Here is a 57,671-nt window from a genome sequence, read left to right on the forward strand (position 1 = left end):
TATTCAATATAACGAACCTAATTCTTTGTGTCAACTATTTTTCCCAAAATATTTTGGACTGTTTTTCTGTCTCCTGAAACTGCCCACAGTGCCGGGTTCTAGGCAACAATGGTTTATGCACTGTGTTGACTAAGGATAGAACAAGCGTGAATTTTCAGTCGGTAATAAGTTTATTGCATCATTTTTGGGGCGATCGCGGTTGTCTTATTGCCCAGCCCTACGATATTGAAAAGGGAGCTGGTACTAAGAATCCTCAGACTTTTTTAAGAGCATTGGGGCCGGAACCTTGGGCTGTTGCTTACGTTGAGCCTTGTCGTCGTCCTACTGATGGACGCTACGGCGAAAACCCCAACCGCTTCCAACACTATTATCAGTACCAAGTTCTGATTAAGCCATCCCCAGATAATATTCAGGAGATTTATCTTGATTCGTTAAGAGCTTTAGGTATTCGTCCTCAAGACCACGATATTCGGTTTGTAGAGGATAACTGGGAAGATGCAACTGTGGGAGCTTGGGGTACTGGGTGGGAAGTATGGTTAGATGGGATGGAAGTTACTCAATTTACTTACTTCCAACAATGTGGAGGAATTGATTGCCGTCCGGTGTCGATTGAAATTACATACGGGTTAGAGCGGCTGACAATGTATCTCCAACAAGTAGAAGCATTTACTAAGATCCAGTGGACAGACAACATTACTTATGGAGATGTTTTCCTGCAAAGTGAGATTGAGCAGTGCACATACAACTTTGAAGCGTCAAATCCTGAGTTGCTACTGACATTATTTAATTTGTACGAGCAGGAAGCTACCCAATTGACGGAGCGAGGATTGGTATTGCCTAGCTTAGATTATGTAATGAAGTGTTCGCACACATTCAATCTGCTGGATGCTAGAGGTGTGATTTCTGTGACGGAAAGAACTCGCTATATTGCCAGGATTCGGCATTTGGCTAGGAAGGTAGCTCATTTATATGTTGAGCAAAGGGAGAAGTTGGGTTTTCCTTTGCTCAAAGATACTGTAGGTTCAACAGGAAGCCCAATATCCTAAAGGGTGCGGCTATACATGAACTAAGTACTAGTTTTGTGTAAAATAGTAGCGTTTTTGAAGCCAGAGTAACGGAAAAACAAAGGCAAAGTACGCAGAGTCATGGCAAATTTAATTCACTATGATTTTGTGTTTTGTTTATATTTGTGCCGCTGAGGTTTAAGCTAGGTATATTTTTTTGATGTGGCTTTTGCTAAAGGACAGAAAGACGGTTAAATATTGAATCTAGAACATTAAAGCTACTAGGACTTACGCATCGTACATAAGTACTAAACACAATTTGGGTATTTTAGCCATGTTTTGCATCCAGCGATGTCTACGACGGGCTACGCCTACGCAAATGTCGGAATAAATCAGGGTTATCTGAAGCCTCTGAAAAGACTAAATACCGTAGTACACGTTTTGGTTGATTTGTATAGTGCGTAAGTCCTAGCTACTTAAAGCTACAAGGATAAGGCCCGCCTGTGCGGGCTTTGTTTATATAAACTTGATGGACTATACTCACCACAAGTATAAAAACTTTTCGCTGTTGCTGATTTAAAGAAATAAAAAGCTCACGTAGAGGTGCTCCAAGCACTGATAATAAGAGTTTGGAATATTTTATTTTTGAATTTCATAACAAAATTCAGCAACGCGGATTTTTCTTTATTGCTGCCCTATCTATATTTAAACTATCTGCAAACTCGGATTGCCAGGTGCTTTTACAAAAATCTTATGATTCAAACCAGTGGTGTAATTATTTGTCTTAGCTACATTTTTGGCTTGCTGCTTACAGGAGTTCCTTGGGGTGGTGTGGGGATTTTGGTTCTGGGGATAGTGGGAGCAATTCTTTTTAGAAGACGCACCACATTACAGCAATTTGCTCAGAAACCAGAAAATGCTGGAAGCAAAAATAAGGGAGTGCCTAATACTTGGCAAACTATTCCCCATCCTCGAATATGGGTAGCTGCTGGCTTAGTAGGATTATTAGCAACTCTATATTTTCAATGGCGAATACCACAACCGGGTGCAAAAGATATTAGCCAGTTTGTGCCGCCTGGAAATAGCAGCAATCAAGAACAACTTGTGATTGTACGCGGCGAAGTGGCGAGTAATCCTCGCTTAACTCGCAGTCAGCGAGGACAATTTTGGCTGGAAACGACTCAGTTAGATGAAGTTAAAAATAATAAAGGTTCAGCAGGTATCCCACAAGGTGTTACAGGCAAATTGTATGTGACAGTCCCTATACTTCAGGCTACTGGGTTATACCCTAGTCAACAAATTGCCGTGACTGGGATTTTGTACAAACCAAAGGCAGCTTCCAATCCTGGTGGTTTCGATTTTCAGAAGTTTCTCAAGCAAGAAGGAACGTTTGCCGGTCTAATTGGGCGACAAATAAATGTTTTGGAGCCGGAACGCAAATGGGGATGGTGGCAAATTCAGGAGCGAATTGTGCGATCGCAAGTTCGTTGGTTGGGTATCCCTGAAGGGCCTCTTGTCAGTGCAATGGTGTTGGGAAGCAAAGCTGTTGATTTACCCTACGATATCCGAGACTTATTTGTACAAGCCGGATTAGCTCATGCTTTAGCAGCTTCTGGGTTCCAAACTTCTTTGATTTTGAGTGTGATTTTACAGCTAACGAGGCGAGCAAGAAAAGGAACGCAATTTACTCTTGGCTTTTTGGCTTTAATGATTTTTCTGAGTTTAACAGGTTTTCAACCTGCGGTTCTCAGAGCCGTAATTATGGGTTTTGCGGCATTAGTTGGTTTACTCTTAAAAAGAAAAGTAAAACAGTTCGGCTCATTACTATTAGCAGCAACTCTGTTATTGGTATTTAATCCTCTATGGATTTGGGATTTAGGTTTTCAATTGAGTTTTTTAGCAACACTAGGATTAGTTGTAACAGTATCCGCATTAGTCAATCGCCTAGCATGGCTACCACCTGCGATCGCTGCTTTGATTGCTGTTCCCCTAGCTGCCACTATTTGGACTTTACCTGTGCAACTTTTTGTCTTTGGAGTTGTACCATCTTATAGTCTGTTGCTGAATGTGATTAGTACTCCATTAATTTCAATCATTAGTATAGGTGGAATCATCAGTGCGTTAGTAGGTTTAGTTTGGACTGACGCCGGAAGCTTCCTGGCAGGGGTATTACATTATCCTACTGATTGGTTAATTAAACTAGTAGATTTTTTTAGCAATTTGCCTGGAAATTCTGTTGCGGTGGGCAGTATATCTACTTGGCAGCTTTTGGCGGTTTATATACTAATTATATTGGTCTGGTTAGTGCGTTGGTGGCAAAGGCGGTGGTGGTTTGCTAATCTGATTGCGATTGGTTTAGTATTCATCCCACTTTGGCATTCTAAAAATACATTGTTTAGGATAACAGTCTTAGAATCGGGGACAGAACCAATTGTAGTCGTTCAAGATCGAGGTACTGTAACTGTCATTAACAGTGGCGATCAAGGGACAGGACGTTTTACAATATTACCGTTTTTACAACAGCAGGGTGTAAATCAAATAAATTGGGCGATCGCAACTGATTTTCAAGGTAACGAAAGTAATGCTTGGTTTGAATTAATGCAACGTTTACCAATCAATAATTTTTATGAATATTCACCTCAAACAGATAATTCTATTACAACTCAGGCTATTCAACAGGAACTACAAAAACATCAAGGAATTTATCAACCTTTGGGAGTTGGTCAATCTGTGAAAGCTGGCTCGATAGTAGCGCAATTAATCAACGACCAATTACCAATTTTACAATTGCAAATTTTAGATCAAAATTGGTTATTAGTAGGTAATGTTAAATCTAAAGAGGTACAGCAACTAGTAAAAAATGGAAGTTTGCCTCGCCCGCAAGTGCTTTGGTGTGCTCCTGAGTCATTAAAAGATTTAGTGATTGCTTTGCAACCACAAGTAGCGATCGCTTCTTCTGCCAACTTTGATCCAAAAACTTTATCTGAACTGAATCAAAGCAAAACTAAACTGTTCTTTACAGGGCGAGATGGAGCTATTCAATGGACTCCTAATGGTCAGTTTGAGGCATTTATTGAATCAACAGAAAATAAATCATCTATTTTATAAAAAACTTACAAATTCAGTAAATTCAAAAAAAATATATCAAATTTTATGACAATTTATTTTTATAGTACTCGTGAAGAGTATGGCTGCTTCTCTAACTTTTCGTCTCACGGCTTTGAATTAGATGGATTGTATTGGTCAACTAGCGAACACTACTTTCAGGCGCAAAAGTTTGTGGGTACACCTCATGCAGAACAAATCCGCCTAGTTAAAACACCTAAAGATGCAGCAAGAATGGGGCGTGAGAGAACGCGCCCCTTACGCCAAGATTGGGAACAGGTTAAAGATGATATCATGCGGCAAGCTGTGCTGTGCAAATTTCAAACTCATACAGATATTAGAGATATTTTACTTTCTACAAACAATGTAGAAATTGTTGAAAACTCGCCTATCGATTTCTACTGGGGTTGTGGAGCTGATGGGAGTGGTAAAAATATGCTAGGAAAAATTTTAATGGAGGTACGGGATATTCTGCACCATACATACAGGACAGATATTGATAATAAAACTATTAAATAAACTTGTCAAAAATAGTTTTTTAATCAAACTATTCTAGACGTAGAGAACACGAATAGATAACAAATAGAGACGATCGCAAGCTATATAGTTATTACTCTTCGTGAGCATAAATCTGAAAGCCTCAATTAACCATCGCTATATATAACTCTTACCTCTCCTAAACTTATGCTGTGGTAAAGCGGACTGATGAAAGATGCGCCCTGGTTTTGGGAACACTAGATTTAGCACCAGACTTCACAAGAAGAAGTTGATGTCTAAAGGCGAATGGAATAACGAGCTCGAAAAATACAGTTCCTTTGCAATTACCCATAACATACCTAAAACCAGTGAAGCGTAATACAATTACCCATGAATTTGACTCTGGTTCACAAGCAGAAATAATATCTCTACAAGAAAGTGATGACCATTTGTCAGAAGCGTCCAAGCTACTAAGGCAAGGAATTCAACAGCAGCAAGGTGGCGAATTAATAACGGCTATGAAGTCTTTACAACAATCCTTGGGGCTGTTTCAGGCAGTTGGCGATTTAGAAAAACAGGCACAGGTACTTTCTTTTTTAGGATTGGTAACTTACAGTGCTGGAGACTACAAAGGTGCTATCTCTTACTCCCAACAGTGTCTGTCTTTGCTTAATAACACCTCAGATTTAGCATTGCAGATGCAAGCACTTTCCCATTTAGGAAATGCATACCGTCATTTGAACGATCATAACAAGGCTATTGAGTTTCTAGAAAAATGTTTGAAAATAACGCAAAAGTTGCAAGACAAACGCAGTCAAGTCGCGGCACTCAATAATTTGGGATTGGTGTATAAAGCTTTAAGTAATTTTACACAGGCTATTGAGTATCAACAGCAAAGTCTAGAGATTGTGCGGGAACTCAAAGATCATTGGGGCGAAGAACAGGTACTCAAGAATTTGGGTAATGCTTGGTATGCTTTGAACAATTACTCAAAAGCGATCGCCTATTATGAGCAGTGTGTAGTACTATCACGCTCCTTAAAAAATGTCCGCAGTGCTTCTCAGGTGCTAAAGAATCTGGGCAATGCTTGTTATGCTTTAGGTGATTATACCAAAGCGATTAAGTATTATGAAGATCGATTGCAATTAGCTAGACAAATTCAAGACAAGCGTAGTGAGGAACAGTCTTTAAGTAGTTTAGGAGTTGCTTGTGAAGCTTTGGGTGACTACAACAAAGCAATTACATATTATGAAGAACGTTTGCTGTTAGCTAGAAATATCAAAGATCGTCGCAGTGAAGAACAAGCTCTTGCCAGTCTGAAAGTCGCTTGCTACGCGTTGGGTGATTATGCCAAGGCTATGCAATATCAGCAGGGAACATCTTCAAATAGTTAAAAAGCAAGATTGGAAAACAATTCAAAATTACTCGTACAGATCAATTCCCCCGATTGTCTTTTGTTGTTGGAGATATACGAGAACTTCTAATGTATCTACTTGGGGAAATTCTGCGTAAAAATTACTCACGCTCCAAAAAGGTTCGGGTGTTTCCAAAACTATCGTGCGATCGCCCCACTGTTCTAACCAAGGTAGCAATTTTTGTGGCGCTACTGGAGTACATAGCCAAACTGCTGCTGGAGAAAGCGCTCTCATAGCAGTTGCTGCTACCGCTATTGTCATACCTGTAGCAATACCATCATCAATTAAGATCAACGTAGCATTCTCTGCATTTACTTGCGGACAAGTAGGAATTAATTGAGCCTCAAGAGATTTAGCAAGGTTTATCGCTTTATTTAAAGCTATTTCTCGCCACCGCGCATCATGTTTGGAGCGAAATAGCTTTTGATCGGCCCAAAGAACATTTCCAGAAGTCGTCACTGCACCAATTGCTAACTCTGGGTTTTCTGGATGGCTAATCTTTTTTGCCACAACAATTGTCAACGGACAATCTAAAAGACGTGCTATTGGTGCTGCTACTGGTACACCTCCTCTTGGCAAAGCATAAACAATTGGTACAGGCTTTACCCCAGAATTAATAGTTTGCTGAGTCAAAACATTATGAATTACTCGCGCCAATAACTCACCTGCATGGGTACGATCGGCGAAAAGTGGGGTCTGTGACATGGTTTCCCCCAGCATCTTAGGACGGCAATGCTTTTATCATGACTGAATTTTGTCTCAAATTAACTGATACAATAAGATTTGTATAAATAATTAAGTATTCAGCAAAAGTTTATTGTTCTGACAAATATCCAATCAAAAGGCTATTTAACTCAGATATAACAGCTGGCGCTGATGCCAAAATCCTGATTTTCATGAGCAGCGAAACCCAACTCAGCCTCTTCGACGACTCAACTTTTAATCAACGAGAACTGATTCCTACAGACGCGAAAATTCCGATCGCTCCCGGAACTTATTCTGATATAACGGAGTTGACACAGCATTGCGATCGCTGCCACCGTTGTGCGTTGGGAGACACTCGCACTCATGCTGTTGTCGGACGTGGCAATCTCAAAGCACCAATTATGGTTGTGGGAGAAGCCCCAGGTCAAAATGAAGATGAAACGGGTTTACCATTTGTAGGCAGATCGGGACAATTGCTGGAGAAAATTTTGGCATCGGTGAATCTGACTACTGAGCATGATGTATATATCGCGAATATCAATAAATGTCGCCCACCAGATAATAGAGTTCCCACTCCTGTAGAAGTAGCGGCTTGTTTACCCTACCTATTAGAACAAATTCGCTTAGTTGACCCTAAAATAATTCTGTTAACGGGTGCAACTGCTGTCAAAGGTATCACTGGCGATAAGCGGGGGATTACGAAAATTCGCGGCCAGTGGCTAGAGTGGGAAGGGCGTTTATGTATGCCAATTTTTCATCCTTCTTACTTGCTGCGTAATCCTTCTAAAGAAAGAGGTGCGCCAAAATGGTTGATGTGGCAGGATATTCAAGCAGTGCGTGCTAAGTTAGATGAAATTCAAAATAACAGCTAATGCTTAATCCCCTCTTTTTGTAGGGTTATGATTCCCAACATCTTTTCAATTATTCAGTTCGTTGCTATCCTGGTTGGAAAGAAATTCTCAAGGTAATACCTAAAGTCTTCTTAAGACGACTAAATACAAGATTTTAAGCGATGTAAATGACTAGACTCTGTGAAACAGAAAATTTCAGTCTATTGATTGCGATCGCTTATTTTAATTGAATACGACGACTTGCTCGTTAGGGGTAAAACTGAAACTAGCGCACCCCTTGCCAAGGGGTGCGCTAGCATGGGTGAGGTAGTTTGATTATTGGTAATTGGGCAGACTCGATATTACCTTTTACCTTTTACCTTTTAGACGCGAAATTTCAAGTCTCTATTCGTCGTCGAAATCATCTTCGTCGTCTTCCTCTTCTTCCTCGTAATCGTCGTCGTCTACTACTTCGTCAGCAATTAATTCGTCTTCTTCATCTAGAATTGACCTTTCTGCACGTCTGCTGCCAAAGCCAGATTCTCCAAGAGTAGGAGAATCTAAATTATAGTTGCGAGCTGTGCGATCGTCTAAGACCATATCTAGGGGATCGTCAACTTCATCTAACACACTACTGGTAATTTCAGCAGCATAGTCATCGATCGCTCCTGGTTCTTCATAGGTATTGTATCCAGTACCAGCCGGAATCAATCGCCCGATAATCACGTTTTCCTTTAATCCGCGCAGCCAGTCAGATTTGCCTTCGATAGCGGCTTCAGTGAGTACCCGTGTTGTCTCTTGGAAGGAGGCAGCGGAAATAAAGCTGTCCGTGTTCAACGATGCTTTGGTGATCCCCAACAATACTGGAGTGTACTGTGCCCTAGCACCGCCTGTAATTGCCATAGCTTCGTTTACCTGCTCGACTTGGCGCAGTTCTACCAATTCGCCAGGAAGCATTGTGGTGTCACCACCATCATCAATCCTGACTTTGTTGGTCATCTGGCGAACAATCACTTCAATGTGCTTATCGGAAATATCAATACCTTGAGACTGGTACACCATTTGCACTTCATTCACTAAGAAGGTTTGTACCTTCTGTAAAGCAAGGCTAGCACAAGCATAGATTCCATCTTCAGAACCCAAGCTAAAGAAGATTTCCAAAATTTCATGAGGATTGGATGGGCCATCAGTCAACGGTTGTCCTGCTAATACTGTCGAGCCATCTGGCACAATCAAATTTTGTCCTGGCCCCAGAGGATAATCTGTCACCACGCCATTTGATTCTACGACCTTAATAGCGATCGCTTCATCACCATCACCATAAACCACCTTAACTTCTCCGCCCCGCCGACATAAGATGCACGCTTCTTTGGGTTTACGAGCTTCAAGTAATTCCTCAATCCGAGGTAAACCTTGAATGATATCTCCGGTTTTGGCGCGTTCAAACACTAGCAACACCAAGTTATCACCTCGTTGTACCAAATCGCCGTCTTCTATCTGCAACACAGCACCAGGGCTGACTCGATAAGGGCGACCGATACGGGTAGTAATAACGTAGTTTTTAGTACTCAAAGCTGATTCCCCACCAGATGCAGCAGCGACGCTTTTAATATCGACTACTTGTCCTGATTCTGGGGCAAAAACTCCAGGAGCAACTTCTGTACCTTCTACTAGCAAATCACCCACTTTTACCTTTGGCTGAGTACTAGTATTAATAGGAAGCCTGTCAGCGTCGCGCAACACCAAACAGCGACGCACGTTTTCGGTTCCTTTTTGAACACCTCGTACTTCCCCGCCTTCTTTACACAAGATTTGGGTACGTGCGACTACAGAACCTGGGGCGATGGTTAACCCATCGTGTACCTCAAGTGTCGTCTGGGTACTACCTTGGGTAGCATCAGCGGTAATGTCTCTACGAATTACCAAGGATTCCAAAATCACTAGTTGTAAACGTTGAACTTCTGGGTCTTCGGTATCCTCTACTAATTCAATATCTGCTGCTAGGGGCGAAGCATTATGGTCTTGTTCCCCTTCTTGCTCAATTTCCAGCACTAGCTGGGTTCGTAGCAGTTCCACACCTTCAACAGATTTGACACGTTCTGAATCTTTATAAGGTAGTCGCTGCACCGCTCTTAATTGAATCGATCGCCCGGTTTGTTGACTTACCGATGTAGTTGATGGCACATCTGGATTATCAGGGACGGCAAACTCAACTACTGGACGGCTCAATAAGGCGGGTCCTTCTGGTGTCTCTACATACTGGATGTAACGCAATTCTCTGGCGACATTGCCTTGGAATTCCTCACCTGGTTGGATGAAGGTGTTATCTCGCCCGATAACTGATTCGGGATCGTCCACCATCAGTAGTTCCCCTGGCTTAACTACAACTTCCCGCAGGATATCGTTTTTCTGGGTAACTTCTATCACACCACTGTTTTGGCAGAAGATATCTTTTACTACCTCGGTGCCAGCTTCGACAAACTGACCGTCTTCTACCAACAGCAAGGAGATATCTTTATTAACTTCGTGGCTTTCTTCGGGAATCCATAAAAGAGTACCGCCTTGCACGACTTCATAACCTAGCTTGGCTTTGCCTTTTTTCTGGACTTCTACACCCGCAAATTTTAGGAAACCACCAGTGGTTGTCCGATAGCGATCGTCGATTAACTCAGCTACCACTTGACCATTTTGCACTTTTGTGCTTGGTGTAGCCCGCAGGTTAAATACTTGGTTGTTACCAGTGGAAACTAAGTAGTTATTACGCCCTTGGGAACTTTGGACTGTCACTGTTGCTTGGTCTAGTACCACAGAAGCAGTGATAATTTCAATTTCCCTGGTACTCTTACCTGGGGTAGCTTCTGGCAACCGCACCACACCGCCGTGCAAACTGGTTAACTTGGTTTCTGCTAAAACTCCATTAGAGGCGATCGCATCACCATTTTTTACTACCAATTCTGCACCAGGCGGCAAGTTGTAAACTTCCCCAGACAAAATCCAAATCAAGCCACCGCGTGCGGCTGTGGTTGTGGTATTGCCTTGACGATCAGTTTTTTGTTCTGGAACTACTTCAGCAAATTGCACTTCCCCTGCTAAGTCAGAGGCTACATCTTTAACTGCTTTTTCTGTATTAGTCCGAGTTGTGCGTCCACCAAGGGCAACCTCTGCCAACAACTGACCTTGTTTTACCTTATTTCCATCAAATACATATAGTGTTGAACCTTGGGTAAGGTGAACCTCTTGGTTCTCTGGGGTAACATCACCTACTTTTGTTGGTTCCAAAAGCATGATGCCATTAGCCTCAATATAAAGGGCATCTTCCCCGTGGCGGGTACGATATGTTCTGGTCTTCAGTTTGCGGGGAAGCTTAACAGTCCCATCGATTTTAGAACGAACTTGTTGCGCCACTTCTCCAGTAAACACCCCACCTGTGTGGAATGTCCGCATGGTTAACTGAGTACCAGGTTCGCCGATACTTTGGGCAGCAATAATCCCCACAGCTTCGCCCAAATCTACCATCTTGGCGTGTGCCAAACTCCAGCCGTAGCAGTGTTGACAAACGGAACGTGCGGCTTCACAAGTTAGGGGCGATCGCACCACAACTTCTCTCACCCCAGATTTTTCAATTTTCTTCGCCAAATCCTCAGAAATTGGGGTATTACGTGCTGCAATCACTTCTTTTGTTACTGGATGCACCACATCTTCACCAATTACCCGTCCCATCAAGCGGGTTGCTAGAGGAATTAAAGTTTTGGCCCCTTCTGTCATTGGTTGAATTGCAAGACCTCTAGTGGTGCCGCAGTCAAATTCCCGAATAATTACATCCTGGGATACGTCCACCAATCGGCGCGTTAGATAACCAGAGTCAGCCGTCCGCAACGCAGTATCCACCAATCCTTTTCTGGCACCGTAAGACGAAATAATGTATTCCGTCACAGTGAGTCCTTCACGGAAGTTGGTTTTAATCGGCAAATCGATAATTTCCCCTTGGGGATCTGCCATCAATCCCCGCATCCCCACCAACTGCCGCACTTGAGAGATGTTACCCCGTGCCCCAGAGAATGCCATCATGTATACGGAGTTTAAGGGATTAGTCTTCTTGAAGTGAACTACTACTTCATCCTTCAAGGCTTCACTAGTACCATTCCAAGTATCGATTACCTTTTGGAAACGTTCTACTTCCGTGATTTCGCCCCGTTGGTAACGGGTTTCAGTGGCGCGAATTTCTTCTTCGGCTGCTTCTAAGAGCAATCGCTTAGTTGGTGGCACCATCAAGTCATCTACACTGATGGAAACCCCTGCTTTGGTAGCGTAGCGAAATCCTAAATCTTTCAGTTTGTCCGCCATTACTGCGGTTCGCGCCGTACCATAATATGTAAAGGCCCAAGAAATTAAATTTCTCAGTTGACCTTTATCAACCACCCGATTGCGAAAAATCATTTTTTCGTTAGTCATTAGTCATTAGTCCTAAATTAATAATTAGGAGTTAGGAGTTAGGAGTTTGTAATTAATAACTCCTAACTCTTAACTTTTCACTCCTCACTTTTAGCTTGCAAGTGCTTCCTGAATAGCATTATTGTAAATAACGCGACCGGGAGTGGTATATATATACTGAGAAATTACATTGCCTTTAGCGTCTTGTCTGACTCGACGGAACTTATAGAGTAATGTGCGGGTACCATCTTCGTTCTCCGTCACTTTCACGGGTTCTGTATCCGGTTGATCTGATTCTATTTCACCGTCAAACCGCACATATATATAGGCGTGCAAGTCAACTTGCTCCTGCTGGAAAGCCATAATTACATCCTCTAGTGAAGAAAAGTACTTTCCTGCGCCTTTTGTTGCACCGGGATTTTCTGCTGTTAAGTAATATGCCCCTAACACCATGTCTTGGCTAGGCGTGATAATGGGTTTACCTGTGGCTGGTGACAAAATATTATTAGAAGCCAACATCAATAACCGCGCTTCAGCCTGACTTTCTAACGATAATGGGACGTGTACCGCCATTTGGTCGCCGTCAAAGTCGGCGTTAAACGCTGGACAGACGAGAGGATGAAGTTGAATCGCTCTACCTTCTACTAAAATTGGTTCAAAAGACTGAATGCCCAAGCGATGCAATGTTGGCGCCCTGTTTAGCATCACAGGGTGTCCTTCAATCACCTCTTCCAGCACATCCCAAACACTGGGATCGTTACGGGATATCAGCTTTTTCGCAGCTTTGATGTTATTTACCATCCCGCTACGAATCAGGCGGTTAATCACAAATGGTTGAAATAGCTCAATTGCCATTTCTCTAGGCAAACCGCACTGGTGAATTTTCAGTTTTGGCCCGACGACAATAACCGAACGCCCAGAATAGTCAACCCGTTTACCTAACAAGTTTTGTCGGAAACGTCCTTGCTTACCCTCAATAATGTCGGACAAAGATTTTAGAGGTCGATTATTTGCTCCTACCACAGTGCGTCCCCGACGACCATTGTCAATCAAAGCATCTACTGCTTCTTGCAGCATCCGCTTTTCGTTCCGCACAATAATCTCAGGTGCCAAAATTTCTTGCAAGCGTGCCAAACGATTGTTGCGGTTAATTACCCGCCGATACAAATCATTTAAATCGCTGGTGGCAAACCGTCCGCCATCTAGTTGCACCATTGGGCGCAAGTCGGGGGGAATCACGGGAATAACTGCCATTACCATCCATTCTGGTTTGGAACCAGTGGCGATAAAATTGTCAATTACCCGCAGTCGCTTAATTAACTTGGCTCTTTTTTGCCCCTTGGCATTACCAATTTCTTCGCGTAGGCTTTCAGCTTCTTGTTCTAAATTAATATCGGCAAGCAAGCGCAACAGTGCTTCAGCACCAATGCCCACCTCTACGCCTTGCAGCTGAGAATCTTCGCTATAAATTTGGTCTTCTATTTCCAACCACTGATCTTCACTCAGTAGCTGTTTGTAAGTTAAAGTTTCGGCATTACCTGGACTCAGGACAACATAAGAGTTGAAATAAACAATCTGCTCGACATCCCGTAAGGGCATATCTAACAAGATGGAAATATAGCTAGGAATGCCTTTGAGATACCAAACGTGAGCTACTGGTGCGGCGAGTTTAATATAGCCCATGCGGTGGCGACGCACGCGTGACTCGGTGACTTCTACCCCACAGCGTTCGCAGACAATACCTCTATGACGGACTCTTTTATACTTGCCACAATGGCATTCCCAATCTTTTGCTGGCCCAAAGATGCGCTCACAAAATAAGCCATCCATCTCTGGCTTGAGAGTTCGGTAGTTAATCGTCTCTGGTTTGGTAACTTCACCAACTACCTGACCATTAGGCAATGTTCTCTCGCCCCACTGACGAATGCGTTCAGGGGAAGCCAAGCCGATTTTTACGTAGTCAAACTGATTAGTTTGGGCAGGTCTCATATTTAGTCATTAGTCATTAGTCATTGGTCATTGGTCATTAGTCCTTAGTCTTTTGCTAATGACAAAGAACTAAGGACTAATGACTATTGATTATTCGTCGTCTTCTAGCGATTCGCGAGAAAGAGATTCATAAGTTGGTCGAGGAGGTGTACGACGGGCTGATTGGTCTGCCATCAAATCGACTTCCACATCTAGGGAACTGCCGTCTGCTTGAGTTTCTACCTTGTGTACGGCAATATCTAACCCCAATGATTGCAGCTCACGCATTAGCACCTTAAAGGATTCTGGAGTTCCAGGTCGAGGAATTGCCTTACCTTTAACGATCGCATTTAACGCTTCATTCCGTCCTTGCATATCGTCAGATTTAACTGTGAGCAATTCCTGTAAGGTGTAAGCTGCACCAAAGGCTTCCAATGCCCACACTTCCATTTCTCCAAACCTCTGACCACCTTGTTGTGCTTTACCACCCAAGGGTTGCTGAGTCACCAGTGAGTATGGGCCTGTAGAACGGGCGTGGATCTTATCATCCACCAAATGCACCAGTTTCAGCATATAAGCCACACCAATGGTAATTGCTCGGTCAAAGGGTTCACCTGTACGACCGTCATACACCATGATTTTGCCTGGGTTATCTGGGTTATATACCCAGTCTTTCCCTGTTTCGTCTCGTGCTTCTTGCAATTTGCCATGTACGATTCGGCGAGATGACTCTTCCCCATACATTTCATCAAAGGGAGTAATCTTAAATCGCACTCCCAAGGTTTGACCAGCCCAACCCAACAGGCATTCAAATACTTGTCCGACGTTCATCCGACTGGGTACGCCCAAGGGGTTGAGTACAATGTCCACTGGTGAACCATCGGGCAAATAAGGCATATCTTCTGCCGGTAATATCCGAGAAATAATCCCTTTATTACCGTGGCGTCCTGCCATTTTGTCACCAACTTGGATTTTACGTTTTTGAGCTACATACACCCGGACTACCATATTGGCTCCTGGTGGCAGTTCATCGCCTTGTTCGCGAGTAAACAAGCGCACATCAACTACGCGGCCTTTTTCACCGTTTGGTACTCGCAGAGAATTGTCTCGCACATCCCGTGCTTTCTCACCAAAGATGGCACGTAACAGTTTTTCTTCTGGCGGTTGGTCAGATTCACCTTTTGGTGTGACTTTTCCTACCAAGATATCACCAGCTTCTACCCATGCCCCAATGCGAATGATTCCCTGTTCATCCAACTGGCGCAAGGCATCTTCCCCGACGTTGGGAATTTCTCTGGTAATTTCTTCTGGCCCCAGTTTGGTTTGTCTAGCTTCAATTTCATATTTTTCAATGTGAATTGAGGTGTAAACATCATCCTGCACCAGTCTTTCAGAGATTAAAATTGCATCTTCGTAGTTGTACCCTTCCCAAGGCATATAGGCAACGACGATATTTTGTCCTAGCGCCAATTCACCACCTTCAGTGGAGGAGCCATCAGCCAATACCTGACCAGCAACAACCCGTTCACCAATGCGGACGAGAGGTTTCTGATTTAAACAGGTGTCTTGGTTGGAACGTTGATACTTGGAAAGGATGTATTTAATTTCGGGGGTGTTAGGTTTAGGACGGACGCGAATTTCTGTAGCATCTACATAAGTAACATCGCCATCGGTGCGCGATACAATCACCATCCCAGAGTCTCTTGCTCCTTGGGCTTCCAAACCAGTACCCACCAAAGGACGCTCTGGTTTGAGTAGGGGGACTGCTTGCCGTTGCATGTTCGATCCCATCAGCGCTCGGTTAGCGTCATCATGCTCCAAGAAAGGAATCATGCTGGTTGCTACCGACACAATCTGTACGGGAGATACTGCTACGTAGTCCACCTGTTCTGGTGTTGTGGTGGAAAATTCTTGGCGATACCGGACTGGTACTTGTGGACCAATAATGTGCCCAGTTTCATCTACAGGAATGTCTCCAGGAGCAACCCGTAGGTCGTCTTCTTCATCGGCTGTCATGTAGGCTGGAGGTAGATCAAATCTAACTCGCCCATTTTCTACAGGTCTAAATGGTGTTTCTAAGAAGCCGTACAGATTTACCCTTGCATGGGTTGCCAAAGAGCCAATCAATCCGGCGTTTGGACCTTCTGGTGTCTCAATGGGGCAAATGCGTCCATAGTGACTAGGATGTATATCTCGCACTGCAAATCCAGCGCGTTCGCGCGTTAAACCACCAGGACCAAGGGCACTCAAACGGCGTTTGTGGGTCAGTTCCGCCAGAGGATTGGTTTGATCCATGAACTGACTTAACTGACTGGAACCAAAGAATTCTTTAATTGCTGCTACCAATGGTTTGGGGTTCACCAAGGAAGCGGGAGTTAGCACTTCAGCATCGGATACCGTCATCCGCTCCCGAATGATTCTTTCTAAGCGGTTTAACCCTACCCGCACTTGGTTTTGGAGCAATTCACCGACGCTTCTCACCCGGCGATTACCTAAATGGTCAATGTCGTCAATATTACCTATATCATATTCTAGGTTGATTAGGTAATCTACAGCTGCCAAGATATCGCCAGGAGTTAACACGCGCATTGTGTCGGGAACAGAAAGGCGCAATTTCTTGTTGAGTTTGTACCGTCCAACGCGACCAAGGTCATAACGTTTTGGGTCAAAGAAACGAGAATCTAGGAGTTGTTGTCCACCTAATACTGTGGGTGGTTCACCAGGACGCAGTTTCCGATATAACTCCATCAGGGCTTCTTCTTCAGAAAACTGCCCTTCTTTTTCGATGGTTTTTTGGAAATACTCTGGATGGCGTAAGGCATCAAAGATTTCGTTGTCTGATAACCCTAAAGCTTTTAGTAGTACCTGCGCTGATAGTTTGCGGGTTTTGTCAATCCGTACCCACACCAAATCGTTACGGTCTGTTTCAAATTTCAGCCATGCACCCCGGTTGGGAATTAAGCTAGCTGAATAAGTACGCCGCCCGTTTTTGTCGATTTCTGATTTGTAATAAACCCCTGGCGATCGCACTATTTGGTTGACAATTACCCGCTCGGCTCCGTTAATAATAAACGTGCCGCGATCGGTCATTAAAGGCAAATCACCAATGAATACCTCTTGCTCTTTGATTTCCCCGGTTTCCTTATTAATCAACCGTGTGGGAACATACATTTGCACAGCATAAGTACTATCCCGCCGTTTGGCTTCTTCGACGCTGTACTTTGGCTCCTTGAGTTTGTAGTTATGACCCAAAAAGTGCAGTTCTAATTTACCCGTATAATCTGTAATAGGACTAAAGGAGTTCAGTTCTTCTATCAGCCCTTCTTCTAAAAACCAGCGAAAACTTGAGCGCTGGATTTCAATCAAGTCGGGCAATAGAAAGGCGGGTTCCATATATGTTTCTTTAGTCATGCCTCTTCCTTTGTCAACCTGGTACAATTTTCCCTTGGACACTGCTTTTTGACGCTTCCCACTGCTAGCCAGTGTCCTTAGCTGTTTGGGAACTTTTTCTTAGACACTTGTAATTTATGGGTGTAGACTCCAGCGATTAAATCTGGCTGGAATGAGCAATTTTGACAAGGAAGCAATCACCCCTAATAGGGACTAAGTAATAGGTACTCGGTACTATGAAATCGGGGGAAAACTTGCTGAAAGTCTTTTCCTCCTGCATCTCATACCGAATGACGCCAGTTGCTTGTCTAGCCGCAGACGCTATGCATAGCTTACTTCCTCGAAGCGGTACAAGTTGCCAAAGCCACTCAAAGCACTGGCTTCCCAATGCCCATTTCAAAAAGAATATCCAGTTAAAATATTCCTGAATTTGATTTACTTTCTTCACTTCCCCTCCAAAAAGCGCGTTAATTTGCTGACGCAGCTCTACACAGTGTGTTTGAAATCCACCCCGCTGTTGATACTCTCAGTGATATTCTTAGATATCCTAAGACTGAGGGAACGATCCGCACCTTGTCGATTTTGAATCAGAATAACTTCATTTTGCTGGATTATACTCACAAGGCAATTTTTCTTTAACGATTTTGAATAGGTTCAATACACACTAAACAGATGTTGTGCAAAAGTCTAGCTCAATTTAGGTTGGTACGGTTAGTAATGCCTGGAGAGCATCCACTTGTAGAGATTTTGAGGATGGGCAAGCCATAACAGTATGGAAAATTTAAGATGAAAAGTTTTATGCTCCTTCCTCTATTATTATGGCGCAAGCAAAATCTTTTTGAGGCAATAATATTAGCATATTTTTGTCCCCCTCTAGGTTTATTTTTTTTAACACAACTTAACAAAAGATACTAGGACACACTTTATATTGACAGACCGAATAATTCACAAGCATTTTGGGTGGTTTGATGAGCGATCGCCTCTACCGTTTCCTGACGCAGTTTAGCTACTTGCTCGGCTACATAAAGTACGTAGGCAGGCTCGTTGCGCCTCTCGCCCCGTTTCGGAACTGGAGCGAGAAATGGGCAGTCTGTTTCAATCAGTAGGCGATCGCTACTCACCATCGCCGCAGAAGATTGGATCGCTTTAGCACTTTTGAATGTCACTGTTCCGCTAAAGCTGATATAAAAGCCTAAATCGAGAAACCATTGAGTTTCTTCAGGTGTTCCTCCCCAGCAATGCATCACACCCCGCACTCTTTCTCCTTTGAGTTGCCGCCATTTTTGCAACACTTCTTTGGTTGCCACCGCAGCATCACGGCAGTGGATAATCACTGGTAAGTTTAGTTCAGATGCGATCGCCAACTGGGACTCAAACACCAGATACTGTTGCTCATAGTTATCAGCTTTGTAAAAATCCAGACCCATTTCCCCAATTGCTACCACTTTTGAGTCAGAACTCGCTAAAGTTTTGATTTTCTCAGCTGTCTCGCTATTCCATTTATCAGCATCTAAAGGATGTAATCCTACAGCAAAACTAATCTCAGGAAACTCTTGGGTTATAGATTGAATACTGGAAAACTCCTCCGGGTGAACACAGGAATGCACTAAACGCACTACACCTGCTTCTTGCCACCGCGATCGCACTATTGCTAAATCCGGCTGAAAACTATCAAAGTTGAGATGTACGTGCGTGTCTATCAGTTGCATCTTTTGTCCTACCCTGCGGGAAGCCGCTGGCGCGTCTATGTTGTTTGTCCTTCGTCATTTGTCGTTTGTTTTGTTACCAATGACTAATGACTAAGGACAAATTACCAATGACTACTCAGCTGTTTGTGTGAGGGGTTTTAGTCTGTGAGCCAATCTGGATTTTTTCCTTGCCCCATTATTTGGGTGAAGAACACCTCGTTTGATCGCCTTATCAATTTTCCCATAAGCCTCGGATAACCGAGCCTGTGCTTCTTGTTTTAATTCTGGGGTAGGATTAGCTGTATAAGCAGCTACAGCATTGAGATATTTTTTCATCAGCGTCTTGACTGCTGATTTGTAAGATTTATTACGCAGTCGGTTACGTTCTGCGATTTGGGCACGCTTAAGAGCAGACTTTGTATTCGCCACAGTCAATTCCAAAAATACGATTATTAATTATGTACACACACTACTAGACTTACTAATATAGCATTCAAATTGCCAATATTATAATTTCCTAAAAAAATTATGGAATTAGGTATTGGTGGGCATGAATGAAGATCGTCATTACATTATTAGTATTAGTTCTATAGTCTATACTCGCCAATTCAGTATTTCGTCAATTGAGGAAATGCGTTAAACTAAAATACATCTAAATAAATTTCACCCTAACCGATTACAACCTGATTAAGCAATGTGATTGCCAATAAATATAATTTGTCCGTAAACCAAATGTATTATTTAGAGGCAGGAACTGTAAAGAGCTAAATCTCAGGGGTTGTCAAGTATAGAACCAATATATCGTGCCTGTACACACATTAATTAGTAAAAGTTAGGGAAATAAGTAAAAATTATACTCCAACCATAAGCCCTGTAAATTCAGAGGATTGGATGTGTAAACATACCATCTGCATCCCCAAGGATTGAGGGAAATGGTGTAACGGGAGTGGGAAATGGCACACCTGCTTCCTACCGCTAGCCAGTCAAGGCTTGTCGGATTGAGCAATTAAGTCGCCTTCTCAAGCAAACTATACGCTGGTAGCCTTGAGAGTATCAAAAAAATCCAGGTTAAGCTAGAGAAGAGAATTAGAGTCAGCTTGCACACCCCAGTGGGTCAAGAGCAATACTAAATCTCAGGTGGCAATATTATAATTTTGGCATTGTCCTTACTCCATGCTGCGAATTATTACTCAGCAGGCAGACGTTAGAGCAGAACTACAACGGATCTGCGATCGCACCCATGACGAACAGGTACTTCACAAAGAAGCGACGGTGCGGGAAATTTTGCAAGCAGTGAAGCGCCAAGGCGACAAAGCTGTATTGCATTACACGGACGAATTTGACAAACAAACCCTGAAAGCAGAAGAACTCAGAGTTACAGGCTCGGAATTGGATGCAGCCTATCAACAGATATCAAAAGAGTTGTTGAATGCAGTTCGGCTAGCTTGCCGCCAAATTGAAGCGTTTCATCGTCAGCGAGTACCAAAAAGCTGGGTACACTTTGGTGACGATGAAGTAGTACTGGGCAAACGCTACACCCCTGTAGACCGAGCCGGGTTGTATGTGCCTGGTGGCCGTGCCGCCTATCCCAGTACAGTGCTAATGAATGCAATTCCGGCTCATGTTGCTGCTGTACCGCACGTGGTGATGGTAACACCACCAGGGCCAGGGGGTGCTATTAACCCAGCAGTCTTGGTAGCTGCCCAAGAAGCAGGGGTGCAAGAAATTTATCGTATTGGGGGCGCACAAGCGATCGCCGCTTTAGCTTATGGTACAGAAACAATTCCAAAAGTGGATGTGATTACTGGCCCTGGTAACATTTATGTCACCCTAGCGAAAAAACTTGTCTATGGCATCGTTGGCATTGATTCTTTAGCAGGCCCTAGCGAAGTGCTAGTGATTGCCGATGAAACCGCAAATCCGGTGCATGTAGCTGCTGACTTGCTAGCCCAAGCCGAACACGATCCAATGGCGGCAGCAATTTTGCTGACGACAGATGCGGCTTTGGCGAAAAATGTGCAATTAGCTTTGGAAAGACAGCTAGTCGATCATCCACGGCGAATAGATACAGAAAAAGCGATCGCTCACTACGGTTTGATTATCCTTGTGGAATCGCTCCAAGCCGCAGCAGAACTCTCAAATGAATTTGCCCCCGAACACCTGGAATTAGAAGTCAAAGACCCTTGGGCACTTTTACCACAGATTCGCCACGCTGGGGCAATCTTTTTGGGTTACTCAACACCAGAAGCTGTAGGAGACTATTTGGCAGGTCCTAATCATACCTTGCCAACTTCTGGTGCTGCCCGCTTTGCTTCGGCATTGGGTGTTGAAACTTTCCTTAAACATTCTAGTATTATTCAATACTCCCAAACCGCACTGCAAAATGTGGCTGGTGCCATAGATGTGCTAGCAACAGCAGAAGGTTTACCTTCTCATGCTGATTCAGTCCGACGCCGAATTCAGCAAGAATAGTGATTTGGAATGCTTAATTTTTTATCATAACTGGAAGTTTGGATAACGATACCTACGGTAAGCTACGCTAAAGCACACCATTTGCTATCCTACCTTCAGCTATTTTTTAAGCACGAGTGGGGCATTGCCGACAGTAGTTGCTGGGAGAGGGTTTTCCTCTCTCAAAAACTCGTGAAAAGCTTCTCCAGAAAAGTTGCTACAACCCGTTCGTATGATGAAAGTGGCGTAAAACTAGCTGACCTATGGCGTAGCCTCAAATATCTAAACTTAAGTTGTCAAATAAAAAATTAGTTTAGTGTCACTGCCGACTAATTTTGCTAGATACTTATGTATGTAAGGGGTCTACTCTTTAGGAGACGAGAGCAGTGCTAAATAGTGTTTTGGTAGCTCTGGATGGTTCGGATATTTCAGAACGAGTAATTCAAGCTTTAGATAGTTTGGTGTTTTCAAAAGACGCCAAGGTTATTCTGTGTCATGTGTTTCTCACCCCAGAGTCAGAAATGGAACTACCTGCCGATCGCCCTCAGCCAGAGTCCCCAACGTTTTCTTATTTTCATATTGAAAAGCAACTGCAATTATATCAGGAAAAGTTATCAGCCAGAAGTGAGTTAGAGTTAGTAACTGGCGATCCCGCTGAAGAAATTATTCGTCTTGCCAATATTTATAAAACTGACTTGATCGTAATTGGCAGTCGGGGCTTGATGGGGATGAAACGAATTGTTCAGGGTTCTGTTAGCAGTCAAGTTGTAGAAGAGGCTAATTGTTCAGTGTTAGTCGTCAAACCAAGGTAAAAATTTAAAAGGGGAAGCATGATTATAGCCACCCCAAAACTAGCCTTTGAAGAATACCTGAAATATGATGATGGCACTGATATACGCTTTGATGGCTGAAGATTAAAAGTAATTTAAGGATTTAAAAAATCTAAATGCTCACCTGGTTGGTGGCGTAACTTCTTTAGAGACGCTTGTATTTTCAATTTACCTTGATCTAACAGTACAATCCAATCAGCCCGATTGATGACTCTAGGGCGGTGGCTGATCAGAATTGTGGTTTTGCCTTGACGGTAAAAGAGCAGCTTATCTAAAACCTCTGCTTCACTCACAGGGTCGAGTCCCGCAGTTGATTCATCTAAAATCAAAACTGGTGGTTTGTTTACTATAGCGCGTGCGATCGCCAGTCGTTGCCTTTGCCCGCCAGAGATATTCGCGCCAAATTCACCTAAAACGGTTTGATATTTATCGGGTAGCTTGCTGATAAAATCATCAGCCCCCGCAATTTGACAAGCGGTAACAATTTCCTCAAAAGTGACGTGAGGCGAACCTAAACGGAAGTTTTCCAAAATTGACCGACTCCAAAAGTGTGCTTCTTGGGGAACCAAAATAACCTGTTGACGGAGACAATCTAAAGAAAGGTCTTGTAGATTATAAATGCCAATACGAATATTACCAGATTGAGGCGGATATAAGCCAGCAATCAGTTTCGACAGCGTACTTTTACCACAGCCGGATTTACCAATGAGGGCGGTAACTTTACCACCAGGAATAGCCACGGAGAAGTCTTCTAAAAGGTCAACTCTACCTGCGTGATGAAAGTTTATATTTGTACAAATTATGTGGGAATTATCAATAATTTTAGCAAAAGGCTTTTTAGTATCTCTTTGATTTTCTGGTGTAGCATCGATGACTTCTGTGAGGCGTTGGGTTGCAGTCTTAGCTCGGATTAATTCATCATTAAACCTTACTAACTCACTGACTAAATTTAGAACATTCTCAACCATACCATTGAAGGCTAATAATTGACCTATACTGATTTCATTGGCAATCACTAAGTTGCTGCCAAACCAAAGCAAGCTGACACTACCAAGAGCGGAAACTAAACCAGAGAAAGTATTGTTAATAATCCCAATTTGCATAGTGCGAAAGGTGAGATTTGCCACTGTGCCAAAGCGACTTTGAAATTCTTCCCAGAATTGAGGCGCTGCGGTAGTAGTTTTGAGTGTGAGTGCGCCTTTAAAACTTTCCACAAGAACGCCTTGATTTTCTGCCTCTGATGCGAACAAATTACGAGTTTTTTGTCGTAGTGTGGGCTGAAAAACTAATGTAGATAGCATCATTAGAGGAAGTATTAGGAGAGAAATAATGGTGAGCTTCCAACTATAAAAAATCATGAAACCTAGAGAAACAAAGGCAATAAATATACTTGCAGGAAGTGAGCTAATTACTTGTGAAACTAATTGATTAATTTCTTGAATATCTCGTAATCTACTGACAATCTCACCACTACGGCGTGATTCATAATATGAAAGCGGTAAGTGCAGAATTTGTCGTCCAAATTCTAGAATTAAACCTAATTCTAAGCGTTGAGCAAAGTGAGCAATCAAGTTAGATTGCACTAATCTGAGGCTACTGCTAACAATATTCATTACTACAACAGCAATAACTACAGCATTTAGTAATTTGATATCACCTCTGACTAACACATCGTCAGTAAGAATTTGAATAAGAAATGGGGAAGCCAAAGAGAGTAAACCCAAAACTAAAGCATAAAGCAAGGCTTGAGCAATAATGCCTCTATAAGGTAAAACTCGCTGAATAAATTGTCCAAAGCCGCTAATTTTATCTTCAGGTTGGACAAAAAAGCGAGTTGCATCAGGCTCTAATAAAAGTATTACCCAGTTCGTCCAAGCCTCGGCTAACTCTTTTTTGGAAAGATAACGAACGCCTACGGCTGGATCGGCAATTACATATTTTCCGCTTTTTTGACCATACAAAACAACCCAGTGATACCCCATCCAGTGAATGATTGCTGGTAATGGTGCTTCATTCATTCTATTGAGTATTTCAGGTGATGCTTTAACTGTGTGAGCATTTAATCCCAGTATTTCTGCTCCTTGTCTTAAACCTAATAATGTAGTTCCTTGTTGTCCAGTTCCTACTGCTTCGCGGATACAATTAATGTTGAGATTACGTTTATAATGTTTGGCAATAGTAGCAAGACAAGCAGCACCACAATCTTCTTCGCTATGTTGTAAAACATTTGGATAATTCATTAAACATACTCTTATATCACGAAAAAATAGCTTCATATATGTTGTTTAAAAAAAAGTTTTTATCAACATATATAAAAAATAACAAATTAGATTAAAAAAGGCTCCTGTAAAAATACAGGAGCCTTTTTTAAATTGAGTCAAAAAAGTCAATTATTGCTATTTATTTTGATAGTTGATTTGACTTGTACTTTTAATCATATAAATAGCCCTGTATTTATTCATATTTTGACTTTTGAAAAATATTGGGATTTAGTTTATAATTTTCCTTCAATATTTTATTCAAAAAATTAACAAAGTTAGTAAAAAAGCCACCACCGTTAACTTTTGCTGCCTCTTCAGCAGTGATTTCTGTGAAAAGTTGTTTTTTAGTAATAAATTGCATTTTTTCTCCTTTTTTTTGGTGATACTTTAATTTTTTAGGAGTCTATATGAATCCTAAAAAATTAACTAAAGCATCTTAACGCCAGGGTCTAAACCTATAATAATTTACAACAGTCTGTACTGCTTTATTTGTTTCGTTAATTCTATCGTTAATCCAATTAGTCATTGGCTGAAAAAAATTACCTCCATTTATATTCGCAGCTTCTTCAGCAGTGATTTCGGTAAAAAGTTTTTGATTAGTAGTAGGTTGCATTTTGGAATCTCCTTGTTGAGTAATTAGGAATGATTTAGAGTAAAAATAAATTGTTGATTAAGTAATCATCAGACTTTAAAGTTTTTGGTGGGATTTACTTTCTATTAAAGAAGTTCTTGACACTATCAAATGCCTCCCAGACTGAAACGGCTGTCCAAACCCATCTACCAGCTTTCCAGATAAGTTTCATTACAGTTACCCAGCCGCCACCATTAATAGCAGCAGCTTCTTCAGCAGAGATTTCGGTGAAAAGTAGTTCATTAGTCTTAGATTGCATTTTCGAAAACTCCTTGTTGGATAATTGGAAATAATTGTTCTTCACAAACTATCGTTAAACTTAGCCTCAGCAATTTGTTTGCCTATATCCAATTTATGCAATTGTAAAAAAATACACCAGTAGTTACGCTGAAATCAATAATGATTTAAACCCACGATATCTTCATTAAATTCGCGGTTTTCATGAATTAGGGTTGAATTGCTAAGGTACAGGGAACTATAAAAGACAAGTAATATTAAGCACTCATGATTAGCGACCCTAATTCAGACTTTCTCCGCCCAGTTAAAAGCGATGAATTCCTTCCCCCCATTAGTCTTTGGACAACTCTGGGTGGGCTATTTCTAGTCAGCACTTTTGGTATAGCTGTTATTCTTGCCGCCCTCACCAAGTACAACGTCACAGTTAAAGCCGCCGCTACTGTCAGACCCTACGGTGAAATACGGATAGTACAAGCGAGGATGGAGGGAACTGTTAAAAATATCTTGGTGAAAGAGAATCAAGTAGTGAAAAAAGGAGATGCGATCGCCTACATTGACTCTTCTCAACTCCAAACTAAAAAAAGCCAACTCATCGGGAATATTCAACAAAACCAACAGCAACTGGCTCAACTCAATGCCCAAATTCGCGCTTTAGATGGGCAAATTGCAGCTGAAACTGACCGCAGCGATCGCACTGTTGCTTCAGCCAAAGCAGATATGAATCGCACCCAACGCGACTATCAAGATAGAAAAGTCACCGCTAATAGCGATGTTCAAGAAGCTGAAGCTAATATTAAAATTGCCGAAGATGAATTGCAAAAAGCGCAAACCGATTTACAATCAGCCCAAGCAAATACTAAAGCTACTGAGGCAACATTAAAAGCAGCTATTGTCAAGCGCGATCGCTATAAAACATAGCCCAATCTGGCTCGATTTCTTTGAATCAACTAGAAGAAGCCCAACTAGCGGTTGATCAACAACAACAATCCCTGGAGTCGCAAACATCTGCTGTAGAAAGCCAAAAACAAGTGATTGAGCGACAACAGCGATCTGTAGAAGCAGCGAGCGCTCGAAAAAATCGGGCTTTAGCGGTAGTGAATCCGAGTAATGCAGTGTTAGCAATCGCAACAGAGAAAATAGCTGAAGAACGTGCTACAGGAGAAGTCAGTTTAGCAAGATTGAACCAAGAAAAAAAGAGTCTGCTTCTGCGTGAAATTGAGATTTACTCATCAATCAACAACGCTCAAAAAGACCTAAAACAAGTATTGACAGAACTGCAAAAAAGTGTGATTCGTACCTCGGAAGCTGGTACTATTCTAAAACTAGAATTAAGAAATACTGGGCAAGTTGTGAGGACTGGGGATGCGATCGACATTATTTTTCAAGAAGAGACTGTTCTAACATTTGTTTTGAGAAAAGCAAGGCTACTTACAGATTTTTAGGCTGGTTGATAAAACACATAGAGACAAGGAAAATCCCCTTGTCCCTACATTTAGTCAATTCAACGTTCTTGAGTTGCTAAAAACTGACGCAAGCTCAACAAGCTGAGTGTTTGACCCAAATTCAAGGGCAAAATTGAAACTCCTTCCAAGCGGGACTGTACCCAACCTTCTCCCCAGTACCATTCGTGGAACCCGTCAATGCCTCCGCTGAGTAGTAAGCGAAGGCAATTGTATTTGACAACCTTTACTTGATGATGAATCGCGATTGGCCCAGTCCAGGTTGTAAACTGGAATCCGGGAAGTAGTTCTTCTGGCATTCCTGGCGCAAAACGTTGTCCTAAAAGCCATTTTTTTAGTTGCACGGGATGCAGCAGACTATCACGAATTGCATCTGTTGATGCTTCAATTTCAATCCGTAGTTGGCTTTGTTGAAAATTACCCAGCATTTTTCTTGGATTACCTAAAGATAAGACATCGCTATTTCTAATATTGCAAATAGTTTTTGTCATTAGTTATCAGTCCTACCCTGCGGGAAGCCGCTAGCGCGTCTATGTCCTTTGCAAATAACTAATGACCAATGACCAATGACAGCCGTTTATTTGCGTAACACCCGACTACGTTACTTTTCTTGCAGCAGAGAACTTAGAATAGAAAAAGTGAACTTGTTAAGAAATGTAAGGTTATTCATGGCGGATCAGTTAATTCGTGCAACAGCAGCCGAAGGTGGAATTCGTGCCGTAGGTGCGATCGCCACACGTTTAACAGAAGAAGCACGGCAGCGCCACAAGCTTTCTTATGTGGCAACGGCAGCACTGGGTCGGACTATGACAGCGGGCTTGTTAATGGCCTCTAGTATGAAGCGGACTGGATCGAGGGTAAATGTTCGGGTGAAGGGCGATGGGCCTTTGGGTGGCATATTAGTAGACGCAGGTTTAGATGGTACAGTACGCGGATATGTCGGCAATCCATCTATAGAATTGCCTCCTAATGCTAAAGGTAAATTAGATGTTGGTGGTGCTGTGGGTGGCGGCTACCTCTACGTTGTGCGGGATATCGGTCGTGGTTATCCTTACTCTAGTACGGTAGAACTAGTTTCTGGCGAAATTGGTGATGATATAGCTCATTATCTGGTGAATTCTGAACAAACACCTTCGGCTTTAGTTTTAGGTGTCTTTGTGGGAGCAGCGGGAGTAACTGCTGCTGGAGGATTACTGATACAAGTATTGCCCAAAGCCGCTAGAGACGAAGCCTTAGTAGACACATTGGAATCACGGGTTGCTAGTTTAGCAGGATTTACGCCATTGTTGCAAGCTGGCAAGACGTTACCTGAAATCTTTGATGACTTATTGGGAGATATGGGGTTGGAAATCTTTTCCGAACGCCAAATGTTGCGCTTCCACTGTGGTTGCTCTTTCGATCGCGTTTTGGGGGCACTAAAGATTTTGGGAGAAGCTGAACTGCAAGATATGATTATCAAGGATGATGGTGCCGAAGCAACTTGCGACTTTTGCGGCAACGTCTACCAGGCAAGTAGCGATCAGTTAGCTCAACTAATTTCCGATTTGCAAGCCGAATCTGCTGTTTGAGGATAAAGTATAAAATAGCACTGATTTTTGAGATTGATAATGGTACTCTGTGGAGAGAGATAATCAAAAAAGTAGCTTTTTAATGACGAGAAAGTTACTATGTCAACAATGGAATTATCAACCTAAAACAGAGCGCTATTCAATTATTTTGGTGTGAGAGATGACAGAGCGGGATATTCCAGACAGTTGGTCTTCAGCCAGTGGAAGAGAGCCAGATCAAAGCAAAAGATTATCCCGAACAGAACAATTCGGTGAAACTCAGCCATTTGATGTCCCAGCTACTGGTTCTACCTCCAAGTCAGTGAAGCGGCGAAAAAAAAACCATAAGAAAGGATTACCTATAAATAGTAATTCAGAGGAAACTGCCCAACTCAATAGTACTTCTGGAAAATGGCCACGCTGGATGAAAAGCTGGACATTGTGGCTAGTACTACTAATGTTGATTCCCAGCAGTGTCGGATTCTTGGCAATGGCAATGCTGCTAAAGTTGCCATCTGCCCCTAATTGCCCTTCGATTTTCTGGCCGCTAGCTAGTGCTTCTGTGCGGCTACATTGCGCTCAGTTAGCGGCTTCTAAGCAAACAGTGAACGACCTATTACAAGCGATCGCTCTGGTGAAGCAACTACCACAAAATCACCCGTTGCATGGAGAAATCGATCGTTTCATCGAAGAATGGTCGCGGGATATTTTGAAGCTAGCCGATCAAAGTTTCCAAACTGGTAATTTAGAGGAAGCGATCGCGACTGCTCGTAAAATACCCGAAGATGTAGCAGCTTATAAATTAGTCGATGAACAAGTTGACAAATGGCAGTCAATTTGGTCAAAGGCTGAAGCCACATACAATGGTGCGATCGCCGAAGTAAAGGAACGGCGCTGGCAATCAGCGTTCATGTTATCCGCTAAAATGCTGCGCGTAGACAACCAGTACTGGGCGGGTACTAAATACGACCAATTGAATCGTCTGATTGCTACAGCACGGGAAGATGGCGATAAGTTAGGAAAAGCCGAAAGTTTAGCAAACAGTAAAGTAGTTGATAACATCCTAGAAGCGATCAAGTTAGCCGAGTCCATTGGGCAAGAAAGTTATATTTATCAAAAAGCTCAGGAAGCGGTTCCGGCATTTGGACGCAAAATGCTGGAATTGGCACAGGCGAAACTAGATAAAAAGGATGCGGATGAAGCGCTAAATATTGCTAGGCAAATACCGGAAAGTACGAAACTACAAGGCGAAACTGATGATTTTATTGCCATAGCTGACGCAAAAAGAAGTGCTTGGCTCGGTAATGTTTCTGGTTTAGAGGCAGCGATCGCTCAAGCACAACAAATCGATCCTTCCAGACCAGTGTATAACGAAGCACAGCAACTAATTGCTCGTTGGCAGTTGGAAATTGAAGATGTTGCCCATTTGGAAAAAGCAAGAATATTGGCTAGCCAGGGAACAGTCCCTAATTTAAACGCAGCGATCGCCCAAGTACAGCTTATTCCTGCTAGTAACCCTAGAGGCGCAGAAGCTAGACAAGAAATAGGTCGCTGGAATGCCCAAGTGGAGACAATTGAAGACCAACCTTACTTAGACCGCGCCGAACAGATTGCAATATTCGAGGATATTAACTCCTTGCAAGCTGCGATCGCCCAGGCCAGCGAAATTCGTCGAGGTCGTGCATTATATCCAGAAGCACGCAAAAAAATTCGTACTTGGGCAGGAAAGATTGAGCGAATTCAAGATCAGCCTTACTTAGATCGAGCACAAGAACTGGCCCAGAGTGGCAATCTCACCGCCGCCATTAGCACAGCTCAACAAATAGCTTCATCGGGAAGGGCGCTTTCACAAGAAGCACAAGCTGCGATCGATGACTGGGAAGGGCAAATTCGCACTAGAGAAAACTGGAGAAAAGCCCAAGAAGTGGGAGCCGCTGGTACTCCAGAAGCCTTGGTTGAGGCAATACGACTGGCGGATCGAGTTTCAAACAATAGCATCTTACGTATGGATGCAAATCAGGCTATTGACCAATGGAGTCAGCAATTGTTAGAAATAGCACGCACTCAAGGTCAGTCTGATATTGCTAGAGGCATTGACATTGCCAAATCGATTCCACGCGGTAGTGCTGCTTATAGTGCAGCGCAAGAGCAAATTAAGACTTGGCAGGATTTTCTCAATCCTCAACCTGAACCTCAGCCTTCGTCTGCGCCTGAATCTCTACCATTTCCTCGCTCAACTACTATTAATGGTCAGTGATCGTCTATTAATCCAAGTTGCGGGTTATCAAATTGTAAGTTTTTTGCATCTGTCGATTCATGCGATGCCTGCGGTGGTCACTGAGCTTTGTCGTTCGCGCAGCGTCTCGCAGAGAAGTGCGGGCTACGCCTACGCGCACCACAAGTTGGGGTTGCACTACGCACAACCCTAACTTCGACTTAATCAAAAAGACAATTACTGAATCGGTTTAGAGTATCATAATTTGCTCATTCAATAAATGCTTATTGAACAGTAAATGCAAAAATTAATGCTTCAAGCTTGAGTAAAAACCCTTTATACGTGGCTGTTAACGCCTAGTTTCCCCTGCTTTCAGGCGTGACATGAAGCTTAAATTCTTTATTCCCCGATCGCTTCTCCCCATTCTTTAATGACTGAAAATAGTGATGAGTAATCATCATCAGCAAATGACATTTTTACAGCTGTTTGCAAGATTTGCCGCACTCCTTTAATACTGCTGAGATCCAAACTCCGAGATTTCGCTTCCGAGATAAATAATTCCGTATCTTTAAGCAAGTGTTTTGTGGGAAAATTGGGATCGGCATAATTGCCATCTAACATCCGTTGTAGCTTTTTGTCAAAGGTAGCTGCGTAGAGGGGACTGTCGCGCAAGATTTGCATAAACACATCTACATCGACACCTTGACGCTGGACAAAAGCTAGACTCAAAGCAAAGCTAGTTGTTAGAGAAGCTATTAATTGATTTAGTGCCAATTTAAGCGCCGCCGCAGATCCCACTGGCCCGATAAGTAAAGGTTCTGTCCCAAAATTTTGGAGTAACTTCAAGTGGCGTTCGTATTGTTCTGGCTCGGCCCCTACCATAACACTCAACTTGCCAGCTTTTGCTTCTGGGATACTCCCTAATACGGGCGCTTCTAAGTACTCACCACCACCCCCAACAACTGCATCTCTAATTTCCTGGCTTTCTGTGGGCGTAATTGTTCCCATTTGGATAATCGTGCGCCCTTCCAGAGTTTGCCAAGCAGTATCTGAAAGCAACACATTGTAAATAGCTGGAGCATTAGTCAGCATAAGAATTACGCACTCAGCAGCACGAATGGCATGGCGGGGATGTGTAGCAATTTCAGCCCCAGCTGCTTGTAGTGATGCTAATTTTTCTGGGGTACGATTGTAGGCAACTAGCTGTATATCTGCGGCTAATAACCTTTGAGCCATTGGTAGTCCCATCAGTCCAGTTCCCAGAAATGCCACCTTCATTTTTTACGTTCCTTTAGTACAGCGTCACCGTAAGCGTTGCGTAAAGCTTTTGGCATAGCAACTCTTAAAGAGGCTGCGCCAACGCTTAGAGCGAGTCATTGAGCGTTATAGCCCATCGTGAACATCGCATTGTTTGATTCAAATTTAGTTGGGAAGTAGTTATTTGAAATTTAAAATACAATCCTAAATCCCAGTTTTCTTACTTCCTGACTCTGGCAATCAACCACCGGCAGCAAAAGTTAACATAATTATCACTGACAGTAATATACCAGGGGTAAGTAGTGTTACTAGCATTAACAGGTCATGAGTGGACATAATTATTACTTTGGTAGTGTGTTTAACTTTACAGTAATCACTGTTATGCTAGTCTAAATAAGACTGATACTGCATTCTTAAATAGAGTCTTAACTTTTCAAATTTACACTTACTCTGGCAGAATCAATCCTTTTAATGGTTGAGAAATTTCTGTATTGTCCAGACCTTTGCTCTGAATTAAAACTCCAAAACCGCCGAGTCCTGTGGGGTCTATAAGTTGGTGTAGTGCATCCCGATGCTGTAGTAGCTGCGAAAGAGGTTGCTTTTGCTGGGAAAGGGCTGCAATCCGATCGCCTAACCCCAATGCCATCAAAAATAATCCCTGCTGAATAAAACCAACTTTCTTTAAATTACACTTCTGGCCCCAGCGTTCCAAAGCTGTAAAGTCAACGTGGGCAGTTATATCTTGTCGCCCAATATTAATATAAGGGTTGTCATGGAAGCGGTGGTGATAATAGCACTGTAACGTTCCTTGCGATCGCCTGGGATTGTAGTAACGGCTGGCGGGGTAGCCATAATCAATTGTTAACACATAGCCGCGCTGCAAGCGGTCTGCTACTATACTCAACCAGTCACCAGCCGCTAAATTAATTTCACTACGGTAGCCATCGGGATATGCACTTTGGGTAAAGTTCATTTCCACTAAGTTTAAATATTCAGCTAGTTGGGGCGTTGAAGGTTCCCCTGTGACTTCTATAAATGATGGGTATGGGGCATGGGGCATGGGGCATGGGGCATTGGTTTCTTTCTCATTCTTATCTGTAGTTACATAAATTTCTCGGAGTTCGCCTGTTTCTAGGATGAATTGATGCACGGGGAAAGCATCTACTAACTCGTTAGAGAAAAAGCAACCAGCGATCGCATTTGGTGGTATCTCCTCTAAATTACACCAACGCACAGGGAAATCTTGCAAGCGTTGCTGCTGTTCTTGTCTTAAAGTTGGAGACTTTTCAACAATTATGTACTCTAGGGCGGTAAAAAAATCTGGGTAGTGTAGCTGATGATATTTAAGGATATGCAATGCAAGCAATCCTTGACCTGCTCCCATTTCTACCAGAGAAAAGGGTACAGGTTTTCCTAAAATCTCCCACATTTGCAAAAATTGTTCTGCGAGTAACTCGCCAAAGTCAGAACAGAGATTGGGAGAGGTAAAAAAATCACTATCTTTAAAGCCTATTTTGACTGCATCGCTGGAATAGTAGCCGTATTCAGGGTGGTATAATGCCATATCCATGAATTGGGCAAAAGTAATTCGTTTTTGAGGATTGGTGGTAATGTGATTGGCGATCGCTGCACACAGCAAAGCATTGGAATCCATAAAATTTCAAATTTTAGATTGGGGACTACAAAAAACAAATGCTTATCAACGACGACAGGCTACGCCAACGTCAGTCAAATTAATCGCCTCCAATCGTTAACGCAAAGGCAAGAACCGGACTTATCCTTCCTATTCTCCTTCTAAGCTACATTCATCTAGCAATAAAATTTCTGCGATCGCTAAACCAACCCAAACACGACGACCGATCTCAAATAAACCAGGCATTGCCAAGCCTGCTTGTAATCGTTCATAAGCAAAAGTTATCATCGTCGCGACACCATGAGTTAGGACTACACGCCTGTTTTGCACTGCCCATTCTAATACAGTTGGATCGTCTGCTTCAGTCAATCCAACATCCTGAACACGGACAATATCAATATTACAGTTACGACGCAGAACGCCACGAATAACCTGATTGTTAAAGTTTTCATCAGCCAAGAAACGCAGCATCGTAATTTACCCTTGTGGGTTGCGTCTTGCTAAAAGGCGATCGCGCTGCCCATAGCCATCTAGATCGATAGAAGGCAATTTGCTACTTAGGCACTCACCAACGACACCAGCACACCATTGGGATCGCGGACACGAGCAATTGTTTGTCCCCCAGGCTGGGTTTTAGGAGCATCTAGTGTTTTTGCACCAGCACCGATCGCTCTCATATAAGCACTGCCAACATCAGGAGTAATAAATGATATCTGGATTGAAGCCGGTGGTTGTGTAGCGTGGTTGGGATGGCAGCCACCAGGAAATAACTTCTGTGCTTCGTTACTAGAGGAGAAAGCTAGTGTTGTGTTTCCGGTTTCGATTTCGGCCCAGAGAGACTGCCCCTTTTCCAAAAGAGTGCGACGAACTAAACCAAAAGCTTTTTCGTAAAACTCAACCGTCTTAACTACATCGTCTACCCAGATGACCGTGTAACCAAATTTCACAGTTCTTTCTCCTTATTAGAAAAATCAGTGCTAGCAAATATCTCTGCTACTTAACTGTAGGCGATTTGAATACACAGTTACTTAACTCTCCAGAATATTACGATCTGTTGCTATTTGTGCCCCTATTTGGATCATTTCTATATCTGATGGCGACCAATAATGAGGCCCTTGACAGTGATGTGCTACTAGTAATCCCCATAATCCTTTAGGGATGACAATTGGTGCAACCAAGTTGGCACGAACCTGCATACTGCGGAGAAAATCTCGGTGACAAGCCTCGATTGGCTTTAATTCAATATCAGCGATCGCTTTTATCCGTCCTGCTAAGTATAAAGCAGCATACTCGTTGTTAAAACAATCATCTGGGCCAGTGGAACCCAGTATTGAGAATTCTTTAGAACTCAAAGATTCAAAAGTCACCTGTCCTTGCCACTGACTGTAAAAATAATACAATACCACTCGATCGACCTGAAGTAATTCTCTGAGTTGATTAGTTGTTTGCCGCACTAACTCATCACGTTGCATTGTTTTAACAAGGCGATCGAGCAAATTTTGTAAACCCTGTTCGCGGTGATCGCAGCTATGATTAAATTTTGAGTGAGAATGAATTTGCACGGTTCTAAAATTACTACTAAGTAAATGCTACCGGATTTATATATAGTAATTTATTAGACTTTATTTAAATACATTGTTGTATTTATAGCAGTAATGCCATTTTAACGGAACATAATACTATTCAAGCTCTGCGGTGAATTTCAAATAAATTATAAAGAAATTCAATTGTTTTAATTTGCACCCCAAAAATTTAAAATTATAAATTTAAAGTTAAAGTTAAAGTTTTTTAAATTTCCAAAAAATATGCTGAGTATTTATATTCAGAAAATAAATCTGTGGCTATAAAAATTAAGTCTGCGCTAGCAGACTTTAATAAACCCTCTTTATACGAGTTAAATTTTTACCCATGCTTTTTATACTTTATAAATCCCTGATATTTAATTAAGCTGATAAATTATACGGAAAAGTTATAAATTTCTCTAAATGTTGGCTTGATTTGTACAGCCGTAATTTTGAATTATCAGGTAGATTTGCTGATTACTTTACCAAAATGCCTAATTGCTTTACAAAAATGCCCGTTTGCTTTCTCAAAATACTGAAATGCTTTCTCAAAAGAAGCTTTGACTTACTCAAAAGAAGCTTTTGCTTTCTCATTTTGGTGTTTTCCGCAAGTCAAATCAGCTTTTACTTATTCAAACTCCAGTTTGCTTTCTCATTTTGGTGTTTTCCGCAAGCAAAAGTAGCTTTTGCTTTCTCAAACCCCAGTTTGCTTTCTCATTTTGGTGTTTTCCGCAAGTCAAATCAGCTTTTACTTTCTCAAACCCCAGTTTGCTTTCTTATTTCAGTATTTTCCAGAAGCAAAAGTCAACTTAGAGCCAAAGCAAATAGAATTCGCAGTTATACAAAGCAAGTCTACTTTTACTGCGGAATGCTACGCGAACGTAGACTAAAGAACAATTGAGGCTTTGAAATTCACAAAGGTGGGTTTTGTCTGTGTAGATGCCGTTTCTAACCGCCCTTTAGAGCTTCTGCAATAAGTCGAGTATTTTGTTGTTCACAAATGATTTAGGATTTCTAAATGGTATAGCAATAAACTGATGACAGAAGAACTGGAAAGAGCAGACAATGTTTGTGGGTTTCTCGTAAAATCGGTAGCAATGATAAATCAATATTGTCAAAAATCCGGGGCATTATTTAAAACTCTATAAATATTCGTACATCTGTTATATATGTAAAAATTTTTTCCAGGTAGGGGCAATTCATGAATTGCCCCTACCGTAAAATCAGCTATTGTTTGCGTCTGGATAAAACAAGGTGGGGAAAGATTTGATGTTCAATCCCCAGACACAGAAAACGATGTAATTATCAAATTATTGCAATTGGTGAAGAGTGAGTAGAAATAGCGATCGCTAATATTCTCACAAAAATAACCCCTATAACAGGGGTTATTTTTAGATAATACTATTGATCAGTAAACTAAACCACAGCAGATAGTTGCCGTTTAAAGAAAGCTTGCAATACTCTCTCTGCTATTTGATGACTAGTTAAACCTAGTTCTGTCTTAGATTCATTGGGTTCAGCGTGATCTACCAATACATCTGGTACACCAAATCGCTTGACAGGAACGAGAATATCTGCATCTAGTAAAGCCTCGGCGATCGCACTACCAAAGCCACCCATTACACAGCCTTCTTCTAAGGTGACAACGCGGCCGATTTTCTTCGCTAAAGGTAAAATCAACTCTGTATCCAACGGCTTAACGAAACGGGCATTAATTACAGTTGCTTCAATACCGTGTTCGCTGAGAATTTCCGCAGCTTGCATTCCTGGATAGACCATTGTGCCATAAGCAACAATTAACACATCATCGCCTGTACGCAGAATCTCACCTTTGCCGATTTCCAAAGGTTCCCAGCCTTCCTCCATCAAGGGAACGCCGTAGCCATTGCCACGAGGGTAGCGCATTGCGATCGGGCCACTGGTATGATTAACGCCAGTTACTACCATGCTTTGCAGTTCTGCCTCATCTTTGGGGGCCATGATTACCATGTTAGGAATGCAACGCAGATAGGCAATATCATACATACCTTGATGGGTGGGGCCATCAGATCCGACGATTCCCGCCCGATCCAAGCAGAAGAATACTGGCAGGTTTTGGATGCAGACATCATGAATTATCTGATCGTAGGCGCGTTGCAAGAAGGTGGAATAAATAGCTGCGACAGGGCGCATTCCTTCGCTTGCAAGTCCTGCTGCTAGGGTAATTGCGTGTTGTTCCGCAATGCCGACATCAACATATTGATTCGGCAATTTTGCTTGAAGTTTATCTAAACCCGTCCCTGTTGCCATAGCCGCAGTAATACCGACGATTTTCGGGTTTTGTTCGGCAAGTTTTACCAGAGTGTGAGAAAACACTTTGGCATAAGCCGGGGGTTTGGGTTTATTAGAAGGAATGGCTTTGCCAGTTGCGACGTTGAAGGGGCTTTGAGCGTGGTAGCCAACTTGATCTAGTTCGGCAATTTCATAACCTTTGCCTTTTACTGTTGCTACATGTACCAAAACTGGGCCTGGTATCTGATGTGCTTGTTGGAAGGTGGCAATCAATTCTTCGAGATTATGCCCATCCACTGGCCCAATGTAGGTAAAGCCGAGTTCTTCAAAAACTGCACCTACCTTCGGAACAGCCAAACGCTTCATACCTTCTTTGATGCGTCCGAGTTCGGGTGAGAGGGATTCGCCCACGAAGGGGATTTGCTTAAACTGTTCCTCAAGATTATCTTTAATAAATTGCACCGGTTGGCTGAGGCGCATTTTGTTGAGATAGCGGGGAATCGCGCCGACGTTGCGAGATATGGACATGTCGTTGTCATTGAGAACAACCAACAGGTTGGTTTTCGGCATGTGTCCGGCATGGTTGATGGCTTCTAAAGCCATGCCGCCAGTTAGTGCCCCATCCCCAATCACAGCAACGGCTTTAAATTTTTCTCCTTTCAAGTCTCGCGCTAAAGCCATACCCAAAGCTGCTGAAATACTTGTAGAAGCGTGTCCAGCCCCAAAGTGGTCAAACTTGTTTTCACCCCGTTTCAGATAGCCTGCAACTCCGTCCTTTTGTCTGAGGGTGTGGAAGCGATCGTAACGTCCTGTAAGCAGTTTGTGGGGATAAGCCTGGTGTCCTACATCCCAAATCACTTTATCCCGATCTAAGTCCAGTGTTTGGTAAAGTCCTAGTGTTAATTCGACAACACCCAACCCTGGCCCTAAGTGTCCACCATTAACTGCTACTGTTTGAAGATGCTTATCTCGAATCTGACGGGCAATCTGTTGCAGTTGGCGAACAGATAAACCGTGCAACTGATTAGGATGGGTGATTTCGCTCAGATGCATATTATAAGGTTTTCCTCTCTAACTTCGAGTCTCGGTATTTTGATTTTCCCACGGTCGGGTTGTCCACAGAATCAAACTCTTACATTGTTACTAAGTTGTAGTGGAAAGTATAACTTCTTAATTGATGATAGTGAAAAATTTGTTAACCATTAACAATTCGTCAAATAAGATTGCAATCAGTTAAATTTATAACACATTTTTTAGTGGGTAATGCTACTTAATCAAATGCCTGCGATGCGTATATAAAAACAAGTTTTTTAAGAGCAATTTGCGGAAGTTCATTAAGCAGATTACTCAATTTTGCCATATTAAGTTAGTACAAAAGAAAATCAAATATTTTGTTTACAACTATATATTTAGCATAATTGCTAGTAAATATTTAACTAGAGTTTCTACTCTTCTTCGGTGACAGCAGCTAATTTTATCAGCGATCGCTAATTCTTATAACTGTGACAAATATGTATCTAAAGCTACTTAATTACTTTATCTAACTTCATTTATTAGTATATATCTCGTTAAGAGTGTCCAACTGGAAAAGAGGCATTAATTACAATGCCTTATGGGGATGCAGAGCTATCTGTGTTACCCTAACATAATGTTTAACTACCTGTAAATTGCTGATGTAACCTTAGATTTTCCGAAATTACTCGCAAACAACAATATTTCCGACCTTTTTAAAAAGTCGGAAATTTGAAGCTTTCGATTTTTACAAATCCAATAGGATTGCTATATCTATATCTCTATTTACCAAAAGCATCTTTAATGTTTTCAACAGTACGTTCAACTACATTCTTGGTGTTGTCTACTGCTTCTTTAGTCCGAGATGCATCTTCATTTGCTCTTTTCTGAATTGTAGCGGCATCTTTCTTTGCTTTGCGCTCAATAAAGCTACCATTGTCTGTTGCTTGGTCAACCTTACTGGCATTGCTCTTGGCAGCGTCCTTAACTTTATCTGCTGTATCATCAATGAAATTTTTGGTTCGTCCAGCATCTCTACTAGCTTTCTCTTGAGCGCGATCTGCATCATCATATGCAATCAAGGTTCCAGCAGGATCGGCCATTGCTGAGGTGTTCGAGAAAAATGCACCTTGCCAAACGAAAGCGATCGCTAACATACAAAACAGCGCTGTGGCCATCCAGCGTTTTACCGTGGAAAGCTGTTTTGCAACATAATTGGATTTCATACAATACAATCTCATGTGATTTAGTATACTATTTCTACTTCATTTAGCTTGTTAGCGATATCGATCCCTAGATAGAAGTTCTGGCATCAATAGTTATGAAATGAATTCACTATTTTGATAGATTGAATTTTGAGTAAAGATTATTTCTTGGGAATTCAACGTAAAATTAAACAGTTTACAGTTTTTGAACATCCGCGATCGCCCTTCAGTTAATTAACTTGCGATCGCTTCCAAGGGGCGATTACGCCATCGCAATTGAATTTTTACGATTGGAGCGTTTGCATTCTGATTTTTTCTTCAGTCCAATCCAACATCCGATCGGTAGTACACCTACTACAAAGCCAATGCTGAGTTTCAATAGAAATTCTTTGAAACCGGGGTGCAGAAATCACACAAATCTACTTAGCTTTCAAGGCATCTCTCAGAATTGACTTGTAATTTACAGACAGATCCGAATCTGTATAACCGCAATCAATAAAACCTGTTTGGGTCAGGATCAACAACGTATTTTTTTGTTCCTGCTGAAGCTGCTGGTAATACAACTCAATAGCAGACTTAATCACATTCGTTACTGCTTGATTAGTCTGCTGTTGAATAAAGGCTAGTCGATCGGCATACTCGTCATCTAATCATGCATTAATTCGCATCGTTAGGTTCGTTTGTCATACAATCTGTATGACAAACATAATATACCTGCTACCTCGTCAACAACTTCCGGCGCAAATTATCCAACGCTGCATTTGCACTCACATGACGAATTAAAGCTCGACCTCGCACAGTACCAAACTGATACTCAAAACTTGTCACTTCATCGTTTGGCCCGGCTAAACCAATGTAAACTAAACCCACTGGCTTTGTATCTGTCCCTCCAGTTGGGCCAGCAATTCCAGTAATACTCAGTCCCCAAGTTGTTGCAAGGCGGGTTTTGACTCCAACAGCCATTTGCTCTGCAACAGTAGCACTTACCGCTCCAAATTTATCTAAATCTTCCTGATTAACCCCCAACAGCCTAACCTTCACAGAATTGTCATAAGAAATTACTCCACCCCAAAAGTAATCAGAACTCCCAGAAATTTCAGTCAACATTTGCCCTAAACCGCCACCAGTACAAGATTCTGCCACTGAAAGCGTTTCTTTTGATGCCCGTAACAACTGACCAACTACAGAAGCGAGAGTATCATTATTAACGCCATAAAAATCCAGTCCGGCAATTTCTTTAAGTTGTTTTTCAATGGGCGCAATTAGGGCTTCTGAGGCTGCTTCTGAATTTGCTTTTGCAGAAACTCGCAATCTAACTTCCCCTTTACCTGCATAAGGGGCGACTGTGGGATTTGGCAACTTTAAATACGAAGCAACCTTTTCCGCTAAAGCAGATTCACCAATACCCCAAAACTTTAAACTCCGACTGTAAATAATTTCTTTACCCCAACCTTGACTTTTGAGAAATGGCACAGCTGTTTCTTCCCACATCACATGCATTTCACTGGGAACACCGGGAAAGGTAAAAATCGTGATTTCAGGACGAGGTTGCCAAATGATACCGGGTGCTGTTCCAGTAGGGTTGGGGAGAATTTCTGCACCTTGGGGAATCAAAGCCTGCTTGCGGTTACTTGGTGACATAACCCGACCACGTTGGGCAAATTTCTGCGTTATGTCTTCAATAATGTCAGAACGTTCTATCAAAGGGACTTTAAAAAAATCGGCGATGGTTTCACAGGTGAGATCGTCTGGTGTGGGGCCGAGTCCACCAGTGAACATGAGAATTTGCGCTCTGGAAATAGCAATTTCTATAACTTGCTTCAACCGTTCTGGATTATCCCCAACCACTGTTTGATAGTAGTGGGGAATACCTAGTTGCGCTAATTGTTGCGCCAAAAATTGAGCATTGCCGTTGAGGATATCTCCTAGCAATAGTTCAGTACCAACACAAATAATTTCTGCACTCATTGGAAGGAATAGTTAGGAGTTTGGAATTAGGAGTTAGGAGTTTGGAGTTAGGAGTTAGAGTTAAAAGTTCAAAACTTAAAACTCATCACTCTTAACTCTTAACTCCTAACTATCATCTCAGGCTAATGCTGGTACAGGAATTTCCAGATGAGGATATAAGGGGAAGCGATCGCACAATGCCGCTACCCGTTGACGACAATCTTGGGTTACTACGTCGGAATCTGGAGAAAGTAAGCGATCGGCAATAATATTTCCAATCTCAGTAAATTCTGCTACTCCTAAGCCCCGCGTGGTCATGGCTGGCGAACCTAACCTCAGACCGCTAGTAACAAATGGCGACTGCGGATCGAAGGGAATAGTATTCTTATTAGCAGTAATATTCACGTTACTGACTAGCCGATCTGCCTGCTTACCAGTTAGACTTACAGAGCGTAAATCTACCAAAATTAAATGATTGTCAGTGCCGTTAGATACTAACTTTAAACCACGGTTTTGCAGTTGTTCGGCCAAAGCACGAGCATTTTCAATCACTTGTGCAGAATAGGTTTTAAACTCAGGTTTGAGAGCTTCTCCAAAAGCTACTGCCTTGGCAGCAATCACGTGTTCCAATGGCCCGCCTTGGCTGCCAGGAAAAACAGATTTATCTAGCTTTTTACCTAGTTCTGCGTCGCTAGTCAAGATTAAACCCCCTCTAGGGCCGCGTAGAGTCTTATGGGTAGTTGTTGTTACCACGTGACAGTGAGGAATGGGGTCGGGATGAAGACCAGTGGCAACTAAACCAGCAATGTGAGCAATATCAGCGAGTAAGTAAGCGCCGATTTCATCAGCAATACTACGGAATTTTTCAAAGTCAATTACACGTGGATAAGCCGAATAACCACAAATCAAGAGCTTAGGACGCTCCCTCAGCGCCAGCTCGCGAATTTGATCGTAGTCAAGTTGTTCTGTTTGTTGACTGACACCGTAGTGGCTAACTTGGAACCACTTACCTGAAAAATTTACAGGAGAACCGTGGGTAAGATGTCCCCCATGAGACAAATCCATCCCCATAATTTTGTCCCCTGGTTCCAGCAGCGATAGAAATACTGCAAAATTGGCTTGTGCGCCAGAATGGGGTTGTACATTCGCATGAGCCGCACCAAATATCTGTTTAGCACGGTCGATCGCTAGTTGCTCGATTTTGTCGATAAACTCACAACCGCCATAGTAGCGTTTACCAGGTAAACCCTCAGCATATTTATTTGTCAGTACCGAACCTTGAGCCGCCAGTACAGCAGCAGAGGTAAAGTTTTCACTAGCAATCAATTCCAAGTGATCTTGCTGACGCTGTAGTTCGTCGTTGATTAACCCTGCGATCGCCGGATCGCTGGAAGAAAGAAAGTCTGAATTAGTCCTAGTCACTTGAATTATCCTTATGGAAATTTGTACAACGGCTGATTTTGGTTAGGCGCAGCCCCTAAATATACAGTCAAGAGCAATGGTTTTTGACTGCTGTACAGAGGCAATTAATCGTCTCCGTACTATTGAGGTTTATTTGTGCCAACTTAATTTATTATTAGACCCAAGCTCGATTAATGCATTAATTATCATAACGTTGCTTTTTGAAATCCTCACCTTGCTGGGTGTTGTGAGGTCGTTAGACAGTATTCTTTATGAACCTATGTTAAATAATGCTTAGTGCGTAGGCGTAGCCCGTCGGAGACATCGCTGCTCTGTAGCATGATTCATGAACAACAAGAACCCCGACTTATTAAAGAAGTCGGGGTTCCGCGGGTTGCAATTCTCACAAATCAAAAAATCAAATAGAATTCATATAGCGATTTTGATAGTAAGCCAAAATCTGGTTAACTCGTTGCCGACTTTCTAAGCTAGAGTTTGCTGTCCACGAGAGGCTCAAGCCAGCAATTTGACTTTGATTGTAATCAAACTGTTGGGATGACTGGGGAATTAAATCCACTTCCAACCCTTCGACTTGATGTAAATGAGCTGCTATTTCTCTATAAACAGCTAAAGGCAAACCAGCGAATTCAATTTCCTTAGTCTCCATCTTTATGAAGCTCCCACATTAAACGTATTTTGGGGGGGCGTTGTCACTGAAATAGCATTGCCGCTAGCAGATGCAGCTGACGACGTTGATTTGACAGTCCCTTCCCCTACCATTTTGGCAACTTCAATACCATATTGTTCCAAAATTACGATGGGGTTGTAGCCCTGATTCATTTCAATACGTTTAATCAGTACGCCATTTGCTAATCGCTGTCCCGCTTGTACATACCGACTTGTCGGCTCATCCGGTACCTTGATAATTGCTTGTGGTTCTTTACTAATTAGAACTACACCAGTCACAACTACTGCCCTTGCTAACTCAGGCTGTGCTGGTGGTGGTAATACAGAGACTAAAGTGGGGTTGGGAACAACTTGAGGCAAAACTTTAGGCAACACTGAAGTCAAAGTAGGATTGACTTTTTTTGGTACAACTGAAGTCAAAGTAGGATTGACTTTTTTTGGTACAGAAGAAACGTTGTTTTTCTTTGGATTTAAAGCGATTCTGCGTGTTGGAAGTTTTCGTACTGCTAGTGATGCAGTAGGTAGCTTAGGCACCACGGGAACTGGTCTTCCAGATGTTTTAGCCATTCCGGGAATAGTCTGCCCGAAAAGTTGTGCAAAAGGATCGCTTCGAGCTTTTGATACCACAAGTTCCCGTGTCCGCTCTGTAGCATTCGTGGATTGAATCAAGTTAACAGATGCAAGATTAACTTGTGAGACCTGTTTAGCCGGTATCACTGGATTCTTAAAGGATTGAGCCGCTGGTGGCGACTTTTTTGCTATTTTGGGAGCTGGCACAGGATTGATGGCTTGTGGTGTATCTTCAGAAGCACATCCGGCGAGCGCCAAAGTTAGAATAGCTGCAATTGTAATTTTTGAAGTTATGCCCATGAGCCTTTCTCAAAAGCCATTGGAAAATTGAAAAGTGAAAATAAACAATGCCTAAAATTTGGATCAAAGGCAAAGTATGTTCCCTTTATAACCTAATTTTTTACATTTCAAGGGTTATTTTTAGCACTGCATACCCAGTATAACTGCGGTTTGTTTTTTGCAGTCAATCTTCTGTCACACCCATAAGCTCTTTCATTAAATCCAGTCCTTTCTTGACTCGACGGGAAACCGTTACTACACTGATGCCCAGATGTTCTGCAACTTGTTTTTGGGTCAAATCTTGCAAAAACACACATTCCAACACATCGCGGGTGCGTTTTTCTAGCTGAACCAACGCTTGTTGTAAGCGAAGTTGGTCTTCTTGTGCCAGTTGAAAGCTGCGATAGTGAGGATCTGGAACCAATTCTCCTAAGCAGGTAGAACCTTCTTCTCCATCTTGGATTGGCACATCAAGACTCAAGGGAGCGCGATTGACCCATGCTAATTTAATTTCTTGCCATTCGTTTGGAGAAATTTCCAGTGCTGCGGCTAATTCCGAGTCGGTTGGTTGCCGATTGTGTTTTTCACGCCAAGAACGTGATACTCCTATTGCTTGCTGTTGGAGCGCTAACCATTTCCGAGGAATTCGTACGGTGACACCTTTATCTCGGAGATAGTGTTGAATTTCACCCCGAATATAGGGAAGAGCGTAGGAACTGAAGGCATGTCCCTTGGAAATTTCAAATCTTTCAATAGCTCTGATTAAACCCAAACATCCAACCTGGAGCAAATCATCGTAGGTTTCATGACATTGATTTGTCCAATAGTGAGCTTCTTTTCTCACAAGTCCAAAATTGAGTTTTACCAGTTGATTGCGGATGTTTTCTGACGGAGATTGCTGATATTCTCGCAACAACTGCCAAATTTCGTGCTTTAGTTCATTGGTGACTGTGGTAGGCATAGCACCGGGTTTATTGAGCAAATAAAGAATCAATTATTATTCGCTTTTTAAATTCAGCTGCGATCGCACGATATCAAATGAAATATTGCGATATATTTCCTAGCAAATACTATGGTAGATAATAAAGACTTTCTATTAAAATTCCATAGGTTACTTGACAATCGAGCAAAATTTAAATGGGCGAAATCATTATTTAGTTGGTTATTTATCTTTGATATGACTTGTAGCTTTTTTAGAACCACATAGAAATAAAATATAAAATTAATCACTAAATATCAAACCGAGATTGTACTTAACTTGAGTTAATTAATCATGAAGTTAATTTAGATAAACGAAACAACAGTAGTCCAGCTTTTATTTCACAAGCAAAAGTTGGATTCACAGTAAAATTACGTGCTCATTCCACTAAAATTTATCCAATAATTAAAAATTAATAATAATTTAAAAAAAAATTATGTATATTTACGCAAGCCAATAAAAAAAGGGCATCTCACCCTTTTTTGTACTTAAGTCTATAGTGTTTTAATGAAAGGAAAAAGGTTAAAGGGATAAATCAAGTGACCCATAAGACTGAGGAATAAAAATTTTTTCAATTGCCAGGGCTATTTTGCCCATAATTTTACTCAGATTTACCTTTATCCCCATTTTTTTAAAAATCTATCTACCCTCTTTTTTCAAGAGGGTGGATAGTTTAACTTTTGCGATCAAGTCTGAATAGTTACAGAATTGTCGTTTTGAGTGCCAGTCAGTTACCTTACTTTCAAGGATTTAGCCACGAATCGATTCAACCCGTCCATAAAATAGACCGCGAATCTTGACTTCTTTAGGTTCGCCAGCACCTAAATCTGTATCAGATGGCTGTTCGCTCTCGAAAGTGCCAGCAATTTCACCGCTAGAACCGTCTATTTTAGCGATTTGCAGAGAAATCTTGCCATTGAGATTTTCAGCACGCTTGACGTTAGTGCGGGTAAGTTGTTCATCATCTGCTTGGGCGGGGAGAGCAACAGCATTATCGTAGCCACTGACGACACCACGACCTTTAGGATCTAGGAAGGCAGCACCACGATAGGAAGGGACTTTAAAGCTGCCTTCAAAGTCCGTAGAGGTGTTAATACTGGTCAAGCTGGGTTGGCTTTGAGCAACCAAATTTTTGATGGTGAAGAGGAAAGGTACTCGCTCACCACCAGGAAGTTGCACAGTGATGGCTTGGAAGTCAAGACCATCAGTTTCCGTAAAGGTCAGGCTATTATCTGCGTTAACTTTTAGATTACCTTGCACCTGGTCAATAGTGGAAGTGTATCTGGTCAACAATTTGCCGGCAACAAATTCTGCTTCTTGGCGTTTATTAGCAGGTTCTTCTTTGATGAAGAAGCTAGTTGGTTCCAAGCAAAGTTCTTTGATGGTATAAGACTGGCTAGAATCAATGGGAATGGAGCCACGGCGTGTTTCTCCTAGTTGGGGGCATTTGTTAGCCAAGCCAGTGCCGCGAATTTGATCGTAAGTGAGTACATCTCTACCACTACTGGTAGTAGGAGCATCACTACAAGCGGTTATTAGCCCCAGGCACAAAGCCAAGAATGCAACAATTAAAGCGCGATACCTCATGGTCAACCTCAATCTCAAAAATTAATATCTAAGTTGTAAAACTGCATCGAAGCTTTGATCTCTGATGAGAAGCCGCTACTCTGCAAAAAGCTACCTTTGTTCGGACACGGCTTTGCTCTGATTAAGAGAGTTGAAGCAAGTGTTCGGGTGTCTAGTTGTCAGACGCTGCTCAAACTTTTCTCTGCTAAACGTAGTTAAACGTGTCGCTCTCTTGAGCTTGGAGTGTAAATCCCAGACTAAGTAGAACACTGCATCCATTTTGGATGTGTGTTACTAGGGGAGCAAAAAACCAGCAGTTTTACTGTTGGTGGCATTTGTTTGGAGTTGGGCGAGTGTATGAGTAAGCCTCACACAGAGAAGCATAAATGCTTGTGCCTTGAAAAGTGCAAACAGGGGTGTCTGCTTCGCACTTTGCTCTTGCTTATTGCAAAAGCGTCGTCGCCCAAGTCTTTTTGTATCATGTATGTGACGCCACTACATACAGCCCATTGTTGGATGGGTAAATCAGCCAGATCATACGATTTTTTTTAACTCAAAATCAAAGTTCTCAAAATCCAAGAAAGTCTCGTCTCGATCGCATCTAGCTTCTGTAAAGCCTATGCTAAAGGTTACTACGCTCTTTTTGGAGCGATCGCAATTGCTTTTGATAAAGATACAAATCTAGTTATATTCACCCCTAATTAGGGCAAATGAGGAGATGCGGTAACATGGAGACAACTGACAAACTAGGGAAAATTAAAAATCTCCGGTAAATTTGAGTTGACCTCATTTATACGGAAAAGGTGGCATGAACGATCGCAAAAATATTGAATCAGAGAAGTTGTCTGGTAAACTGCAAGCGATTACAACTGTGGTGTATGATGCCGCTACAGCTTGTGAAGGCGATACTGTAGCTCTTTTGGCTTTGCTACGGCAATTAGAGCAGTTACACCGAGAGATCCGGGATGGGATTTTTCAAGAGAGTTTGCCTGTTAACCGCCGCCAACTTTACTCACTGCTGAAAGATATTGAGTCTGAGGGAGGCTGGCCCTACATTGAGCGCATGAGGTTACAAGCATTTTTAGCGAATTTGCCACAAGAGGCTCCCGAAGAAAATAGCCATGAAGTTTTGGAGAGCGATCGCTCTTTTAGCTGATTAGCTCGAAATTTATTTCTAGCTTTGAATTAATAACTCCGATCGCCTCATCAACCGCTAAACTAAAAGCGGTTGCTCATTGAGGCTTCAACCTAATTCATAATTTGTAATTAAAAACGGTTTGTACGGATTATCCCATCGCAAAGAAGGCGATCGCGCTCTTCAAGATTGCGGTTGTGCTTAAGGTAATCACCCACCCAACCGCAACCACGAACAAGCAGATCGTCAAGATGTAAATTCCACAGAATTATCGTGTTGTCATCACTAGCTGATGCTAGTGTTTGACCATCTGGACTAAAACTAACACTTAATACTGGAGCGCTATGTCCATTGAGACTTTTAATTAATTTGCCATCATGGCTCCAGAGTTTGACTGTACTGTCCCAACTGGCAGCGGCGAGTAATTCACCATTGGGGCTAAAAGTCACGGCATTGACGCTATCACTGTACCCTTTTAATAAAGTTTTTAACAATGTCCCATCTCGTCGCCACAGTTTCACAGTGTTATCCCAGCTAGCAGAAGCCAGCAACTCGTCAGTGGGACTAAAGCTGACACCCAATACCCAGCTATCATGGGGCGAGAAAGTTTTGAGCAAAGTACCATCCTGCCGCCAAAGTTTCACAGTTTGATCGTCACTGGCAGAGGCTAAAACCTGACCATCAGGGCTGAAATTTACGCTATTTACCCAACCTTGATGTCCCACCAAGGTTTTGAGTAACTTGCCCTGACGGTTCCAAAGTTTCACTGTTTTATCTTTGCTAGCTGATGCTAAAAACTGACCATCAGGGCTGAAATTGACGCTCATGACACTATCGCTATGTCCGTAGAGAGTCATGATTAAAGTACCGTCAAGTCGCCAAAGTTTCACAGTTCTGTCATAACTTCCGGAAGCCAGCATTTGACCTTTTGGGTCAAAACTGACACTAGGAACTTTATTTGTGTGCCCCACCAAAGTTTTGTAAAGTCGAGTTTTGACCTCGCCGCTGTTGGTGTATCGTTGCCAAAGTTTGACAGTGCGATCGCTACTACCAGAAGCTAGCATCTGACCGTCGGGACTCCAAGCAACGCTTAAAACTCGATCTCGATGCCCTTGAAGAATATACGGTCTTGGAGCATCTAAACTCCATAGTTTCACGCTTTTGTCGAAACTTCCTGAAGCTAGCAATTTGTTTTTTGGACTGAAAGCAATGCTAACGACAGCATCGCTGTGTCCTTTGAAGGTTTTTAGTAAAGTACCAGTTATACTCCAGAGGTTTATGGTATTGTCTTCACCTGCAGAAGCTAACTTTTTACTATCCGAACTAAAGCTCAAACTCCATACTGTACCGCTATGCTGCCGTAAAGTTTTGTAAGGAAAAAAGTCAAAACCGTCTTTGTTTTTGTTACTCTCCCGCCGCCAAAGTTTTACTGTCTGATCTCGACCTGCTGACGCCAGAAATTTACCGTCTGGGCTGAAAATAGATACAATCACGCCTTGCTTATGTCCCTGCAAAGTCGTAACAAGGCTACCGTCCCGTCGCCAGATTTTCACTGTTTTGTCGTCGCTGGCCGAGGTGATAAGTTGACCATCAGGACTGAAGTTTACCCAGTTAACCCACCCTTGATGTCCTCTCAGTATTCTTACTAAGCTACCGTCTTTGCGCCAGAGTTTTATGGTTTTATCTTTGCTACTAGTAGCTAACAACTCGCCATCAGGACTAAAATTAACGCTATAAACCCAATCTTGATGTCCTCTCAGGGTTTTATATGGTTTGGGGTCAAATTTACCTGTAACCGAGTTTTTATGCCAGATTTTCACTGTTTTGTCAAGGCTAGCGGAAGCTAGGGTTTGACCATCAGGACTAAAACTTATACAAGTAACAGCATCAGTGTGACCTTTGAGGGTTTGGAGTAAAGTACCGTCAAGATGCCAAAGTTTCACTGTTTGATCTCGACTACCTGATGCTAGCAATTGACCATCTGGGCTAAAAGTCACTCCCCAGACGATATCAGTGTGCCCTTCCAAGCGGTTAACTTCAGTTACCCCGTAAACTGCCTGTTGCAGTGCTGTTACCACCCGCATTCGGGTATCTGGCTGAACTCCATCTGCTTGTTTAAGTCCTCTCCAAGCCCGTAAACTTTCTAATAGGGCATCAAATTCTTTATTAGAAGCAAATAAAGCTTCGCTAGCAGCAGCGATTCCACTAATTTTCAAGTTGGTTTCACTACGTTCAGCTCGTAGAGTTTGGCGGATTGCTGCTCTTTTTTGTAAGTCGGCTTGCCACCATAACGCTGCTATTGTTCCTCCCATAATTGCTAGGATTGCACCTGCTATCCGTGCTTCCCGCAGTCGTCGTTGCAATACCAAATTTAGTTGCTTTTGACTAAGTTGTTGGGCTGCTTCGGCTCTAGTTTTTTCAAGTTTTATTTTTTCTAATTCGGCGAGCATACCATAGTTGTTCTTTTGGCGAATTGGTTCAACTAAATAATCGTGAACCAACTGGTAGCGATCGCCTAACTCTTCTCTGACTCGCAATACCAAGCCTGAACCCACCAATATTTCTAAAATCAGTTCTCCAACTTTGTCAAAGCTTGATATCGTATCTATATCATAATTATTAACTAATGCAGCTGCTAAATCAGCTTTAGTTTTTAAAGGTCGCGTCCCCTTTTCATCTGTTAATTCAAATAATAATTTCCAACTTAAATCTTCGTTCTCTTGACCGCAGTCTTTGATAACTTCCCCTAACCAGCGTTCCACTAATTTTGCCGAGCCACCACAAAGCTTATATTCTGCAAGTGTCGTAATGTTTTCTATTTGTAGTTGAGCGCCGACTATTTGTAATTCAATTGGATGTACTTCGTCTAGTTCTCCTGTCAAATCCTGGACTAATCGGTTAATCAATTCTTCACTTAGTTCATAATGTGAACGTTGAGTAAGGCTGTGAATTATGGCTTTGGCATCTCGGCTAGAGAATTTTCCTAAATAGTAGCGAATATCCTTATCAAGGATATTTTTATTAATTACTCCTAAATCATATAAGCCAGTACTATTTTTCTGACTCAAACGTTCAAACTCTAACAAATGATGTAAATAATCTTCTCGTAATGAAAGAATAATTTTTACATAAGAAATATTTAAACATTCACTAAAAAATTTATAAAATTCTATTCTTTGTGTAGGAGGATTATTAACAAAGAAAAATTCTTCAAACTGGTCTAATATGATAACTATTGTATAATTGCGCTCAGATGCTAGCCGAATTCTTTCTAGTATTATGGTAGGTGTAGAGTCAATATTAACCGATATTCCTGTGTATGCTAATGCTTGGTTGATACTGCTACTCAAGATTGTTATCCAATCAGTATAAACAGACAAAACAATCGGTATAGGAATACGTTCACCAATAACTTTTCCCTTGAGTGCTGGGACTAAACCAGCTTTGAGAATTGAACTTTTCCCTACACCAGATGGCCCATAAATAACTGTGAGTTTGTAGTCAGCGCGGGCAATTCTTTCAATTAAGCGATTGACATCTTGTTGCCGTCCAGAAGCAGATATTTCTTGAGCAATTTCTTCAGGAATAAACGGTATTTTCTGAGGTTCTAGTACTGGGTTAATTCTAGGGCGTTGTGGCTGTAATTGACTTGCTCCGATAAAGGCACGAAAGCCATACTGATGTTCTATTTTAATTTTTTCTTGCTTCAGCTTAAAGGCTTCTGTATAGTTATGACACTCAAAAAAGTAAAGTGATCGCAGTTCCTCTAAAATCTCTAAGTATAGTAATGGCTGATGTTGTAGCTCACAAACTACCCTTGCCCATTCCAAGTTATTGATAGCTTCCTCGCACTCACCCAAATGCCGTTGTGTGCGTGCTAGCAACAGAAGATACCAACTTTCTTGTCGTCGTCTTCGCAAAGCGTCTCGCAGAGAGACTTGTGTTACTTCTTCGGAAATAGAAAGTGCTGTATTTGCTAATTCATGAGCCAGTACCCAATTCGATTCCGAAGCCGCCACATTTGCCAAAAATCCATAATTTTGAGCAACTTGTGCGGGAGTTCCATAAGTTTTATGTAGGTTTAATGACTTTTGAGCTAATTCTTTTAAGTCATCCCAAGCTTGTAAGCGTTGCAGCATTTCACAAGCAGGCAAAATGAATTTAGCAACTAAGTCTTCTCTTTGTACCTCCTCCAATAGCTCTAAGCATTGTTTAAACCACAGCAGAGCATGTTCGCAATAGCTACTAGTATTCTGATATAAATCTGCCATTCGGTGATAACAAAGCCCCAAGTGGAATAGTACTATTGCTTGCTTGAGTAAAGATGAGGGGGGCATAGGATGAGGACATGAGAAGGGCAAAGAAGAATTACTCTCCCACTCTGCTATTCTCCTAGCTTCTTGCTGCCATAATGCTAGGCTTCTTTGATAATTGGCTAAAGCACCATTAATTTGATCGTTGGCGTATTTATCTCGCCCCAACACAAATTCTAAACTAGCTTCTAATCCTGGTGTTAATTTAACGTTATATAGGCGTAGTAAATCATTACGTGCTGATTCTATTTCGTGGCGGTGTTGCGACTTAGGATCTAAATCTAGGAAGGCATTAGATAAAAACGTTTCAGCACCTGCTTCTAAAACTTTTTCAAATAAAGATTCTTCCTCTTGAGATATCAAAGCAATTAAATCTGCTTTGGCCATTTCAAATTTGATAGTGGTTGCAGCCCAGCTTTTGAAATCAGGCGCTAATCTTGAAAGCAATGATGCTACTTCATCCTGTAGCCACAACACGACTGGAAATGGAAAAGTAGCAGCATAGATATCTCGTGCTTGGTTGATACCTGTAAGTAAGTTTTCTAGGTCGGTAGTTGATTCAATACCGAAAATCATTACAGCAGACGGTAAAGAGTCTGTAAGGACGGCAGGATTATCTAAAGATAGTTCTGAAATTATTGTGCTGTGTAAAGAAGTAGTTGATGGATTGAGAACGATTTCTCTGATATAAATTTCTTTAGTGTTCGAGCGAATATTCTCTAACATTTGCTCGCGTAATCGCCCATAGTTGCATCGAACTAAAATCAGAGCAAATTGACCTTCGGAAAGTGCGATCGCTCTAATCAATCTTTGTAAAGTATGCTGATTTTCTTTGGTGTAGACGCGTAGCTGTTTGTCATTAGTCATTGGATATGGGGCATTGGATATGGGGCATTGGATATGGGGCATTGGTCATTTGTTAGTGAACTAATGACCAATAACAAATGACAATTGACTGTTACTTATTTTGTTGCCAAGCCAAAACTTTTTCTGTTTCTGCCAAGGCTGGACTGATGCCAAACCAGCGCCCCACAGGATCTCGATATTCAAACAAATACATACTTCTTAGTAAGCTCTGATAGTCAGACTCACCTTTAACTCTCTGCTGCTGTACTACTTCAAACAATAATTCCCACTGGGATTCATCAATAGCTAATAGCAAATCGTCGCGGTAGTCCTTAATCACGGCTTCTAAGCAGTCCCTAGAAAAAGGCGGATCTTGTCGTTGCAGGCAGCTATAAAGTAAGCCTAATAAGTTACGAATGTGACCACCACTAACGCGACATAGACGATCCAAGGTTTCGGAGCGATCGAATAATTCTGTAATTAATGAAAGTCTGCTATTCAAAGGAACTTCTGGAAAAGCTCTAGCTAGAACTAACTGGCGCACTAGTGACATTCCTGGTTCGTAGTCACTGCCATCTCTTTGCCGCACTAATACCATCGGTAGTACTTTTGGTGCAATCCCTCCCCCCAGACGATTTTTCAGTGTCTCATACTCATTGGAGAAAATTAACGTTAGAGGAATTGTGTAAACTAGGTGGCATTTAAGTCGGCGTAACTGTTCGCCTCGGTCAATGAAGAGATATTCTGGTTGCGATCGCCCGGATGCTAAGGGACGCATATCTACTCGATCCAAATTATCTACAATCACTACCAGTCCTTTTTGACCCCTTAGCTTTAGCTGTTCAACAGCCTTTTCTAAAATCTCTTCGTTAATCGCCTGCAAAATACTATTGGTACGTGGTTCCAGATATTGCCTCAGTTGATTCCGCATCTGGGTGCTATCTTTGGTTTTGGCGGTAATTTTGGCAATACCCAAGGACAACTCTGCTTGTCCAGAAAGTTCTATGGGGCTTTGCAAAAAATCGCCTACTTCTTTAAACAAATTGGTAAAGTAACCAGGTTTGAGTTTAATGCTAATCCCTTCTAAACTGGCACTGACTTGACGGGCTACACTCAGCAAAATATCGCTGATATCAATATCTGCCATGTCTAAGTCTTGACTGGACTCAAAATAAACCACATGAAATCCTGCCAATTCTAGTTCTGTCTTGAGGCGCTGCAATTCCGTTGACTTACCGCAGCCGATATGGCCTGTAAATAACTGACAGGTTGGCTCGTCAGGAGAAATACGAATGATAGTTCGTTGCAATTCTTCGACAATCTTGCAACCACGTACATCAGCAAAATCTATGTAATACTGCCGATCTAGTACGTTACTTATATTTAGCGTGTAGCTAGGGTTACATGCTTTATAAAAACGTGACAAATTTAATGTCGTTTTCATGTATGTAGAGGTTTATGTAGATGCAGCTTAGTTTGAATTCTTTATACAATTAATCCCTATCTAGGATGTAGATAGAGGATTGACTCGCAAGGTGGTAGTGTCTTGCAAAAGACAGTACTTGTCGCCAGATTACTGTCAGTAGTATGGTAGAGATTTAATCGATCCTAATAGCGAATGGCACTAAGATAATGCAAACCCATTATCTACAAAGCTTTTGGGTGTGGGGTGTAGGGTGTGGGGTATAGTGACGAATAACTTTATTTATGTTCGCACTTATTTTTACTTTTCTTGATTTTTCCAAACCTACACTCTATTCCCTATACCCTTACCTGGCAAGGATTCATCTTTTATTGGTGCCGCTCTACCTGTCAGCTCTTAAGCATATCTGTCCTTTTTACACCTGCTATTGAAGTTTTGACAATCTCTCCCTTCTGTTTGACATGCCACAAAATTATATGGTTTAGGGAGCAAGTAAAAAAAACTACAAATTTTCATGGTTCTCAGTTTGGATGGCTGATGGGTGTAACTGGTATGAATTATAGCAAGGTATACAGAGATCCAGGAATACTTATGTATCATTTCACATTCTATTTGTCAAGAAAGCCAAATCCCACACATCTCAATTAATATTTTGTAATCTTTAAGGAAAAATCTTCAAAAATAACTTGTCAAAAAGACTACAGTCAGTTAAAAATGGACACCGGAAACTTTAATAGAACTAATTACTAGCGCCATAATCATTGTGTAGTTACTGTAAAGTGTTACTAAAAATAAAAAAAGTCTTGAGGAGAGCGGCTAAAAGATGCCAACAGTGTTTACTGAAATTAATAATGATACGAGCTTGTTAAGGAATTTAGATTGCAACCAAAAAGGGGTGTGAATGGCTGGCATAATATCAGTTTCCCGCACGCATCTAGCCCAGCGTCGCCAGAAATTGCGTCGGCAGCGGCAGATGAAAATTATTCAAGCTATTTGGCGAACCTTTGCCATTACTGGTTTAGCGGGTGGATTGTTGTGGGTGGCAGTCCAACCGATGTGGATGCTAAAGGCTCCCAAACAAATAGTGATGAAATCAGGCAATAAATTGCTGTCAGATCAAACAACTCAGTCATTGTTGGTGCTGTCTTACCCTCAGTCTTTGTGGCGGATTGAACCGTCAGCGATCGCTAACTCTTTGAAAAAACAGCCAACTATTGCCCAAGCGATCGTCAGACGCCGCCTATTTCCTCCTGGATTAATCATTGAAATCCAAGAACGAGTACCTGTAGCGGTAACTCAAACACGTGGCAACAAAAAAGTAACAATCGGCTTACTAGATGCAAGTGGGGCCTGGATGCCTTTAGAAAAATATACATCACTGAATCCTACTAAAAAATTACCAAATCTCAGAGTAATTGGTTCGCCAAATCAATATTGCCTTTACTGGACTCAACTCCATGAAGCTGTGAGTCAAAGTCCCGTGAAAGTTATAGAAATTGATTGCCAAAATCCAACAAATTTAATTTTGAAAACAGAATTAGGAAACGTGCATCTCGGTGTACCAAGTCCCCAATTGTCTGAACAATTTAAAGTACTCGCCCAAATGCGTCATTTAGCAACAAAATTTAATTCTGGTCAAATAGAGTATATCGATCTGAAAAATCCTGAACTTCCATTAGTACAAATGAACCAAAAAAATCAAAAATTAACTGCCAAAATTCCTAAAAACATCTAGCGTGTTTATTATTTTGATAGTTTCTAGTAAATTAAGAAGCTTTATGCTGATAAATATATTTATTATTTTCAGTTTTCCAGCAAATCGCCCGAAAATCGGCATTAACTTCTAATTAAAATGAGAAAATCAATCATAAAATCTCTATTGCGAGTAACAGACCCTCAATTGTTACCCTAACATCTAATAGTAGGGTGCAAAATGTCAGACAGTCTAATGATGGCCTATCGCGTATAAAACGCCTTCTGCCCATACATTCCTTGACTAAACCCAGTGCAAAAAAGAGAACATTGCTTGAGCTTTTCATTCAGATTCAGACTCGTGAGCAGAAGTCACTGATGGAACGGTTTATGCCGCCATCCAAGTGCAGAAGCAAAAAGGCTCTGGCTTTGGTCTGTTGAGGACACTTCCAAAGACAGTTTACCGAAGTTTCAATCTGTAACGAAAAATGCCAGCCAAAATTGCGTAAGCATTGCTTCTGGGCAATAAGTTTGGACTGTTCTGTGCTGTAATTCCTATTAGGTGACGAAATCTCTTAGGAAATCTTGATTTGTTGGCCGCACTAGTGAGAGTTTTTGTAAGATAGACTATTGCTTCAACAAAGTGTCCATTGTGACCACCCAAACAACAAATTAATCAGGTATAGTCTGACAAGTAAATTCTTGCTTAGTTTAACTTAAGCATAAGTAAGTAGAAGGTAAATTTTGTGTCTAAAGCTGCAATTATGCCCAATGGTAAAACTTATTAACAATATTATTATTGAGACAGAGAAGATACGCTGTAGTGTGTCTTTACCAGTTATGCCCGCCGCTGAGAATAATCAAGAGATTAATGTCTGGTTGAAGTTATACAGGTCAGTTTTAGATAAATATAGGTATACTTCTCTAGAATTGGCTGTGCGATCGGCTGTGTTAAAAGCTCATCCCATAGCAAATTTTCGCACTGCCAATTCTGTTAGGCTTGGCAGTAGTGAAAACAATAAAGAACAACGCCATATTATTGTGGCATTGTCAAACTAAAGTTGACTCTTAGGTGAATAACACCTGAAAAAGTCGTTTATCTACCCTTTCACAAATCCAATGACACTTGATAATAACCAAGGACTTAACTATAAAAATTCCCAATCTACGGGACAGCCGGGGTTCTCTCTGGCAGTTAACTCGACCAATCCCTTTAATAACTCTGGGCTGAACTTCGGGCAAAATCACG

General features: G+C 41.9%; 40 protein-coding genes and 1 pseudogene (1 of these 41 running past the window's edge). 15 read left to right on the forward strand and 26 right to left on the reverse strand.

The annotated features are described in order from the left end of the window. Positions 1–146 precede the first annotated feature (146 nt). From glyQ to RMY64_RS25080, 4 genes and pseudogenes are all read left to right on the forward strand, one after another. On the forward strand, positions 147–1,046 hold the full coding sequence (gene glyQ, locus RMY64_RS25065) for a glycine--tRNA ligase subunit alpha (RefSeq protein WP_322690518.1): 900 nt from the start codon (positions 147–149) through the stop codon (positions 1,044–1,046). Positions 1,047–1,757: 711 nt separating this feature from the next. Next, complete coding sequence (locus RMY64_RS25070; protein WP_322701423.1) at positions 1,758–4,112, forward strand: ComEC/Rec2 family competence protein; 2,355 nt, start codon at positions 1,758–1,760, stop codon at positions 4,110–4,112. 45 nt (positions 4,113–4,157) lie between these two features. Then, complete coding sequence (locus tag RMY64_RS25075) at positions 4,158–4,628, forward strand: NADAR family protein (protein WP_322690516.1); 471 nt, start codon at positions 4,158–4,160, stop codon at positions 4,626–4,628. A 250-nt stretch (positions 4,629–4,878) separates the two neighbouring features. Next, positions 4,879–5,980, forward strand: a pseudogene (locus RMY64_RS25080) (tetratricopeptide repeat protein). 27 nt (positions 5,981–6,007) lie between these two features. Here the strand turns inward: RMY64_RS25080 and RMY64_RS25085 are convergent. Next, positions 6,008–6,706, reverse strand: a complete 699-nt coding sequence (locus tag RMY64_RS25085; RefSeq protein ID WP_322674425.1) for a phosphoribosyltransferase — start codon at positions 6,704–6,706, stop codon at positions 6,008–6,010. Positions 6,707–6,897: 191 nt separating this feature from the next. Between RMY64_RS25085 and RMY64_RS25090 the strand changes: the two genes are divergently transcribed. Continuing rightward, positions 6,898–7,578, forward strand: a complete 681-nt coding sequence (locus RMY64_RS25090) for a uracil-DNA glycosylase (protein WP_322674424.1) — start codon at positions 6,898–6,900, stop codon at positions 7,576–7,578. 363 nt (positions 7,579–7,941) lie between these two features. Here the strand turns inward: RMY64_RS25090 and RMY64_RS25095 are convergent, their stop codons facing one another. From RMY64_RS25095 to rpsT, 5 genes are all read right to left on the reverse strand, one after another. Then, on the reverse strand, positions 7,942–11,988 hold the full coding sequence (locus RMY64_RS25095) for a DNA-directed RNA polymerase subunit beta'' (RefSeq protein ID WP_416211841.1): 4,047 nt from the start codon (positions 11,986–11,988) through the stop codon (positions 7,942–7,944). A 90-nt stretch (positions 11,989–12,078) separates the two neighbouring features. Then, positions 12,079–13,956, reverse strand: coding sequence for a DNA-directed RNA polymerase subunit gamma (locus RMY64_RS36895; protein ID WP_416211840.1), 1,878 nt, complete (start codon positions 13,954–13,956; stop codon positions 12,079–12,081). Between the two features lie 90 nt (positions 13,957–14,046). After that, positions 14,047–17,346 (reverse strand): DNA-directed RNA polymerase subunit beta, encoded by a 3,300-nt coding sequence (gene rpoB, locus RMY64_RS25100; RefSeq protein WP_322674423.1) that lies wholly within the window; start codon positions 17,344–17,346, stop codon positions 14,047–14,049. A gap of 902 nt (positions 17,347–18,248) precedes the next feature. Next, a complete protein-coding gene (locus RMY64_RS25105; RefSeq protein ID WP_322674422.1) occupies positions 18,249–19,034 on the reverse strand; it encodes a TatD family hydrolase in 786 nt (261 codons plus the stop codon). 111 nt (positions 19,035–19,145) lie between these two features. Continuing rightward, positions 19,146–19,442 carry a 30S ribosomal protein S20 gene (gene rpsT / locus RMY64_RS25110; RefSeq protein ID WP_322666272.1) on the reverse strand — a complete coding sequence of 99 codons (297 nt, stop codon included), beginning with the start codon at positions 19,440–19,442 and terminating at the stop codon, positions 19,146–19,148. Positions 19,443–20,186: 744 nt separating this feature from the next. Here rpsT and hisD point away from each other — a divergent pair. Next, positions 20,187–21,485, forward strand: coding sequence for a histidinol dehydrogenase (hisD, locus tag RMY64_RS25115; protein ID WP_322674421.1), 1,299 nt, complete (start codon positions 20,187–20,189; stop codon positions 21,483–21,485). Positions 21,486–21,850: 365 nt separating this feature from the next. After that, complete coding sequence (locus RMY64_RS25120; protein ID WP_322674420.1) at positions 21,851–22,276, forward strand: universal stress protein; 426 nt, start codon at positions 21,851–21,853, stop codon at positions 22,274–22,276. A gap of 113 nt (positions 22,277–22,389) precedes the next feature. On the opposite strand, the gene RMY64_RS25125 is transcribed toward RMY64_RS25120, so the two are convergent. The 4 genes from RMY64_RS25125 to RMY64_RS25140 all read right to left on the reverse strand — a co-directional run bounded on the left by RMY64_RS25125 (position 22,390) and on the right by RMY64_RS25140 (position 25,445). Beyond that, the gene (locus RMY64_RS25125; RefSeq protein ID WP_322701424.1) at positions 22,390–24,534 is read right to left on the reverse strand and encodes a peptidase domain-containing ABC transporter; all 2,145 of its coding nucleotides are present in this window, start codon (positions 24,532–24,534) and stop codon (positions 22,390–22,392) included. A 214-nt stretch (positions 24,535–24,748) separates the two neighbouring features. After that, a complete protein-coding gene (locus RMY64_RS25130) occupies positions 24,749–24,916 on the reverse strand; it encodes a hypothetical protein (RefSeq protein WP_322674419.1) in 168 nt (55 codons plus the stop codon). A gap of 75 nt (positions 24,917–24,991) precedes the next feature. Continuing rightward, positions 24,992–25,168 carry a hypothetical protein gene (locus RMY64_RS25135; protein ID WP_322674418.1) on the reverse strand — a complete coding sequence of 59 codons (177 nt, stop codon included), beginning with the start codon at positions 25,166–25,168 and terminating at the stop codon, positions 24,992–24,994. Positions 25,169–25,262: 94 nt separating this feature from the next. Next, the gene (locus RMY64_RS25140; protein ID WP_322674417.1) at positions 25,263–25,445 is read right to left on the reverse strand and encodes a hypothetical protein; all 183 of its coding nucleotides are present in this window, start codon (positions 25,443–25,445) and stop codon (positions 25,263–25,265) included. 245 nt (positions 25,446–25,690) lie between these two features. On the opposite strand from RMY64_RS25140, the gene RMY64_RS25145 reads away from it, so the two are divergent. Then, positions 25,691–26,341, forward strand: a complete 651-nt coding sequence (locus RMY64_RS25145) for a biotin/lipoyl-binding protein (protein WP_322674416.1) — start codon at positions 25,691–25,693, stop codon at positions 26,339–26,341. A 20-nt stretch (positions 26,342–26,361) separates the two neighbouring features. Then, the gene (locus RMY64_RS25150) at positions 26,362–26,865 is read left to right on the forward strand and encodes a hypothetical protein (protein WP_322674415.1); all 504 of its coding nucleotides are present in this window, start codon (positions 26,362–26,364) and stop codon (positions 26,863–26,865) included. A gap of 59 nt (positions 26,866–26,924) precedes the next feature. Here the strand turns inward: RMY64_RS25150 and RMY64_RS25155 are convergent, their stop codons facing one another. After that, a complete protein-coding gene (locus tag RMY64_RS25155; RefSeq protein ID WP_322701432.1) occupies positions 26,925–27,311 on the reverse strand; it encodes a hypothetical protein in 387 nt (128 codons plus the stop codon). Between the two features lie 240 nt (positions 27,312–27,551). On the opposite strand from RMY64_RS25155, the gene hslO reads away from it, so the two are divergent. Together hslO and RMY64_RS25165 are read left to right on the forward strand one after the other, a co-directional pair. Continuing rightward, on the forward strand, positions 27,552–28,451 hold the full coding sequence (gene hslO / locus RMY64_RS25160) for an Hsp33 family molecular chaperone HslO (protein WP_322674432.1): 900 nt from the start codon (positions 27,552–27,554) through the stop codon (positions 28,449–28,451). 160 nt (positions 28,452–28,611) lie between these two features. Beyond that, entirely contained in the window at positions 28,612–30,687 is a 2,076-nt protein-coding gene (locus tag RMY64_RS25165) for a chromosome segregation ATPase (RefSeq protein WP_322674414.1), read from the forward strand. A gap of 357 nt (positions 30,688–31,044) precedes the next feature. Here the strand turns inward: RMY64_RS25165 and RMY64_RS25170 are convergent, their stop codons facing one another. The 13 genes from RMY64_RS25170 to RMY64_RS25230 form a co-directional block, all read right to left on the reverse strand. Continuing rightward, a complete protein-coding gene (locus RMY64_RS25170) occupies positions 31,045–31,923 on the reverse strand; it encodes an NAD(P)-dependent oxidoreductase (protein ID WP_322674413.1) in 879 nt (292 codons plus the stop codon). A gap of 424 nt (positions 31,924–32,347) precedes the next feature. Further along, on the reverse strand, positions 32,348–33,556 hold the full coding sequence (locus RMY64_RS25175) for a class I SAM-dependent methyltransferase (RefSeq protein ID WP_322674412.1): 1,209 nt from the start codon (positions 33,554–33,556) through the stop codon (positions 32,348–32,350). Between the two features lie 129 nt (positions 33,557–33,685). Continuing rightward, positions 33,686–34,006 (reverse strand): DUF5615 family PIN-like protein, encoded by a 321-nt coding sequence (locus tag RMY64_RS25180; RefSeq protein ID WP_322701425.1) that lies wholly within the window; start codon positions 34,004–34,006, stop codon positions 33,686–33,688. An 86-nt stretch (positions 34,007–34,092) separates the two neighbouring features. Further along, positions 34,093–34,482 (reverse strand): VOC family protein, encoded by a 390-nt coding sequence (locus RMY64_RS25185; protein WP_322674410.1) that lies wholly within the window; start codon positions 34,480–34,482, stop codon positions 34,093–34,095. Positions 34,483–34,563: 81 nt separating this feature from the next. After that, positions 34,564–35,097 carry a GAF domain-containing protein gene (locus RMY64_RS25190; RefSeq protein ID WP_322701426.1) on the reverse strand — a complete coding sequence of 178 codons (534 nt, stop codon included), beginning with the start codon at positions 35,095–35,097 and terminating at the stop codon, positions 34,564–34,566. Positions 35,098–36,513: 1,416 nt separating this feature from the next. Continuing rightward, positions 36,514–38,421 (reverse strand): 1-deoxy-D-xylulose-5-phosphate synthase, encoded by a 1,908-nt coding sequence (gene dxs, locus RMY64_RS25195; RefSeq protein WP_322701427.1) that lies wholly within the window; start codon positions 38,419–38,421, stop codon positions 36,514–36,516. A gap of 740 nt (positions 38,422–39,161) precedes the next feature. Next, entirely contained in the window at positions 39,162–39,605 is a 444-nt protein-coding gene (locus tag RMY64_RS25200; RefSeq protein ID WP_322674408.1) for a hypothetical protein, read from the reverse strand. Between the two features lie 696 nt (positions 39,606–40,301). Next, positions 40,302–41,552 carry a competence/damage-inducible protein A gene (locus RMY64_RS25205; RefSeq protein WP_322674407.1) on the reverse strand — a complete coding sequence of 417 codons (1,251 nt, stop codon included), beginning with the start codon at positions 41,550–41,552 and terminating at the stop codon, positions 40,302–40,304. A 117-nt stretch (positions 41,553–41,669) separates the two neighbouring features. Continuing rightward, positions 41,670–42,953, reverse strand: coding sequence for a serine hydroxymethyltransferase (gene glyA / locus RMY64_RS25210; protein ID WP_322674406.1), 1,284 nt, complete (start codon positions 42,951–42,953; stop codon positions 41,670–41,672). A 397-nt stretch (positions 42,954–43,350) separates the two neighbouring features. Then, the gene (locus RMY64_RS25215; protein ID WP_322674405.1) at positions 43,351–43,599 is read right to left on the reverse strand and encodes a hypothetical protein; all 249 of its coding nucleotides are present in this window, start codon (positions 43,597–43,599) and stop codon (positions 43,351–43,353) included. 2 nt (positions 43,600–43,601) lie between these two features. Next, positions 43,602–44,489: a hypothetical protein gene (locus RMY64_RS25220; protein ID WP_322674404.1), complete on the reverse strand. Its 888-nt coding sequence runs from the start codon at positions 44,487–44,489 to the stop codon at positions 43,602–43,604. Positions 44,490–44,652: 163 nt separating this feature from the next. After that, positions 44,653–45,429 (reverse strand): RNA polymerase sigma factor SigF, encoded by a 777-nt coding sequence (locus RMY64_RS25225; RefSeq protein WP_322674403.1) that lies wholly within the window; start codon positions 45,427–45,429, stop codon positions 44,653–44,655. Between the two features lie 768 nt (positions 45,430–46,197). Next, the gene (locus RMY64_RS25230; RefSeq protein ID WP_322674402.1) at positions 46,198–47,034 is read right to left on the reverse strand and encodes a photosystem II manganese-stabilizing polypeptide; all 837 of its coding nucleotides are present in this window, start codon (positions 47,032–47,034) and stop codon (positions 46,198–46,200) included. Between the two features lie 787 nt (positions 47,035–47,821). Between RMY64_RS25230 and RMY64_RS25235 the strand changes: the two genes are divergently transcribed. After that, a complete protein-coding gene (locus tag RMY64_RS25235) occupies positions 47,822–48,169 on the forward strand; it encodes a hypothetical protein (RefSeq protein ID WP_322674401.1) in 348 nt (115 codons plus the stop codon). A gap of 110 nt (positions 48,170–48,279) precedes the next feature. Here RMY64_RS25235 and RMY64_RS25240 read toward each other — a convergent pair whose 3' ends face one another. Then, the gene (locus tag RMY64_RS25240; RefSeq protein ID WP_322674400.1) at positions 48,280–53,328 is read right to left on the reverse strand and encodes a hypothetical protein; all 5,049 of its coding nucleotides are present in this window, start codon (positions 53,326–53,328) and stop codon (positions 48,280–48,282) included. 91 nt (positions 53,329–53,419) lie between these two features. Further along, entirely contained in the window at positions 53,420–54,751 is a 1,332-nt protein-coding gene (locus tag RMY64_RS25245) for a P-loop NTPase fold protein (RefSeq protein ID WP_322690499.1), read from the reverse strand. 880 nt (positions 54,752–55,631) lie between these two features. On the opposite strand from RMY64_RS25245, the gene RMY64_RS25250 reads away from it, so the two are divergent. The 3 genes from RMY64_RS25250 to ftsZ form a co-directional block, all read left to right on the forward strand. Then, positions 55,632–56,465: a cell division protein FtsQ/DivIB gene (locus tag RMY64_RS25250; protein ID WP_322701428.1), complete on the forward strand. Its 834-nt coding sequence runs from the start codon at positions 55,632–55,634 to the stop codon at positions 56,463–56,465. A 728-nt stretch (positions 56,466–57,193) separates the two neighbouring features. Then, positions 57,194–57,481 carry a hypothetical protein gene (locus RMY64_RS25255; RefSeq protein ID WP_322682504.1) on the forward strand — a complete coding sequence of 96 codons (288 nt, stop codon included), beginning with the start codon at positions 57,194–57,196 and terminating at the stop codon, positions 57,479–57,481. 60 nt (positions 57,482–57,541) lie between these two features. Further along, positions 57,542–57,671 carry the beginning of a cell division protein FtsZ gene (gene ftsZ / locus RMY64_RS25260; protein WP_322701429.1) on the forward strand. It continues 1,175 nt past the right edge of the window, so only the first 130 of its 1,305 coding nucleotides appear in the window; it begins with the start codon at positions 57,542–57,544; the stop codon falls past the right edge of the window.

This window comes from Nostoc sp. DedQUE08, from assembly GCF_034530895.1.
Lineage (GTDB): Bacteria > Cyanobacteriota > Cyanobacteriia > Cyanobacteriales > Nostocaceae > Nostoc.

Bases quoted from the DNA above. Each gene is read 5' to 3' on its own strand.
- RMY64_RS25070 (WP_322701423.1), top strand. From the start codon at position 1,758: ATGATTCAAACCAGTGGTGTAATTATTTGTCTTAGCTACATTTTTGGC.
- RMY64_RS25075 (WP_322690516.1), top strand. From the start codon at position 4,158: ATGACAATTTATTTTTATAGTACTCGTGAAGAGTATGGCTGCTTCTCT.
- RMY64_RS25085 (WP_322674425.1), bottom strand. From the start codon at position 6,706: ATGTCACAGACCCCACTTTTCGCCGATCGTACCCATGCAGGTGAGTTA.
- RMY64_RS25090 (WP_322674424.1), top strand. From the start codon at position 6,898: ATGAGCAGCGAAACCCAACTCAGCCTCTTCGACGACTCAACTTTTAAT.
- RMY64_RS25095 (WP_416211841.1), bottom strand. From the start codon at position 11,988: ATGACTAACGAAAAAATGATTTTTCGCAATCGGGTGGTTGATAAAGGT.
- RMY64_RS36895 (WP_416211840.1), bottom strand. From the start codon at position 13,956: ATGAGACCTGCCCAAACTAATCAGTTTGACTACGTAAAAATCGGCTTG.
- rpoB (WP_322674423.1), bottom strand. From the start codon at position 17,346: ATGACTAAAGAAACATATATGGAACCCGCCTTTCTATTGCCCGACTTG.
- RMY64_RS25105 (WP_322674422.1), bottom strand. From the start codon at position 19,034: ATGCAACTGATAGACACGCACGTACATCTCAACTTTGATAGTTTTCAG.
- hisD (WP_322674421.1), top strand. From the start codon at position 20,187: ATGCTGCGAATTATTACTCAGCAGGCAGACGTTAGAGCAGAACTACAA.
- RMY64_RS25125 (WP_322701424.1), bottom strand. From the start codon at position 24,534: ATGAATTATCCAAATGTTTTACAACATAGCGAAGAAGATTGTGGTGCT.
- RMY64_RS25130 (WP_322674419.1), bottom strand. From the start codon at position 24,916: ATGCAATTTATTACTAAAAAACAACTTTTCACAGAAATCACTGCTGAA.
- RMY64_RS25135 (WP_322674418.1), bottom strand. From the start codon at position 25,168: ATGCAACCTACTACTAATCAAAAACTTTTTACCGAAATCACTGCTGAA.
- RMY64_RS25140 (WP_322674417.1), bottom strand. From the start codon at position 25,445: ATGCAATCTAAGACTAATGAACTACTTTTCACCGAAATCTCTGCTGAA.
- RMY64_RS25145 (WP_322674416.1), top strand. From the start codon at position 25,691: ATGATTAGCGACCCTAATTCAGACTTTCTCCGCCCAGTTAAAAGCGAT.
- RMY64_RS25155 (WP_322701432.1), bottom strand. From the start codon at position 27,311: ATGCTGGGTAATTTTCAACAAAGCCAACTACGGATTGAAATTGAAGCA.
- hslO (WP_322674432.1), top strand. From the start codon at position 27,552: ATGGCGGATCAGTTAATTCGTGCAACAGCAGCCGAAGGTGGAATTCGT.
- RMY64_RS25165 (WP_322674414.1), top strand. From the start codon at position 28,612: ATGACAGAGCGGGATATTCCAGACAGTTGGTCTTCAGCCAGTGGAAGA.
- RMY64_RS25170 (WP_322674413.1), bottom strand. From the start codon at position 31,923: ATGAAGGTGGCATTTCTGGGAACTGGACTGATGGGACTACCAATGGCT.
- RMY64_RS25175 (WP_322674412.1), bottom strand. From the start codon at position 33,556: ATGGATTCCAATGCTTTGCTGTGTGCAGCGATCGCCAATCACATTACC.
- RMY64_RS25180 (WP_322701425.1), bottom strand. From the start codon at position 34,006: ATGCTGCGTTTCTTGGCTGATGAAAACTTTAACAATCAGGTTATTCGT.
- dxs (WP_322701427.1), bottom strand. From the start codon at position 38,421: ATGCATCTGAGCGAAATCACCCATCCTAATCAGTTGCACGGTTTATCT.
- RMY64_RS25200 (WP_322674408.1), bottom strand. From the start codon at position 39,605: ATGAAATCCAATTATGTTGCAAAACAGCTTTCCACGGTAAAACGCTGG.
- RMY64_RS25205 (WP_322674407.1), bottom strand. From the start codon at position 41,552: ATGAGTGCAGAAATTATTTGTGTTGGTACTGAACTATTGCTAGGAGAT.
- RMY64_RS25215 (WP_322674405.1), bottom strand. From the start codon at position 43,599: ATGGAGACTAAGGAAATTGAATTCGCTGGTTTGCCTTTAGCTGTTTAT.
- RMY64_RS25220 (WP_322674404.1), bottom strand. From the start codon at position 44,489: ATGGGCATAACTTCAAAAATTACAATTGCAGCTATTCTAACTTTGGCG.
- RMY64_RS25225 (WP_322674403.1), bottom strand. From the start codon at position 45,429: ATGCCTACCACAGTCACCAATGAACTAAAGCACGAAATTTGGCAGTTG.
- RMY64_RS25230 (WP_322674402.1), bottom strand. From the start codon at position 47,034: ATGAGGTATCGCGCTTTAATTGTTGCATTCTTGGCTTTGTGCCTGGGG.
- RMY64_RS25235 (WP_322674401.1), top strand. From the start codon at position 47,822: ATGAACGATCGCAAAAATATTGAATCAGAGAAGTTGTCTGGTAAACTG.
- RMY64_RS25240 (WP_322674400.1), bottom strand. From the start codon at position 53,328: ATGACTAATGACAAACAGCTACGCGTCTACACCAAAGAAAATCAGCAT.
- RMY64_RS25245 (WP_322690499.1), bottom strand. From the start codon at position 54,751: ATGAAAACGACATTAAATTTGTCACGTTTTTATAAAGCATGTAACCCT.
- RMY64_RS25250 (WP_322701428.1), top strand. From the start codon at position 55,632: ATGGCTGGCATAATATCAGTTTCCCGCACGCATCTAGCCCAGCGTCGC.
- RMY64_RS25255 (WP_322682504.1), top strand. From the start codon at position 57,194: ATGGTAAAACTTATTAACAATATTATTATTGAGACAGAGAAGATACGC.